This is a genomic window from Megasphaera sp. MJR8396C (assembly GCF_001546855.1).
In the GTDB taxonomy this organism is placed as follows: Bacteria; Bacillota; Negativicutes; order Veillonellales; family Megasphaeraceae; genus Megasphaera.
Window position 1 is genome coordinate 703 of record NZ_KQ958155.1, and the last position, 43,625, is coordinate 44,327.

Genomic DNA, 43,625 nt, shown 5'->3' on the forward strand with positions numbered 1-43,625 from the left:
TTCGATGTGGATTTCTGGAGACAATCACCCTCGTTACGAGAGAATTACAACTGCCTCGGAGTAAATCTCCCTGGCAAAACGGGCATAGTCAACTGCCCGATGATGTAGGCAGAATTAGGGAGGCAGCTTTAAGATGTCGCGATTACCTATGCATTTCTGACTTACAAGCTCCCGCTTCTATAAGAGGGAGTCGTTGACAGGTCCTATTTCCTTTCTTTTACCGAGAGTAAGTAGGTCTGGCCTCTTTCGCCGACGATTTCGATATCGGCCTGGATGGCTTCCAGTTTTTCTCGTAAATAGGAGACGTACATAAAGACGATATTGTCGTCGACGTCGCCCTCATCGCCCCAGACATTGTCGAAGATTTGCTCCGTCGACAAGGATTTTCCGACGTTAGCCATGAAGAATTTCATCAACTTCGTTTCCCGATTGGCCAGGCGTATGGAGCTGCAGCAGACCATTTCCTGTTCGTCGACGTCGAGCTTGACGGCTCCGACGTGAAGCTTCGCCGGCGTAAAAGACTGAGAGCGCCGGGTCAAGGAGCGCAGGCGGGCCAGGAGTTCGCCCATGGCAAAGGGCTTGGTCAGGTAATCGTCGGCGCCGGCGTCAAGACCGGTAATGCGGTCGTCGACTTCGGCCTTGGCCGTCAGCATCAGGACCGGCGTCATATCCCCTTTTTCCCGAATTTCCTGCAGAGCCTGGACGCCGTCTTTTTTCGGCATCATGATGTCCAGGATCATACAGTCGTACGACTGTACCAGGGCCTTATCGACGGCGGCCTGACCGTCATAAACGGCGTCGACTTCATAGCCCGAATGGGTCAAAATCGCGACCAGAGCCGCGGACATTTCTTTTTCATCTTCCGCTAAGAGAAGGCGCATCTTCATTCCCCCTTATTCTTGTGCATGGATCAAATTGCGGATGGTCTGCATGGATACGTCGCACGACGCCAGTTCGTCGGCACAGCGCTTCAATTCCCGGACGATGAGCTGGGGATTTTTAATATCCTGCTTATACTTCATCTGGTGTTCCAGGCTGGCCCAGGAATCCATGGCGATGGTCCGCAGCTGGACTTCCGCATAAAAGCGGCCCGGATTGGCACCGGTTACGTCTTCATAAGGCGCCTGCAGTTCTAAAATGATGTGGTAACTGCGATAACCGTTGGGCTTGACGTTACGGATATAATCTTTTTCTTCGACGATGCGGATGTCGGGCTGGCTCTTCAAAAAATCGATGGCCCGGTAAATATCGTCGAGGAAACAACAGACGATGCGGATGCCGATGGCATCGTATATATCATGGAGCGCCGACTGAGCCGTCTGGGGAAGGCCTTTGCGGTCGCACTTTTCCCGCATGCTGGCCTCGCCTTTCAAGCGGTAGATTAAATGCTCGTAAGCGGCTTCGCCGGTCTTCTTCTTGGTATCACTGCTATAGGCCCGGATACGGCCGATAAGGTCCTTCATCACGGCCTCGAGGGCCGGTTCATATGCACCATAAATGGATGTGCTGTCCATAAAATCACCTCATTCACTAACGGTAGTATGAGTATTATACCACAAAAAAGGATGGCGCCGTACACAGGCACCATCCTTTTTAGATACTGTTTAAATTCTTTTATGAATCTTTATACCATCGTTTGACGACGATCTTTATTCTGTCTTATTGGTCAGATAGTACGAAATACGACTCAGACCGATGGACAAGTCTTCCCGGAAGACGAAGATTCCGTCGGGAACGGTCAATCGCAAGGGTGCGAAAGACAGGATGCCGCGGATACCGGCATCGACCATTTGATCTGCCACCTGCTGTGCGACGGCTGCCGGCGTCGTAATGATGCCGATCTGGATGCCTTCGCGGCGGATGACGTCCCCCATTTCAGAAATCGGCGTGACTTCGACACCGCCGACGTTCTGGCCGATAATGCGATGGTCGACATCGAAGAGGCCCGTCGTCCGAAAGCCCAGACGACCGAAGGTCTTATAGTTCGCCAAAGCCCAGCCGAGATGGCCGATGCCGGCGATGCCGACTTTCCAATGCTGCTGCAGTCCGATGATTTCTACGATCTGTTGACACAATTCACCGACATAATAACCGACACCTTTTTTCCCAAAAGCACCGAAGCAGGTAAGGTCCTTTCGAATCTGTTCCGGTGTGATGCCTAAGCGTTCCCCTAATTTTTCGGATGAGATGATATCGATTCCCGCATCTTGCAGTAACAGCAAGTCCCTGTAGTACAGCGGCAATCGTTCGATGACAGCATCCGATATTGCCTTTTTCTGTCTCATGGATAGTAACCCTCCAACTATGTCCCCAGCTATTCCCTATAGCTATAAGCCACCTTGTCTAGTGATAATAGTCACATGCCTATTATATATCATTGTGAATTATTTCGCAAACTGTTTTTATTACTTTTTTCACATAGTTCAGCCAACATATTGGCGAAAAGGGCGCTCATCAGCCAAAAAGTGAGCGATATTTGCGTACTGAACAAGTCATAATCACTGATGCCGCTGATCGCCAGCGACAGGACTGATGCCGCCAAAGTCATGGACAGGGACCGGTCAAAAGTCCGAACGTGATGGTCTTTCACATAGCGGATGGCGTACCAGGCATTGCCAAAGAAAAACCACAGGCCGAAGAAGGTGCCAACCAGCCCCGTTTCTGCCAACATATTGAGGTACATATTGTGGGCGTGGAAGATGACGATGCCCGCTTCCTGGATCAGTTCGTTGTAAACGGGATAGACGTGTTTAAAAGCCCCCCAGCCGATGCCGAACAGCGGGTGATCGAGGAACATGGCAATGGCTGCCTCCCACATATCCATGCGCATGGCAACGGACGTATCGGCTTCACTGTGGCTGAAGATCGACAAGAGTCGATGAGCTACGCCGCCGTGATAAAAGGCGCCGATCAAAGGCGCTGCCAAAAAGAGGAGCCACACCCGTTTATCCCAAAAGAGGCCGAAGAAAAAGACCAGTGCCCCGACGCTGAGCCAGGCGCCGCGGGAATAGGTCAACACCAGGCAGAGGGTCAGGATGGAAAGGAGTACCAGATACAGGACCCGGTGCCAGTAATGGCGGGTGCAGATCATCATCGACGCCGAAGCGCTCATGACGATCAACAAGAAGGCCGACAGTAAGTTGGGGTTGTACAGCGTCGAATACATACGCCGCCGAAGGAGGGGAAAAGCCGCTTCATCGACCCAGTCGGCATTGTTCAGGACCAGCATGTGGGCATACTGGTAAAGGCCATATAAGGCGACGGCAAAGGCACTGAATAAGAGGGCCGAAAAGAGCATCCGCCGCTCCCACGATCGATGGACAAAGACTAAGATGCCGTAATAAAGCAGGATGTACTGCAAGACCGTAAAGACGTAGAAGGCCGTTCCCATGAAGAAGTGTGGCGAGCCGATGAGCGACAAAAAGGCCGCGACGGCAAAACCGACGGCCGGCAGCGAAAGGGGTGCCCGGCGAAGGGGCAACCGCGGATAGCGCATCATATAATACAGGCCGAGCAGCAAGGCCACGACGAAAAAGCCCTCCATCACAAAAAGATTTAAGGGCATAAAAAAAACAGTCCCGGCCAGGGCATAGACGACGCGCAGCCGTGCCCGCTCTGCAGGCGTACTGCCGGTCCGTATCATCCACTTCATATAGGTTCGCTCCTCCGTAAATATATGTTTTATTTTATCATAAGGTCCACTCCGGCGCAACGAAAAAGGAGTGCCTCCATGAGGAGACACTCCCTTTCGATAACGCATTGACAGGCCGGAAACACGATGGGCCAAAAGCCCGTTCCGAGCCGATTCAAAAGCTTAGAAAAGCTGGTATTTTTCCCGAAGATATGCCCGTACTTCGCCCTGGATGTAGAGCGATCCGACGATGCACAGGACCTGATCCGGCTGTACGGCTGCAAAGGCCTTATCGAGCCCTTCCGACAGACTCCCTGCCCAGTCGGCCTTACAAGGCACGAGGTTCGCCATCTCTTTCGGATCGGACGTACGCGGCGTCGGCGCCGGCGCACAGATGACATAGTCGTCTTCGTGAAAGAGTTCCCGCACCATCTGGCTGTAATCTTTATCGGCCAGGACGGAAAACAGGAAGACCCGCTTACGATCGCCAAAGACGTCTTCATAAGTCTTGCAGAAGGTCGTAATGCCGGCCGGATTATGGGCGCCGTCGAGGACGACGTCCGTATCTCCGGCCTTGAAGACTTGAAAGCGGCCGGGCCACTCGACGTGACGGATGCCGTTTTCAAGGGCCGTCCGGGTCAATTTTTTCTCATGGCGTGCCAAGAGGAGCAGCGCCATGACGGCAGCGGCGCAGTTGGTCCGCTGGTGTTTCCCTAATAAGGGCAGGACCGTCGTAATGGAAAAGCCGAACTTTTCCCGGACGGTCACCATCTGGCCCGTCGCCGAATCTTCAGGGCCGGCATTGCCGACGACGTCGAAGCTATGGTCGAGGGCGTACAGCCGGCTGTGCATGGCATAGGCCTTGCGGGCGATGACCGCCAGGGCCGATCCTTCGGCCGTCGTAACGACGGGCACGCCTTCTTTGATGATGCCCGCCTTCTGCTCGGCAATGGCTTCGATCGTATTGCCGCAGTACTTCATGTGATCCATGGCCACGTTAGTAATGACCGATACGGCCGGGACAATGACGTTGGTCGAATCGAGGAGTCCCCCCAAGCCGACTTCGATGACGGCATAGTCGACGCCGATACTGGCAAAATACCAGAAGGCGGCGGCCGTAATCAGTTCAAATTCCGTCGGCCCTTCTCCCCCTTCGGCCACCATGGCCGTCACGGCGTCTTTGACGACGGCGACGGCAGCGGCAAAATCATCGCGGGAGATGTCGTGATGATCGATGTGGATCCGTTCCGTATAGTCCTCTAAATGAGGCGACGTATAGCGGCCGGTCTTAAAGCCGGCTTCGGTAAGGGCCGAGGCGATCATAGCCGTCACCGAGCCCTTGCCGTTAGTGCCGGTGACGTGGATCGTCTGATACTTATTTTGGGGGTTTCCCAGGCGTTCCAAGAGATTTTGAATACGCCCGAGTCCCAACTGAATGCCAAAGACGTTGGCAGCTTCTAAATAGTTTATTGCTTCTTCGTATGTCATAACAGCCTCTTAGAGTTTTGCCAAATCTTCCATACGTTTCGTAAGGGCAGCCATTTTTTCCTGATAGTCAGCCAGTTTCCCCTTTTCCTTTTCGACGACAGCTGCCGGGGCCTTGGCCAGGAAGCCCTGGTTGGCCAGCTTTTTGTCGAGGCGGTCGATTTCCTTCTGGAGTTTTTCCTGTTCCTTCTGGACGCGGGCCGTTTCTTTTTCGACGTCGATCAGGTCTTTGAGCTGTAAATAGACTTCAATGCCCGGAACGACGGCGACGACGGCATTTTCCGGTTTGGCGTCACTGGCCGAGAGCAGGGTTACCTTATCGGCAAAGGCCAGGGTATGGAAGTAGTCTTCGTAATCCTTCAAGGTCTGGGCCAATTCTTCCGTTGCCGGCGCTAAGATGACCGGTGCCTTCTTGCCCATGGGGACGTTCGATTCGGCACGGAGGTTACGGATGCCCTTGATGGCTTCCATGAGGGTATTCATGGTAGCGGCGTCGTCAGTAAAGTTCCACTTATCCTGGGCTTTCGGCCAGGGAGCGACGATGATGCTTTCCCCTTCGTGAGGCAGGTGCTGCCAGAGGTGTTCCGTAACGAAGGGCATGAAGGGATGGAGCATTTCCAAGGTATGGGTCAGGACATAGACCAACACGTACTGGACGGTGTGCTTGTCGCGGTCGCTGTCGGCCTGGTAGAGGCGCTTCTTGGCCAGTTCGATGTACCAGTCGCAGTAGGAGCTCCAAATGAAGTTGTAGACGGCATCGGCAGCGTCGCCCAATTCAAATTTATCGAGGTCTTCCGTGACTCTGGCTGCCGTTTCATTAAAGGAGGTCAGGATCCAGCGGTCGGCCAGGGTCAAGTCTTTTTCTTCCGGTACGAAGGATTCGTCAAAATCGGTGAGGTTCATGATGACGAACTTCGACGCGTTCCAAATCTTGTTGGCAAAGTTGCGGTTAGCTTCGACGCGTTCCATGTAAAAACGCATGTCGTTGCCCGGCGTATTACCCGTAACCAAGGTGAAGCGCAGGGCGTCGGCGCCGTATTCTTCGCAGACGCCGAGGGGATCGATGCCGTTGCCCAGGGACTTGCTCATCTTGCGGCCCTGGCTGTCGCGGACCAAGCCGTGGATGAAGACGTTTTCAAAGGGGATGTCCTTCATGAATTCACAGGTCATGAACATCATGCGGGCAACCCAGAAGAAGATGATATCGTAGCCCGTAACCAAGACGCTGGTCGGGAAGAACTGGTCGAGATCCGGCGTCTTATCAGGCCAGCCCATGGTCGAAAAAGGCCAAAGAGCCGAGCTGAACCAGGTGTCGAGGACGTCGGGATCGCGATGGATATGCTGGCTGTGGCAGTGCGGGCATTCCGTAATGTCTTCGCGGCTGGCCGAGGCTTTGCCGCAGTCGTCGCAGTACCAGACGGGAATCTGATGGCCCCACCAGAGCTGACGGCTGATGCACCAGTCATGGACGTCTTCCAGCCAGTGATTGTAGGTCTTGACGAAGCGTTCGGGGATGAAGCGGGTCTTGCCGTCTTCTACGGCTTTGAGAGCAGCTTCGGTAAGGGGTTTCATTTTGACGAACCACTGCTTGGTGACGAAGGGTTCGACCGTCGTCTTGCAGCGCGAGCAGTGACCGACGGCATGGGTCAAATCTTCGATATGATCGAGGAGTCCTAAGTCTTCGAGGTCGGCGACGACGGCTTTGCGGCATTCTTCGCGGGTCATGCCGTCGTATTTGGCGCCGGCTTTTTCGTTCATCGTGCCGTCGAGGTTCATGATCATAATCGATTCCAGGTTGTGGCGCTGGCCCATTTCAAAGTCGTTCGGGTCGTGAGCCGGTGTGATCTTGACGGCGCCTGTACCAAAGCCGATATCGACGTAGTCGTCGGCAATGACTTCGACTTCGCGGTCGACGAGGGGTACGATGACTTTCTTGCCGATATACTTCTTCATGCGGTCGTCGTTGGGATTGACGGCAACGGCCGTATCACCCATGATCGTTTCCGGACGGGTCGTGGCGATCATGATGTAATCGTCTTCACCGACGACGGGGTATTTGACGAACCACAGATGGCCGGCGACGTCGGAGTGGTCGACTTCGATGTCCGACAAGGCCGTATGGCAGTGAGGGCACCAGTTGGTAATGCGCTGACCCTGATAGATGAGGCCTTTTTCATACAAGGAAATGAAGACTTCCCGAACGGCGCGGGCACAGGTATCGTCCATGGTAAAGCGCTTGCGGCTCCAGTCGCAGGACGAGCCGAGACGGCGAATCTGTTTTTCAATGCGGTTGCCGTACTGTTCTTTCCAGGCCCAGACACGTTTGAGGAATTCTTCGCGGCCGATTTCGTAGCGGGTCTTGCCTTCTTCGGCCAGCTGCTGTTCGACCTTTACCTGGGTAGCGATACCGGCATGGTCGGTGCCAGGAATCCAGGCGACGTTGTAGCCTTCCATGCGCTTGAAGCGGACCAGAATATCCTGCAGGGTGTTGTCCAGAGCATGGCCCATGTGGAGCTGACCCGTAACGTTCGGCGGCGGCATGACGATGCTGAAGGGTTTCTTGCTCTTATCCGGCTCTTGATGGAAGTAGCCGTTCTTTTCCCAAAAATCGTACCACGCCATTTCCATGTCATTCGGTGCATACGTGCCCAGTTGTTCTTTATTCCATTTCATGATGATTCCCTCCAAAACAAAAAAGAGCATTCCCTCGCCTAAGGGTTTATTCCTTAGGACGAAAGAATGCTGTATCTTCCGCGGTACCACCTAAATTGCCGCTTCCGCGACCGCTTCATGGCACAGGTAACGTCTGCTTGACGGACAGGCCTTTCCTCCTGTCAGCTCCCGGGTGACGCGCCCTACTCTCTTTGAATGCCCTCGCACCGAATCGGCATTTCGCTGACAAAAAGAAGTAAAGCTTCTTCCGCTCATCGCTTTTGTTGTGATAAATATTGTAGCAATTTTACCTAAGCCTGTCAAGGCGTCCGGCAAGTTACACCTGAAGGTCAGCGATGGAATAAAGGGCGGCATAGCCGGCCAGGGAAATTTTATCCCCGTCGAGGCGGCACTGGAGCTCCCCTCCCCGCTTCGAGGCCTGGTAGGCCAAGAGCTTCTCTTTGCCGAGCTTTTTGGCCATGATGGGAATGATGTGGCAGTGACCGGAGCCGCAGACGGGATCTTCGGGGACGGATAGTTTCGGTGCAAAGCTGCGGCTGACGCAGTCGTACGTCCGTCCCGGCGCCGTAATGTGGCAGAGCATTCCGTCAAGGCCTTTGATCTTTTCTAAGTCCGGCTGAAAGTTCCGTACGACGTCTTCGTCAGGCAGGACGCAGACCAAATCCCGTGCTATATAAGCTTCCAAAGGTCTGATGCCAAGGGCATCGGTCATGGCCTCGGTGACGGCCGTCGGCACCATGTCGTAAGCCGGAAAGACCATGGAAAACAAATCACCCTTCCGAGTAACCGTCAGTGTTCCGCCCAGAGTATGGAAGATGAAGCGTTCAGCCTCGGGTTCAACGAAATGAGCCAGGACGAAGCTCGTCCCCAGCGTCGCATGGCCGCAGAGGTCGATTTCACCGCCCGGCGTAAACCAGCGAAGCTTGTAAGCCTCCCCTTCCTTTACGGTAAAGGCCGTTTCCGACAAATTATTTTCAATGGCAATGGCCTGCATCAACGCATCGGGCAGCCAGGAGTCCAGAACGCAGACTGCAGCCGGATTTCCTTTAAAAACTTCTTTGGTAAAAGCATCGACGACATAGCATTTCATAAAAATCCCTCCTCGAAAGATAATCATTCTGTCTGCCTTCATCATAGCATAGGAAAAATAAGCACACAATATTATAATTGTGTGCCATACGATTATTCCCGATAAGGAACTAAGACCGCCTTTATAAGATGAAGGCCTCGTTCTAAGGAAGCCATGTCGTTCGGCGCCCCGATGGCCAGCCTGGCGCCATGGACGGAGACATCAGTACCGACGGCAAAATGTTCGGCCCCTAAGAGGCGGACACCGCCTTTTCGGCAAAGACTTTCAAACTGCTGCCCGGTCAGCTGCGTCGGAAGGGTCAGCCAACGACAAAGGGCATCGCGCCCGCCGGCTAAGGGCCAGCCTTGTAAGATGCGGTCCGTGAGCTCGTTTCGCTCCCTCAGGCTTTGGCGGCGAAGAGCCATAAGGGATTCACATTTTCCCGATACGATGAGCCGAGCCGCCAGTTCCATGAGCAGGGCCGACTGGGAGAGATTCAAGGTGTATAAGGCCGAGGACAGCGTCTCTTCCAACCGTTTGGGCGGCACGACATAGGCCAGTCGCAACGCCGGCAGAATGGTCTTTGACAGGCTGAAGAGATAGACCGTCTGGTCCGGTGCCAAGGTTTTGACCGGCGCCGCCGGATGATCTGTCAGCAAACTGGCAATGGCATCTTCAATGATGAGGAGGTCATGCTGTTTAGAAAAAGCGGCGAGTCTCTCCCGGCCGGCTGCCGACATAGTGTGGGTCGTCGGATTCTGAAAGTCCGGCGTCACATAGATTCCCTTAATGTGGTGATTCTTTAAGGCATAAGAAAGGCCATCTTCACTCATTTCCCCATCCTTCTGTCCGACGGGGACGAGGCGGATGCCGAAGAGTTTGGCCGCACTTTTAAAACCCGGATAGACCAGGGGATCGACGCCGATGCGGTCGCCGGGCCGAAAGAGAGCCGCCAAGATAGCTGTCAAGGCATTCTGGCCGCCATTAGAAAACAGAACCGGCCTTTCTACGGTGACGCCGGCCCAGCCTAATAGTGTCTGCGCCGCCTCCTGGTAAAAACGATCGTTCCCATAGGCATATTGAAAGAACCGTTCGCGACGGTTATCGCTCATCATTTCGGCCACCAAAGAGGCCACGGTATCGCCAGCCAATCGTTCGGGCATCATGGAACCCATCTCGATGATAGGCGTCCTGTTTGGAGCTGCCAGCAGGCTGGTACCGGCATCATAGGCGACGAAGGTTCCCCGACCGACGACGCTGGTAAGGAGGCCCCGGTTAGAGGCATAGCGAAAAGCCTTGGATACGGTGCTGACATTGACGTCGAGAAAATCGGCCAGTTCCCGCTGAGGCGGCAGTTTCGTTCCCGGCAGGATGCGGCCGCGTTCGATATCTTCTATGAGCTGCGCCGCCAAGGCCTTATAAAAAGGCTGGAGACGCCCTTCTATGTCACGACGGGACGGGCGCCACGACATGGGATAGGTTTCAAAAGAATTGACCGGCATAGAAAGGCCCCCTTTCTCCGATTTTGACAAAAAAATTATCCTTATGAAGGTCACCGATCTTCATAAGGATAATGATACACGACCGTATGATTTTTGAAAAGCCGCTTATAAGGTGCCGACCAAATCGATGCCCGGTTTCAAAGTCTTAGCACCCGGTGTCCAGCGAGCCGGGCACACTTCGTCGCCGTGTTCACGGACGAACTGGCAAGCCTGAACTTTTCGCAGCAGTTCTTCGGCATTGCGGCCTACGTTGCCGGCATTGACTTCATAGGAGACGATTTGGCCTTCGGGATTGATGATGAAGGTTCCTCGCTCAGCGACACCGGCATCTTCGATGAGGACTTCAAAATCACGAGCCAAAGCATGGGTCGGATCGGCCATCATCGGATAAGTGATGTCTTTGATGAGCGGCGAGTGATCGTGCCAAGCCTTGTGCACAAATTCCGTATCGCAGGAAACAGAATAGATTTCGCAGCCTATCTTTTTGAACTCTTCATAAAAGCTTTCGAGGTCGGCTAATTCCGTCGGGCACACAAAAGTAAAATCAGCAGGATAGAAAAAGAATACGCTCCATTTTCCCAAGAGATCTTCCTTGGTAACGGTAATGAATCCGTTATTATGGAAAGCTTTGGCCGTAAAATCACTGACTTCCTTGTTGATTAATGACATAAGATGAACCTCCTCTACCATGAAAACCATAAATTGAAAATCGCTATCATTATAACTAAAAGATATCATGAATTGCCTGAAAAATCAAGGCAAACATAATGACAATTTATCCAAGATGAGGTCATTCACATTACAAAAAAGGACGTGAGCAGCTGTACTCACGTCCATTCGAGGCAGCTGCTGTAAACATCGCCACTATACAAGGAACTTGCTATCGATATGTTACTGTCGTCCGTCCCGCTTCAGGAAAAAGGGCAGCGCCACTTCCGGGAACAGGGTATAGCTCAGGACGTCTTCCATGCTGGCATTGGGGAAGCCTTCGTTGGCCAAGGCCTTCTTGGCTTCTTCCAATTCCGGTGCCAAGTCATCGGCCGGACGATGAGTAATGACCGGTTCATCGCCGATGCACATCTTTCGGAATTCTTCGTCGATGGTACCGGGCACACGGCCATATTTGCCGCGAACGATGTCGCGCACTTCATTGGTCACGATCTTATAACGGCCATAGAGGACGTTTAGGGCGGCTGCCGAACCGGTAATCTGACTGGTCGGCGTAACCAGCGGCGGATAACCGAGGTCGCGGCGGACGTTGGGCATTTCGGCCAGGACTTCATCGAAGCGGTCTTCGGCGCCCTGGGCTTTAAGCTGATTATAAAGGTTGGTCAGCATGCCGCCGGGAATCTGATATTTGCGGACAGCCGGGTTAATCTGGCTGGGCATGGTCAGTTTAAATTCGTCGGCCAGTTCCTTGCGGACGTTTTTAAAATGGTCGACAATGGGCCACAGGCGGTCGACGTCGATGCCGGTATCGTAGATACTGCCGTTTAAGGCCATGACCATCGATTCCGTCGCCGGCTGGCTGGTGATTTCGCCAAAGGGCGACAAGGCCGTATCGATGATGTCGACGCCGGCTTCGATGGCTTTCATATAGGTCATTTCACCGAGGCCGCAGGTACAGTGCGTATGCAGTTCAATGGGCACGGTCAGGTGCTTCTTGAGCATGCGGATAAGGTTATAGGCATCATAAGGCGACAAGAGGCCCGACATGTCTTTGATACAGACCGAGTCGACGCCCATATCCTGTAATTCCTGACCGACCTTGGTAAAGGATTCCATGGTGTGAATGGGGCTGATAGTATAGACCAGGGCGCCCTGGACGTGGACCGATTTCGTGTCTTTTGCCGCTTTGATGGCCGCTTCCATGTTGCGCGGGTCGTTTAAGGCGTCAAAGACGCGGATGATGTCGATGCCGTTATCGACGGCGCGGTTGACAAATTCATAGACGACGTCATCGGCATAGTGACGATAACCTAATATATTTTGACCGCGAAGCAGCATCTGCAGCGGCGTCTTTTTCACATGCTTTTTAATCGTCCGCAGGCGTTCCCACGGGTCTTCATCGAGGAAGCGCATGCAGGTATCAAAGGTAGCGCCGCCCCAACATTCGAGGGCGTTGTAGCCTAATTCATCCATGGCTTCCAGGACAGGAAGCATCTGGCGAAGGCGCATGCGCGTCGCTGCAATGGATTGATGACCGTCGCGCAGAACCGTTTCCGTTATTTTTACTCTTGCCATTCTCTTTCCTCCATATTATATCTATTGCAATTTGTTTATTGTTAAAATCATACGTACTATTTTATTATATCATAGTAGGACTGGCCTGGCTATTCATATCTAAGTCATAGCTCGTCTGTCCTTGAAAGACGTAGACGTGACCCAGGGGTACGTCCCCTTCCCGCCACGACAAGGTCAAGGGAATACTCCAGCGCGCGGTCTTAACGGTAAGGCTGCGATAGCCCCGGACGCGCGACGTCTCGCGGCGATCATAGGAAATGGTAACGGCCTCGTCCCCTGGAAGGGTCCTTAAAAAGGACAGGAGCTGCCTTCGGTAGCGATAGGTGTCGACGAGTTCACCCATAGCCGGCGTATAGGCTCCGGCCAGGACCTGCGAAGAGTCGTCCAGGTCTTCCGTGGCCTGAAGCCCCGTTCGGATGCATCGTATGCCTCGTTCCAGGAAGTGCTGCTTCATATAAGCCGCCCGCCGCACCCCTTCAGCGATCGTAAGAGGCTTATAGCTCCCGTCCTCATACATGGCGGCCAGTTCCGTCCCCTGAAGGACGGCGACGGGATAGATGCGGGCCAGATCCGGCCGGAGATTGCCGATGGCCTTCGTCGTTCGGCAAAGGCTGTCCCAATCTTCCCCGGGAAGGCCCGGCATGAGCTGATGGCCGACGGTAAAGCCGTACTGTCGCAGCAAGGCCGTCGCCTTTATGACATCCCCTGCTGTATGGCCCCGCTGAGCTTGCTGCAGCACCCGGTCGTCCATGGACTGAACGCCGAGTTCTACACAGGTCAGGCCATAGGCCTTCAAATTCGTTACAATGGCTTCGGTGATGCAGTCCGGCCGCGTCGAACAGCGTATCCCTTGAATGACGCCGGCTTTCAGCGCTTCATAGGCCGGTTGGAGCAGCTCCTGCTGCAGCGGCATGGGAATGGCTGTAAAGCTGCCGCCGTAAAAGGCGACTTCCCAGTGCCGTCCTTCACCGGCCGATGCCGTATAGGAGCCAATGAGCTCGCGTATGGCATCTCTCGTAGGCAGGCCGTGGTGGCCTGTAATCTGCCACTGATTGCAGAAGACGCAGCGATGCGGACAGCCGATATGGGGGATAAAGATAGGAATGATAGAAGTTTTCATAGTCATAAATGGGTGTATAAACTGCGAAAGAGGAGCTGCTCAGGCAGCTCCCCGTCTACTTGCCTTTTAACCGCGTCAGCGCTTCATGCGCTGCGTGTTGTTCGGCATATTTTTTTGATTTTCCCGATCCTTCGCCGAGAACCTTGCCGTTGACCAGGATTTCCATGTAAAAAGTCTTGTCATGGTCCGGCCCTTCTGTCCGGCAGAGGCGATACTCGATATGCTGAGGACCGTCTTGCTGTACGTACTCTTGGAAAATCGTCTTGTAGTCTTTTTCGTAATGACCACTGTCGACGAGGTCCAAATAGTCCTTTAATTGGTGAAGGATGAATTTCCGCGCCTCTTCGTAAGAGCTGTCGATATAGATGGCACCGACAACGGCTTCAAAGGCATCGGCCAGCATGCTGGGACGCGTGCGGCCGCCGGTTGCGATTTCCCCCTTCCCCAGGAGGAGATAGTCGCCCATATGGAACTTCATGCACACCGAAGCCAGGGGGCTTTCGCTGACGACACTGGCTCTGGCCTTTGACAGCTGCCCTTCAGGCATATGCGGATAGTGGAGAAACAAGTATTCCCCTACGACCAAGTCTAAGATGGCGTCGCCTAAAAACTCCAGGCGTTCATTGTAGTAACCATGATTGGCCTTATTTTCATTGGCATAGGAAGAATGGGTCAGGGCCTGATCCAAAATAAGGAAATTATGGAATTCTCCAAGGCCCAAGACCTGTATGAACTGTTCTAACTGTTCTTTACGAGTCGTATCCATCAGGTCAGTCTTCTTCTTTATTCAGCATATTTTTTGAACAGCAGCGTCGCGTTGTGACCGCCAAAACCAAAGGAATTGGAAATGGCAACCTTGACGTTAGCATCGACGGCCTTGTTGGGAACGTAGTTGATGCCAAGGGCTTTCAGTTCTTCTTCCGGTTCCACGAGGTTGATCGTCGGATGGACCTTGCCGGTTTCGATCGTCATAGCGCAGGCAATGGCTTCGACAGCACCGGCTGCACCGAGGAGATGACCGGTCATTGACTTCGTCGAGCTCATGAGCATATCTTTGGTATGGTCGCCAAAGACGCGGGCAACGGCGACGGATTCATTAAAGTCATTGAGGTGAGTGGACGTGCCGTGGGCATTGACGTAGTCGACGTCTTCCGGTTTGAGGCCGGCGTCTTTTACAGCCAAGGCCATGCACTTGGACTGCTGGAGGCCTTCCGGTGCCGGCGCCGTGATGTGGTAAGCATCGGCATTGCTGCCGTAGCCGCCGATTTCACAGTAGATGTGAGCACCGCGCTTTTTAGCATGTTCCAGTTCTTCGAGGACGACGATGCCGGCGCCTTCGCCCATGACGAAACCGTCGCGGTCTTTATCGAAAGGACGCGAAGCGTGAGTCGGGTCATCGTTGCGCGTGCTGAGGGCTTTCATCGCCGCAAAGCCGGCAACTGCACCCGGAGAAACGGCAGCTTCCGTACCGCCAGCAAGGGCTGCATCGAGTTCGCCCCGCTGAATCATGCGGTAAGCGTCACCGATGGAGTTGGTACCCGTTGCGCAGGCCGTAACGACGCTGGCGCAGTGGCCCTGAAGGCCGAAGAAAATGGATACCTGGCCGGAGGCCATGTTGACAATCATCTTCGGTACGACAAAGGGATTGACGCGGGACGGTCCCTTCGAAAAGAGGCCTTTATATAAGTTATGCAGTGTTTCCATGCCGCCGATGCCGGTGCCGATAATGGTACCGATACGGTCGCGATCTTCTTCGTCTAAGTTGATTTTTGAATCATCTAAGGCTAATTTCGCAGCGGCTACTGAATACTGCGTGGACGGGTCCATGTGACGGGCTTCTTTACGGTCGATACCGAAATCGGCAGGGTCAAAATCCTTGACTTCGCCGGCAATGCGAGTCGTATATTCCGCTGCGTCAAAGTGGGTAATGGGGCCGATGCCGCTTTCGCCGTTGAGCAGGGCTTTCCAAAAAGCATCTTTGCCGATGCCGACAGGAGAAATGACCCCTAACCCTGTAATTACTACGCGTTTTTCCAAAGTTTTCACCTCATTATAAAATGTAACGCACGTATCAATCGGGAATCTCTTCCACTTCCCGTTTGATATTTGCAAATATATCCTTGACCGGCAGGATGTCATGAATTTCCATCATTCGTTTGCCGGAAAATACCAGGCCTGTTTCAACGTCCCCTTGCTGGGCCCGCGTCAATGCCCGGATAATGCAGTATTTATGGCTGCATTTTTTCAGACAGAAATCACACGTTTCCGGCTTCGGTGCCGTCCCCAAAAGAATCCGTTCGGAGAATGGCGTACGGATAGCTTGGCCAGGAAGGCCGACAGGGCTGTGTACGAGAATAAAATCTTCCGGTTTATTGGCCCGGAGATAGACTTCTTTTAAAGCGTCAGCGCCGTTCGATTCGACACTGGCTGCAAAACGGCTGCCCATCTGGACACCGTTGGCTCCGAGACGGAGCATTTCTACAACATCGCTTCCATGCAGGACGCCGCCGGCGCCGATGACGGGAATGTCAACAGCGGCCCGTACTTCCGGTACGATGACGCGGCTCGAGCGATTCGTTCCCAAATGCCCGCCTGCTTCTGCACCTTCGACAACGACGGCCGAAGCACCCAGGGATTGGGATATTTTAGCTAGTTTGGCAGAAGACACAATAGGGACAATAGGCGTGCCCGAATCCTTCCCCCAGGCAAACATATCCCGGGAAAAACCTGCGCCTGCCACAACCAGATCGATTCCTTCTTCAATTGCCGTAGTAACCAAACCCTTAAATTCGCGGGCTGCTACCATGACATTTATACCTATAATTCCACGAGGAGATAACTTTCTGGCTAACTTAATTTCATGTCGCAATTCGTCAAAAGGCATGCCAGATGCCGCAATAAGGCCGATACCGCCTTCATTGGCTACTGCTGCCGCCAAACGGGCTGTGGACAAACGGATTGCCATACCACCTTGAATAATTGGCACCTTTGCTACAAGCTTACCTATTCTTAATTCTGGCAGCTTCACTCTGTTTTCCTCCATTCAAGATACCAGGAGGGGAAGACACACAGGCCTTCCCCTTCAGGCTCTTATTGCAAACTTATGCTTTCTTTTCCTTTTCAATGTAATCAACTGTATCTTTGACAGTTTTGATTTTTTCAGCAACATCGTCAGGGATTTCGATATTGAATTCTTCTTCGAAAGCCATGATCAGTTCTACGATGTCCAAGGAATCAGCGCCTAAATCATCGATGTAAGCAGCGTCCATTTTGACTTCTTTTTCGTCAACGCCTAACTGTTCAACAACAATGCTCTTTACTTTTTCAAAAGTATTTTCTTCGCTCATGTCCATTCACCCCCTTTCAGTGGAGTATGATTTTTTACATTACCATGCCGCCGTCGACATTCAAGGTCTGGCCGGTAATATAGCTGGCATCATCCGATGCAAGGAATAACACGGCTTTTGCCACTTCTTCCGGCTGAGCCACGCGGCCCATGGGAATCGTTTTAATCATGGCATCGACAGTGTCCTCGCCGAGGACCGCCGTCATGTCCGTTTCGATGCATCCCGGAGCAATGGCATTGCAGCGGATGTTTCGCGAAGCCAGTTCTTTGGCAACCGATTTGGTGAAACCGATGAGGCCTGCTTTGGCCGCAGCATAGTTGGCCTGGCCGGCATTGCCTGTTTCACCGACGACAGACGTAATGTTGATAATCGAACCGCTGCGCTGCTTCATCATCAGCCGGGTAACGGCCTTGGTGCAGTGGAAAGCGCCGGTAAGATTGGTGTCAAGCACGGCCTGCCAGTCGTCTTCTTTCATGATCATGAGCAGGCCGTCACGGGTGATGCCTGCGTTATTGACTAAAATGTCGATACGTCCCAATTCTTTCTTGACGTCTTTGACCATAGCAGTGACGGCAGCTTCATCAGCCACATCACACTGGATGGCAAGGCCTTTGCGCCCTTTTTCTTCGATAAGGCGGACCGTTTCTTCAGCAGCGGCGGTATTGCCGGCATAGATGACAGCGACGTCGGCACCGGCTTCAGCAAGGGTCAGCGCTGCCGCACGGCCGATGCCGCGGGAGCCGCCGGTAACGATGGCTGTTTTTCCTGTTAACTGCATTTTATCGAACCTCCTGGAAAAATTCAAGCGTTTTCTTTAAGGAAGGAATATCTTCTACATTTTCACTGTGGATTTTGCGGTCAATTTTCCGATTAAAACCACAAAGGGTTTTACCCGGACCGACTTCTACGAAGTTTTCCGCGCCAAAGTCGAGCATGGTCTTGGTGCAGTCGATCCAGAGGACGGGGCTGGCCGCCTGTTTGATAAGGGATGCCTTGATATCGGCTGCAGCCGTTTCAATCTGGCCGTTGACATTGGCAACGACGGGAATCTTGGCATCGGAAATGGTAATATCGTCGAGGACTTCGGCCAGGCGTTTTGCCGCCGGTTCCATGAGCGTGCTGTGGAAGGGAGCGCTGACGTGAAGGAGAACGGCGCGTTTCGCACCAGCAGCCTTCATGCGGTCTGCCGCTTCTTCAACGGCTTTAGTGCTGCCGGCAATGACGATCTGGCCGGGGCAGTTGAAGTTGACGGCCTGAACGACGCCGCCTGCCTTAGAAATGTCGGCGCAGATTTCTTTGATCTTATCTTCGTCTAAGCCGAGGATAGCCGCCATGCCGCCTTCTCCGAGGGGAACGGCTTCCTGCATGAACTGGCCGCGGAGGCGGACGGTCCGCACAGCGTCGGCAAAGGTCAAGGAACCGGCTGCGACGAGAGCTGAATATTCACCGAGGCTGTGACCGGCTGCGATGTCCGGGGTCAGGCCTTCCTGAGCCAGGACGCGGCAGCATGCCGTGCTGGCCGTAAGGATGGCCGGCTGTGTATTATAGGTCTTCATCAGTTCTTCGTCAGGACCTTCAAAGCAAAGTTTCGTCAGCGAGAAACCCAAGGCATCGTCAGCTTCTTCAAAGAGCTGTTTTACGACCGGGTAGGCATCGTATAAATCTTTGACCATACCCACTTTTTGGGCACCCTGTCCGGGAAAAACAAAGGCTTTCTTCATCATCAGTCACACCTCTCACAAAAAATTAATACCATTTCATAACTAAGCCGGCCCACGTCAGTCCGGCGCCAAATCCAGCCAAAACGACGATGTCGTCGCGCTTCATGCGGCCTTGACGCAAGGCTTCATCGAGGGCAATGGGAATGGATGCCCCGGACGTGTTGGCGTATTTATCGATATTGACAAAGACTTTTTCCATGGGAAGGTGGAGCCGTTTGGCTGCCGATTGAATGATGCGGGTATTGGCCTGATGAGGAACCATGAGGTCGATGTCTTCGTAACTGAGACCGGCCCGTTCCAAGGCTTTTTCCGCCGTCCGTCCCATGACTTTGACAGCAAATTTATACACTTCCTTGCCGTCCATCTTGATGTACGTTTCATGTTTCGCCCGAGCTTCATCGGTCGGCAAAATAGCGACCCCGCTGGACGGGATGTTCAGGTATTTGCCGCCGCTTCCGTCGGCGCCCATGTCAGCACCGAGGATGCCGTAGCCCTGCGGTACGGGACCGAATACAGCGGCTCCGGCGCCGTCGCCGAAGAGGACGCACGTATTGCGGTCGGTCATGTCGAGGAAACGGCTGAGGATTTCAGCCCCGATGACCAAAACGTGGCGGTACATGCCCGTTTCGATGTACTGTGCCGCCGTAATGGCGCCATAGGCAAAGCCCGAGCAGGCTGCATACAAATCGAAGACAGCGGCGTTCTTGGCACCGATATTATCCTGGACGATGCAGGCCGTTGACGGGATGGTCATGTCCGGCGTCAAGGTGCAGACGATAATCATATCCAGGTCTTCAGCTGACAGATTGGCCATTTCCAAAGCCTGTTTCGCCGCGATGGTGCACATATCCGACGTATTCATTCCGTCTTCGGCAAAGTGACGCGTTTTGATGCCGGTACGGCTCTGAATCCATTCATCCGATGTATCGACATACTTTTCCAATTCTTTATTGGTAACGACTCTATCGGGTACATAATGGCCCGTACCCAGCACACCGGCTGCGTTAGCTTTCACTATCATACTGTTCTACCTCTTCTTCCTCTATACTTTTTCGAATATGGCCGATGACGTCTTGCTCTGCAATTTCGCCGGCCACGCGGACAGCGTTTTTAATGGCCTTGGCCTTAGAGCTGCCGTGGCAGATGATAAAGCTGCCGTTGACGCCAAGTAGTGGCGCTCCGCCGTATTCGGTAAAGTCTAGTCGCTTCTTGAGCGATTTCAAAGCCGGATAGATGGCAAGCGCCCCTAATTTAGCGATGAAGCCGCTCTGCTTGATCGTGTCGCGGACGAGACGGATGATGAACATGGCCATGCCTTCTCCAAATTTCAAGATGACATTGCCGATGAATCCGTCACAGACGACGACGTCGACCGTTCCTTTCGGTATATCTCGGCCTTCTACGTTGCCGTAGAAAGTAATGGTTTTCAAATTTTCCAACATGGGATAGGTTTTTTGACACAATTCATTGCCCTTCGACGCTTCTTCCCCGATATTCAGGAGACCGACAGCCGGCTTTTCAATGCCGAGGATGTATTTGGCGTAATGGCAGCCCATGATGGCGCCTTCAACCAAGTGTTTCGGCTTGCTGCTGGAGTTAGCCCCGGAATCGAGGAGGACGGTAATCCCCTTTTTAGAAGGGATCGGCGTCGCAATGCAAGGGCGTTCAATCCCCTTGATGCGGCCCAGTTCGAAAAGGGCAGCTGTGACAGCGGCCCCGGTGCTGCCGGCGGCAACGACAGCATCACATGCGCCGTTTTTTACCAAGCGTGCAGCAACGACGATGGATGCGTCTTTCTTGCGGCGAATGGCCTGAGCTGGATGCTCGCCCATTTCGATGACTTCACTGGCATGGACGATCGACAGGCGTTCATTTTCTTTCGCCCCATACGTCGTCAATACCTGGCGTATCTTCGTTTCGTCACCGACCAGGACGACATCGTAATCATATGCTTTGACGGCTTCGATGGCACCGAGGACAATTTCTTCCGGTGCGTAATCGCCGCCCATCGCATCTACTGCTATTTTCATGATACTACCGCTCCATTATTCCAAAGATTCTATAATAAATTTCGCCCGGAACACTTCTTTTCTCATCTTCCGAATCGTAACCCATACGTAGTATTTCTGGTCGCGCTGGCGGATGACGTCAGCTTTGGCAATCAGTTTATCGCCTACGGTGACGGGCTGTTTATATTTTACATTGGCCACTGCCGTGATACAGACAGGAAGGTTTAACACTGTCCGTGCCAAGGAGCTGGCCTGGGCATACAGGCATTGGGAGCGCACGATATGGGCTTCGTCGACCATATCATCCGTAGCCGTCATAATCGAAATGGCATTCTTTCCGATGATGCAGTCTACGAGTTCGCCGACGACGGTCGCATTTCGCAGTTTGGGCTGCGCCTCCTCCGCCTTTTGGCGGATGCGGATGCGCATTTCAGGGATCCCCAAGGCCATTCGGTCCAAGCGGATTGTAGCTACACTGACGGAAAGTTCTTCAGCTAATTCTTCGTCATTTATAAAAGGATTATCTTCAATTCGCTTCTGTAACAAAGCATGTCGCTTATCTCTTGCTATACGGACCATGTCATTCACCCTTGAAATTATTACCAAGTATTATTAGCACATACAACTAGAGATTATATAATGTTTTGACGATTTTGGCAAGGAAAATAAAAAAAGTATGCTTTCATCCCATTCATTCTCGTTGAATTGCCGAAAGCATACTCCTCACTCCTTAGTATTTATCGAAATCCATTTCGTTCAATACGTCACGCAGTTTTTCCAACTCTTCCTTGGTCATGGTAATTCCCTTGGTCATCGCCTGGTAATCCGGATCCCACGAGCGCAGATCGAACTTAGGAGCCCGATTATTCCAGCTGATATAAGTCAATTCTTTGCGCCAGCCGTCTTTATTTTCAGACAAGGTGCCGCAAATATCTTCGATGTTAAAATTTAACTGTGCCATTGTATACCTCCCGATAGCGTTCATTGTTTGCATCATGTCAGGTTACGTCCATAACCCAATTATTTTATATAATAGCAAATATGCAAATTATGTCAATACAGCAGATTCGCCAATAATGTCAAGCTTTTTTTCCCTTATCCGTGGCTCTTTCTCCGCTTGAAAAGCCCTCCGTGGGCCTCGCTGATATCGAAGACGGAGACGAAAGCGGCCGGGTCGATGGTCGTAATGGCGTCGCGGATCTTGGTAATTTCAAGACGCGATACGACGCAGTACAGGATCATCGTCTTTTCCCGACGATAGGCGCCTTCGCCGTTGATGAGGGTCACGGCACGGCCCATATCCTGAGTGAGGCACTGGGCAACGGCGTCGTGTTTTCCCGTTACGATGAGCATACCCTTCATTTCATCGAGACCGGTCGTAACGACGTCGATCATCTTATAGGCAATGAAGTAGGCGACCAGGGAATACATGGCACTGTCCCAGGAAAAGACGAAGCCCGAACTGCCTAAAATGAAGAGGTTAAAGAACATAATGATTTCGCCGACGGAAAAAGGCATCTGCCGATCGGCGATGATGGCCAACACTTCCGTACCGTCAAGGGATCCGCCCCAGCGAATGATGAGGCCGACGCCGAGACCGATGATGATGCCGCCGTAAATGGTCGACAGAAAAGGATCTGACGTGACCGGCGGATAGTGAAGGAAATCACTCCATACGGACAGACAGAGAATAGAAAATAAGGATGACACGGTGAAAAAAGCACCGATCTTTTTATACCCGAATATAAAAAAGGGAATGTTCAATACGATGATGAAAATACTGAAGCTGATTCCCGTGATTTCAGCAGCCATGAGGGCAATACCGACGACACCGCCGTCAATGACGTGGTTCGGAACGAGGAATACGTCGAGCCCGATGGTATAGATAAAGGCACCGAAGGCAAGCCCTAAGGCGCGTAAGAAATATTTCATAGATTACCTCCCTGTTTTTTCGTAATATAGCGGCGGCCGATAATCCAGGCGACAAAATCGTCGACCGGTTCCGGCGGATATTGAAGTGACAAGGGGATGAAGCGCCGCCACCCCTTGCGCGGTGTGCACTGAAAATAGAGATTACGGCCTTCAACGGTCGTAAATTTTTCATCGATGAGTGAAAAAGTGACGGCACGGCGGCCATCGGCAATCCACTGCTCGACTAAAGGCTGCAGATGCTTATGGTTCGTCCCGTCACCCATGACGATATGAGAAAAAGGGTACTTCCCATAGATCTCCTCTACGTAAGAAAGGAGGTCCGGCGTCGGCACGATGGCTTTCGTGACCAGGCTGCCGTCGTCATTTACAACGGCGGTCCCAGTCTTTTCTGAGCCCGGGTCAATGGCAAAAATCATGGTCTTCCTCCCCTACTTACCGGCTTCGACGCGGATGTCAATCTGCAGCGGACCAGCCGTATAAGTATCGGTTTCGGCGACGGCTTTAAGGACAACGCTGGTCCCGGTATGACTCTTGATGCGATTGATGGTATCGAACATTTCCGAGGCCGTCAAGGCGCCGACGTTACCCGTCAGGGGATCTGGCAACAGGCCCTTAGCCTGAGCCTGCTGGTTGACATTATGCAGGAAACGCATGACCTGAAGTTCCGTGTTGCCCGACAGTTCCTCGCCGGTTAGCTCTTCTTCAAAGACGACGTCGCCGCGATGATAAATCAATTGGTTATCATACATTTCAACATGGACCAGGGCCGGTTCGCCGAGGATGATGTTCCCGGCAGCAATGATGCGCAATAATTTTTGCGACTTGCCGGCTTTTTGTAGGGCATCGACGGTGGCATTGAATTCTTCCGGTGAAATATACAGCAAAATCGTATTTTCATCGGTAACGCCGAGATGACGGCCAATCATAGTATTGGTCTGACTCATGGCCCGGCTCAATTCTTCCCGCGTCTGTTCAATGGACAGACCGCCGCGAAGGACGTTGCTCGAGAGGACTTCGCCGACGCGGAAGACGACCGTACCTTCACGGATATTGGTCATCGTCGCGTTGAGCAGCTTAATGCGCTGGTCGAGGCCATCGATGGTTTCCATCATTTTATTCTTCGTTTCTTCCAGCATAGCTACGTCCTGACGGGCCTTTTCACTGTCGGCCAGGGCCGAGTCACGCTGCTTTTTCGCTTCGTCCATGGCGACTTGAATGACCGTCAGCTGACGAGCTTTATCGTCGCGAGCCAGTTGGGCCTGCTGGAGGTCCATCTGGGTAGCGCGGATTTCTTCATTTTTCCCGTCGAGCTGTTCCTGCTGCTGTTTAAGCAGTTCTTCATTGGACGCAATCAGTTCATTCTTATCATCGAGCTCCTTGCCGAGTTCAACGGCCTGCTGCATGAGCTGGCTGCGCTGGGCTTCAAGCTGGGCTTTCTGCATCTGAAGCTGATGCATGCCAAATAAAGCGATGCGGACGTTTTCGGAAAGGATGGACATGACGCCTAAGGTAATGGCGGCGATACTGATGCCGGTCAGGATGGTGACTAAGATCGACGTGTACTTCGGCCGAAGTCCGAATAATTTAATTTTCTGTTTGCCAACCCGAGAGCCGATTTTATCGCCAAGATAGGCAATGATGCCGCCCATGACGGCTAAAACGACCAGCATAATCCATCCGTATTCCATAAGCCACCACCTTTTCTTATCATTTAAGTTCATTATATTATAGACTATAAAGGAGCCTTCCTGCAAGCGTGAAGGGTCAGAAAGGCTCCAATTATCCCAAAACCGATGAGGTCCTATCTTTCTTCGGTCACAATCGACACCCTGATTTTAGAATGCTATTTTATATTGAATCTCAAAAAAAAGGAACTGCCGGTTAGACAGTTCCTTTGCTTATTTCGATTTTTTATAGACTAAGATGACGCCGGCGATGCCACAGATGATGTCGGGCAAAAAGGCGGCGATATAAGCCGGTATCTTACCGCCATTCCCCAAGGCATTGCCAAGAGTCATGATCGAGTAATAGATAAAGATGACGACGACACTGATGCCGAACCCAATGGAAGAGCTTCCACGCTGCTTCTGCATGCCTAGGGGCGCGCCGACGACAGCACAGACGAGGCTGGCCAGGGGCAGGGCGAAGCGATTGTACATTTCGACTTTCATCTTATTGGTATCGACGGAATTTTGGTCGAGGAGTTTGATTTGCTCGCGCAGTTCACGAATGGTCAATTCTTCCGGTTTTTTCTGAGAAGACGCGATTTTATCGGGCTTCTGCGTCACCGGCAGTGCCTGGTTCTGGAACTTCATAGACCGCGTCGTCCGTTCATCCGTCGATACGTCAAAGATCGTGCCTTCATGCATGATCCATTTCTGGCCGTTCCAATCGGCGCGGTCGGCCTGTTCGACGCGCATAAGCTGGTCGTTTTCAAATTCCTGGACGGTAATATCCTTCAATTCCCGCGAGGTAGCGTCGTACTGACGGGCATACATCAGGCTGGAAATATCGGAGCCATCCGTATTTTTGATGATGATATGGTCCTGGGTCGTCGGCGCGACGTTGTGCTTTATTTCTTCATTGATGATCCGGTTATAGGCATTATTGGCCCGCGGTACGACGTATTCATTGAAGGCCGTCGCTCCGAGAGAAATAAATAAGGCCGCGACGAAGACTGGCATGGCCAGACGGATAAAATTTTGACCGCCGGCCCGCATGACGATCAGTTCACTGGAGCTTGACAGGCGGCCAAAGGCCATGAGCGATCCCAGAAGGACCGACATGGGAAAGGTAATGACGACGATAGAGGGTATGGCTAAGACAAAGACGCGAAAAGCCGCCCAAGGAGAGGCCCCGTACTGATTGATGAGGTTGGCGATACGGTACAGCGTTCCCGTGCCGATGAAAACGGCCGTAAAGGCGCAGACGCCAAACAGAAAGGGGCCGATAAATTCTTTTAAGATATACTTGTCTAATATTCGCATTCCATACTCCCTGTTACATCCTGAATTCTTCGCCTAAGTAGAATTTCTTGGCGACCGGGTCATTGGCGATGAAGTCCGGACTGCCTTCGAGGAGGATTTTCCCATCACTCAAAATGTAGGCTTTATCGACGATGCTGAGCGTTTCCCGGACATTGTGGTCGGTAATGAGGACGCCCATGCCGCGCCGTTTTAAATGGCTGATAATGCCTTGGATGTCGTTGACAGCCAAGGGGTCGATGCCGGCAAAGGGTTCATCGAGGAGAATGAAAGCCGGGTCGGTCACCAGACAGCGGGCAATTTCGACGCGGCGCCGTTCCCCGCCGGACAACTGGATGCCCAATCGGTCCCGCAGCTGGGTGATGGAAAACTCTTCCATCAAGGCTTCGGCCTTCTCGTGCTGCTGCTTTTTGCTGAGCTTCGTCGTTTCCAGCAGGGCCAAGAGATTGTCCTCTACGGTCAGCTTGCGGAAGATAGACGCTTCCTGAGGCAGATAGCCGATGCCGTGGGCCGCCCGCTGGTGAATGGGAAGCTTGGTAATATCATTGCCATCGATGGTGATTTCACCGGCCGACGGCCGTTCAATGCCGACGATCATGTAGAAGGTCGTCGTCTTCCCCGCCCCATTGGGGCCGAGGAGGCCGACGATTTCACCCTGGTCGACGCGGATACTGACGCCGTCAACGGCATTTCTTTCTTTATACGATTTTACGAGATCTTTAGTCTGAATGAACATGGATACCCCTTACTCGTTGCCCGGCACGATGACGATGGTTGAGCGGCTGCGAGTCTGAACAGAATTATCGGCAAGCTGAATATCGACACTATCCCCGTTTAAGGAATTGCCGTTCTGTGTCGCATTGACGTTCCCACGGAGGTGGACGACGCCGTCATTTTGTCCCGGCGTCTGGGTGTAGACAGCCTGGTTGGCATAGGCGACGAGATTGTCTGACGGCGATTCGACGTGGACGTTGCCCGTACCGACGGCCTTGATCTGCTTAAACCAGGCATCGATATGGTCGGCCCACATCTGCGAGCCCTGGGCTTCAAGATAGCCGTTGCCGGTGACGATGCTGTAATCTTTATCGAGGTAGTATTCTACCTTATCGCCGCGAACTTTTTTATCTTCATAGACACCGTGGACGTTGCCCGTGGCTACGATATAATTGCGGTTCGTCGAATGCATTTTATCCGAATTGAGCTGCATATTCGGCTGCTGGACGGCAACGTTGCCTTCCATGTCAGCTTCAGACGTCTTTAAGTTGTAAACGCCTTTATTCCCGGTCATCGTCGCCTGATCGCGGACGATGACGACGTTGCCCGTAGCCGTGGCGACCTGGGTTTTACCGTTGTATTCGAGTTTGTCGGCCGTGACCGATACGGCAGAATTGCCGTTGTTATCGGCGGCGATGACCCCGGCAGACGGAAGGATCAGGGACCCGATGAGGGCAGCAACTGCCAATTTTCTTGCCAATAATTCCATCATAATTATTCTCCCCTTGTCACTTGCGCATGGCCGGTCAGCAAGACCTTGGTCAGGCTGCTGTCGGTTTCAAAAGCATCGGCTTTCAGCGTCGTATTGTCATGGCGTTCCATGACAACCTTGCCGCCCTTAATCATACGCGTATCCATATTATAATACACACTGCCGTCAGTCTGCAACGTATCGCCCTTATCGGTCTCAGCCTTAACCGGCTGCTTGATTTCGATGGTCCGCTTTTCACGGTCGACGATGCCCTTATCGGAGGTAATGGTCATCTGCGTCCCGTCTTCAGCGACGACCAGGGCTTTGGGATTGGTGAAGTACATGATCTGTGTATCCGGATCGATTTGAATCTTATCGGCCGTCAGTCTCCAAACGAGTTTGCCTTCCTGTTTTTCTTCGAGTTCCGAACCTTCGAATTCGACCAGCTTATCCGGACTTACCATCGTGTCTTCCGACGTATTGGGATTCATGAAGACGTAAAGCATGACAGCAAAGCCGACGACGGCGATGACGGCAATCAAGGAAAGTTTATTCTTTTTCAGCTTCTCGACGATCATCGATATGCGCCTCCGGTTTCTGTTGTAATGCAATGATTTCTTCCGGTTCTGTACTCCAGCGGTGCTGGAACCACAACCATTCGGTCGGATGTTCTTTGATGAAATTTTCCGTAATGACCGCCATCTTCCGGGTCATGCGGGCAATATCGGCTTCTTTATCGCCCGTGTCTTCATAATGCATGATTTCCCCGATCGCCAGATGGGTGCGGTGGTTTTCATCATGGATGGTAAAGACCGGAATGATGGGTGAATGAAATTTTTGAGCGAACATGGCCGGTCCCTTCGGCGTCGAGCTCATCTTGCCCAAAAAGGGCTGGGGCACACCGTAAAAGCCGCCGTCCTGGTCGGCCAAAAAGCCGAGGAGCTTCTTGCGCTTCAAGGCACGGGCTGCGATGATCATTTCATTGCCGCCGCGGGCAAAGACTTCAAGGCCCATGCCTTCCCGATTTTCATTGAGCAGTCGGGTAACGGCACTATTGGCCTGGTTTTTGACAATCGTCGACGCCGGATAGCCATACATGGCCAGGGCACCGAGCCATTCCCAGTTACCCATATGCGCCGTAAGGACGATGACCCCTTTGTCCTCTTTCATCGCTTCATCGAGTCGTTCCGGGTGGTCGAGCGTAACGTATTGGCGAATATTGTCAGGATTCAGCCGCGGTGTATAAAGAATTTCCATCAGCGATTGACCCAGATTGCGAAAGACTTCGGTCATGATGGCTTCCGCTTCCGGCCGGCTGCATTCCAGTCCGCGCTGAATTTGGAAAATACCGCGTTCGCGCTGCTTTTTCATAAGTTTCCCTACGAAAGGACCGAGTGTACGGCCCAAAGAAATGATGAGCGGATACGGAAGACAACAGAGAAATTTCCCAAATCCGCGAGCAACGTGGTACTGCCATTCCTTCCCCACAGTACAGACTCTCCTTTCTTATTGGCGCAACGTAAATGCCGAATCCCCCAGATATTGGCGCAGGACGTCATCCCAAACGTGTTGACTTTTTAAAATATATTCGGCAAACTCCCGAAGGGCTCCATGGCCGCCGGGATAGGCAGAAACAAAAGCGGCCGAGTTTCGTGCTTCTTCACAGGCATCGAGGGGGGCGGCACCAAAACCGGCATTGGCAATGAGTTCAACGTCATTCAGGTCATCTCCCATGTAAGCCACTTCATCGAGGGAAAGACCGATTTCACTGCATAATTGCTGCATCGAACGAAGTTTATGTGAGCAATCCTGCAGGACGTAATCGATATGCAAATCTTTGGCCCGCTGTTCGACCATCGGCGAGCGGCGGCCCGTAACCAGGGCTGTCTTGAGGCCCGCTGCCCGGACCAGGGAAATCCCCATGCCGTCACGGGCTGAAAAGCCTTTCATGGCGTCGCCCGACGGGCTGTAGTAGATAATCCCGTCGGTTAAGACGCCGTCGACATCGAGGGCCAGCATTTTAACGTGTGTCAAAAAGCCCATCAGACCACTCCCTGCCGCAGTAAATCCGTAATGTGGACCATGCCGACGACCTTCTGTGCTTCATCGACGACGGGCAGGACCGTAATCGGCCGCGGCTGATTCTTTTCCATGATGTGCAAGGCTTCTGTCGCCAGTTTATGGTTGACGATGACCCGCGGGTTTTTGGTCATCATGGCATCTACCGGCCACTGCAGGAAATTAGAGCCCGTTTCAAGACCGCGGCGGACGTCGCCGTCGGTAACGAGGCCGATCAGTTTTCCGCCTTCATCGATGACGGAAACGGCACCGAGACCTTTTTCGGTCATGAGGAACAAGGCGTCCTGAACGCTGCTGTCTTCGGTGACGACCGGATTATCCTCGCCTTTATGCATGACATCGTCGACGGTGAGCAGCAGTTTTTTGCCAAGGGCACCGCCGGGATGGAAGATACCGAATTGTTCTTTCGTAAAGTGGTGTTGCGTAAGGAGAACGACAGCCAAAGCATCGCCGAGGGCCAGTGAAACGGTCGTACTCGTCGTCGGAGCGAGCCCTAAGGGGCAGGCTTCTTTTTCGACGGAGGCATCGAGGATGATGTCGGCGTGTTTGGCCAGTGTCGAATTGTGGTTGCCGACGACGGCGATGAGTTTAGCCCCAATGCGCTTGAGCGACGGCAGGGTATTGAGGATTTCAACGGTTTCACCGCTGTTTGAAAAAGCCAGGACGATATCGTCGGCCGTGACCATGCCCAAATCGCCGTGAATCCCTTCGGCAGGATGGAGGAAAATCGACGGCGTCCCCGTACTCGACAAGGTAGCCGCTACTTTGCGGGCAATGTGACCGGATTTCCCCATGCCGGTCACGATGACCCGACCGCCGGACTGAAGGATGAGGTTTACGGCATTGACAAAGTTCTGATCCAACGTCGGAATTAATTTTTCAATCCCCTGTGCTTCCTGATGGAGCACGTCTCTTGCTTCTTCTAAAATATCCATCATATCGACTCCCCTCACATTTCCGTGCTTACGCTGTTTTTGGCAATGTCCCGAATGGCGACCATATCGCGAAGGACGCCTTCGACCTGCGATAAATACAGCATATTCGGTCCGTCGCTGAGCGCTTCGGCCGGGTTGTCATGGACTTCCATGAAAACGCCGTCAATACCGGAACCGGCAGCGGCGCGGGCAAGGTTTCCGATGAACTGGCGCTGGCCCGACGATTTGGTGCCGGCACCACCCGGCAGCTGGACGCTGTGAGTCGCATCAAAGACGACGGGATAACCGAGGCTGCGCATAATCGGGAAGGAGCGCATGTCGACGACCAGGTTATGATAGCCCAGGCTGACGCCTCGTTCGGTGAGCATGATGTTTTCATTGCCCGTATGGACAATTTTATCGACGACATTCTTCATATCGTCCGGGGCCATGAACTGGCCTTTTTTCACGTTGACGCATTTTCCCGTCGCAGCAGCCGCTTCGACGAGATCGGTCTGCCGGCACAAGAAAGCCGGAATCTGCATGACATCGAGGACTTCTGCAGCCGCTTCCACCTGGCTGACTTCATGAATGTCACTGATGACCGGCACTTGGAGTTCCTTTTTGATGTCGCTTAAAATACGCAGGCCTTCTTTGAGGCCCGGGCCGCGGTACGACGTGTACGACGAGCGGTTCGCTTTATCAAAAGAGGCTTTAAAGATATAGGGCAGCCCCAAGCGTTCACAAATCTCTTTCATTTTCCGGCCGATATTAAGCGTCCGTTCCGGATCTTCGATAACACACGGACCGGCCATGACAAACAGATTGCCATTGCCGCCGACGAGCATATTGCCAACATGAATTTGTTTCACTGTTTCCATAGTCTATTCCCCTTTATGAGCAGATTCAGCAAAATAACGGCGGATGCGTGCGAGGTCATCCGGAGTATCGATGCCGATGAATTGATGATGCGTTTTTATCACTTTTATCTTATAACCATTTTCAAGAACTCGCAACTGTTCGAGGGACTCAACTTTTTCTGCCGGCGTCGGTTCCATGGCAGCATAGGCCAGAAGAAAGTCCCGCCGGTAGGCGTAAATGCCGATGTGTTTATACGGCACGATACCGCCCTCTTCAAAGGTATGACGAGGATACGGAATGAGGGACCGTGAAAAATACATGGCTTCATCGCGCTGATTGAGGACGACCTTTACGGCACTCGGTTCCTGATATTCTTCTTCGGCCAGCGGTGCTGCAACGGTAGCCATGGAGAGGCTGGGATCGTCTTCAAAAGCATGGCACAAGTCGTCGATGACATCCGGCGCAATGAGCGGTTCATCGCCCTGGACGTTGATGATGACATCGGCATCGGGAAAATGAGCCACAGCCTCGGCTAAACGGTCGGTCCCATTGGTATGGTCTTCCCGGGTCATGACAGCCCGGCCGCCAAAAGAAACGACCGTATCATAGACCTTGGGATTGTCGACGGCGACGACGACAGCCGTCAGTTTCGAGGCCTTGGACGCCTGTTCATACACGCGTTGTACCATCGGTTTGCCGGCAATATCACATAAGGGCTTCCCGGGCAGGCGCGTCGACGCGTAGCGCGAGGGAATGATGCATACAAAATTCATAGTTTATCCTCCAATACAGATTGCAAGACGGCATCTATTTGTTCTTGCCCTTCTACGATTTCAAGGGTAATGGCCAAGACGTACAAGGGAAGGTTGTATTCTTTTACAAGGTCGGCCGGCAGTTTTACGGCGTCTTTTTCCGTCGTCACCAGGATGCACTGCTTTTCGGCAGCCAGGTCGGCCATGCGCCGGATATCCGAAGGCCCGTAATGGTGATGGTCTTCATAGCGAAGGACACCGGCTACGGTAAACCCGGCCCCCCGCAGGGTTTCTTCAAAAGAAGCCGGATTGCCAAGCGCCGATACGGCCAGCACGGGGCGCTCCATAAGGCCCGCTGGTATGGCATCTTCCGGATGAAGGCCTTGGTCCCAGTTCAAAAAGGGAAGGACCGCCGAGGGTTTATGGACCGATAAGGCGACCGGCGCCGATGCATTGTATCGACGAAGATCCTCCCGAATCTGGGAAACAGCTTCCTGGGTTATTTGGTCCACCTTGGTAATGATGAAGATATCGGCCCGGGAAAGATGTTCCAATGGCTCACGCAGGATGCCTCGCGGCAGGACGTGACCATTTCCGAAGGGATTGGTGCCATCGACGAGGACGACGTCGACATCGCGATAAAGCTGCCAGTGCTGGAAGCCGTCATCGAGGATGAGAACTTGGGCGTCGAATTTTTCGACGGCCATGCGGCCGCTGACGGCCCGGTCTCGACCGACGAGGACGGGAATGCCCATGAGGCTTCTGGCCATGAGGCTCGCTTCGTCGCCCCCTTCTTCAGCCGTAAGGAGTACCATGCGGCCGTCGGACATGACCGAAGCGCCGCTCTTTTCCCGTTTCGAGTGATAGCCTCGATTGAGGAGTGCCACGCGCCAGCCTCTGGCGGAAAGTTCTTTGGCCAGCATACAGGCCATGGGCGTCTTCCCCGTCCCGCCGACGGTAATATTGCCTAAACTGATGACGACGGCCGGGAGCCGTTCCTGCCGCTCTTGGTGATCGGCAAAGGAACGGTACTTCATGATGACGGCCTTTCGATAAATCCAAGAGGCACCGCTCAACAGGAGCAGGGCCGGCCAGTCCCACCAGTGATGTTCTTTATTTCCTGTCAAATAGTGAAAGTAAGCGGTTCCTGCCGTTCTCAAGGACATAGGCTCACCTCCCGGCCTGAATCGATTCCAACATTTCCTGCAGTTTATCTAAATTCTTGCGCGTCGCCCCCTGGTTTTCCTGGACGACGGCAATACAATTTCGCTTCATCGCTTCAGCCCGATCGGGGTTGACCAGGATATCGAGGCAGGTTTCGATGAATTCGTCTTCGTTATTCACCATAACGCAGGCGCCGTGGCGACTGAGGAGTTCGAAAATTTCGACAAAGTTAAACATATTCGGGCCGACGACGATCGGTTTCCCGTGAGCTGCCGGTTCGAGGATGTTATGGCCGCCGATATGAGCCAGGCTGCCGCCGACGAAAATCAAGTCACCGAGGCTGTAGACCCGTCCCAATTCACCGATGGTATCGAGGATGACGCCATCATAGGCGGAACGAATAGCCTTCCCTGCCATCATGTCACTGCGCTTGACCATGGTCACGCCATGCTTGATGCCTTCATCGACGATGAGGTCGGCCTGGTAAATATAGCGCGGCGCAATAATCAACTTGGCCTCGGGAAAATGGTCGCGAATCTTGACGAAGGCCTTGTATACCGGACTGTTCTCGCCCCGATGGGTACTGCCGGCAATCATGATGGGACTGCCTTCATCAAAGCCCAGTTCATGAAGAAAACGCTTCTTTTCTTCTTCCGTTACGATGCCGTAGGTCTGATCGTACTTGGTGTTGCCCGTGACGATGACCTTATTGGGATCGGCGCCGATATCGATGATGTACTGGGCATCGATATAGCTCTGCATGCAGAACATGCGAATCGTCGACAAGACGCGGCGCGTAAAGAAGGTAATCAGGCGGTAGCGAACGGCACTGCGCTGACTGATGCGGCCGTTCATCATCATGACCGGAATGTGTTTATCAGCGGCAATGCGCAAAAAGTTCGGCCAGATTTCCGTTTCGACCAAGACGATAGCCTGGGGATTGACGATGGTCAGGATGCGGTTGGTAAAATACGGCAGATCCAAAGGAAAGTAGAGGATACCGTCGGCCCCTTTAATGATCTGATGGGCCATGCGGAATCCCGTCGCCGTAACGACCGACACGATGATGACTTCATCGGGGTGATTTTTTCGCATTTCACGCACAATGGGGCTGGCCGCGACGATTTCACCGACCGAGGCGGCGTGGACCCAAATAGCATGACGGTTCGATATTTTTTCTTTTAGTTCTTCCGGCAAAAAACCGATGCTCTGTTTGATGCGCTGATAGAACCCTTCTTCATGGATCAAGCGGTAGATCAACATGGGAATGAGGGTCGCCCAATAGATGAGAAGGAGGATGTTATACAGCCAGTACATCGGATGCGATTTTAGATTTTTCATCACGCTCAACCTTCTGAAGCTTCTTTCTTATCGTTAAATTGAACAGCATAGAGGTGTGCATAGAGGCCTTCTTTGGCCAATAATTCGGCATGGGTCCCCGTTTCGACAATATGACCGTGATCGATGACGACGATGTTGTCGGCGTTGCGGACGGTGCTCAGGCGATGGGCGATGACGACGGCCGTCCGGCCTTCCATGAGTCGGTCCAGGGCAGCCTGAACGATCTTTTCACTTTCCGTATCGAGGGCCGACGTCGCTTCATCGAGGATGAGGATGCGGGGATTTTTAAGAATAGCTCTGGCGATGGCAATGCGCTGCCGCTGACCGCCGGACAAGGAGTTGCCCCGGTCGCCGACGAGGGCCTCGTAACCGCCGGGCAGTCTCATGATAAATTCATGGGCATTGGCAGCCTTAGCCGCAGCGACGACTTCATCATCCGTCGCGTCGAGGCGGCCGTAGAGGATGTTTTCGCGAACGCTGGCGTTAAAGAGCATCGTTTCCTGGGGCACGAGGCCGATCTGCTGACGAAGGGAGGAAAAGGTGACATCCCGTACGTCGATGCCGTCAATCAAGAGCCGCCCTGCCGTAACGTCATAAAAGCGAGGCATCAGGTTGGCCACCGTCGACTTGCCGGCACCACTGGGGCCGACGAGGGCGACGACTTCCCCGGGACGGACTTCGAGGTTGAAATCGGTCAAAGCCGGGTGTTCTTTATCGTAGGCAAAGGAAACGTTATCGAAGGTCACTTCCCCTTTTACCTGGGGCAGGACCATGGCACCTTCTTTTTCCTTGACATCGGGAACGGTATCGATCGTTTCAAAGACGCGATCGGCAGCGGCCAGGGATTTTTGGATATCGCCGTAAATTTCACTGATGCGGCGAACGGGGTTGGCCAGGTTAATGGCGTAGATCAGGAAGGCGATCAAGGCGCCGGCCGTCATTTCCCCATTGATGACGCTCATGCCGCCGTACCAGATGATGCCGGTAACGGCGATGGCCGCAAAGAACTGAATGAACGGCGTCAATAAAGACGTCAGCCGCGTCGTATTCATCAGGGCCCAGAAATTGCGGTCATTCTGAAGGATGAAGCGACGGATTTCAAAATCTTCGCGGTTAAAGGAGCGAATGATGCGGATACCGGAAATGGCTTCTTCAAGAAGGGACGTGATATCGGCCATCTTGCCCTGGACGTCGTGACCGGCCCGGCGCAGGCGGGAGCCGAAGAAATTAATCGTAAAGACGACTAAAGGCACGATGACCAGGGTCAGAAGGGTCAGTTTCCAGTAAAGGAAAATCATCGATACCAGGGAGCCGACGAGGATGACCGCTTCCTGGACGAAAGAAATGAGGTTGCCGGCAATGGCCGTCTGGAGCGCCGTGACGTCATTGGTCAGGTTACTCATGATGTTGCCCGTCTTGTGCTTATCGTAATAAGACAAGGACAGGGTCTGTAAATGGCGATACAGTTTTTCGCGGATATCGTTGACAATTTTCTGACCGACGAAACTCATGAGATAGCGTTCGCCAAAGTAGAAGAACCCGCGCAGCAAAAACAGGATCAGGATGCCGACGACGATGAGGTTCAGGGTATAAATATCTTTATTGGCCAATACCTTATCGATGACGTCCTTGATCAGCCAGGGGACGACGACGTTGCTCGCCCCGGACAGGGCCATACAGATGACGGCGAAAACGAGCCGTGTCTTATAGGGTTTTATGAAAGTTAATAATCGTTTATAACCTTGCCAACTATTGTACTGCTTCATGAATACCTCTTTCTCTTGCAAAAGTTAAGACAGCTTTGGCTGTACGCATGACAGCCCCCGATTCTCCCATCGTACGGCGCACGGCGGAAAGGCCCTCACAGAGCTCCGTGCGGCGCGGCCCGTCGTCCAGCATGGGAAGGACGGCATCGGTGATATTATCGGGCGTCACGTCATCCTGCCACAATTCGGGAATAACCCTGCGTCCCATGATGATGTTGGGCAGGCCGATACTTTCAATATGTACTAAAACTTTGGAAAGCCAATAGGTCAGGCGATTGACGCGGTAGACGAGGAGCGTCGGAAGGCCCATGAGGGTCGTTTCAAGGGTCGCCGTCCCCGAGGCGGCAATGGCTGCTGTACTGATGTTCATCATGTCGTAGACATTGCCTTCCCCGACGGTAACCGGGACGCCGGAAGCTTCGATGATATCATCGAGCATCGCTCTATCGATCGTCGTCGCTCGCGGGACGAGAAACTGCATATCTCCGTGGTCGCGGCTGAGTTTTTCTGCCGCTTCCAGCATGCACGGCAACAGGCTCTTTACTTCCTGGACACGGCTCCCGGGCATGAGCAGGACCGTCTTTTTTTCTTCATCCAGGCCAAACTTTTGAAAAGCGTCATGACGGCTCAGGCTCGGATGGACGCTGTCCAAGAGCGGGTGCCCTGTATAGAGGACATTCGTACCGAGGTCTTCATAGAGCTTGGCTTCAAAGGGAAAGAGGGAGATGGCCAAATCGGTATATTTTGCAATCGTCTTTCCGCGGCTCTTATGCCAGGCCCAAATGGTCGGCAGGATGTAATAGATGACAGGAATGCCGGCGGCTTTCGCAGCCTTAATGAGGCGCATATTAAAGCCCGGATAGTCGATGCAAAGGAGGACGTCGGGCTGTTCTTTTTTCATCGTATCGACCAGAAAATCGCGAAGGCGAAAGAAAAAAGGAATCTTGCGGATAATCTCGCCGATGCCGATGACCCCCAGATTGGCGATATCATAGACGATATCGACGCCGGCGTCTTTCATCCGTTCACCGCCCATGCCGAGCAGTTCGATATCCGGCGCAAGTTGTTTCAAAGCTCGTGCCAAATTGGCGCCGTGGAGGTCGCCTGACGCTTCACCGGCAGAAAACATAATCTTCATAGGATCTCCCGTCAAAAGTTTTTATCAACAGCACAGATAACGATGCCGTGGCTGTCAGCCAGGCGCAGGACTTCGTCTTGTTCGACAAAGAGGGTCCGTCCGGCTTCCATGGCAAGGACGTTGCAGTTACTTTCAATCATGGACATAATCGTCTGCCTGCCGACGGCCGGCACATCAAAACGCGGGTCTTGATTGGGTTTGGCCACTTTGACGACGACCGATTTTTCACGGCCGAGAGCTCCGCCGCGGCGAATGCAGGCGTCGGTGCCTTCGATGGCTTCGACAGCCATGACGGCTTTATGCTTGACGACGACGGTCTGTCCGATGTCCATGCCGCCCATGGCCTTAGCCGTGACGAAGCCGAAGCGGATATCGTCTTCTTCCCCTTCCGTCGGCTTGCGGCGCGACAAGACGCCGATTTCCGGCATGAGGTCTTTCAGGTATAAGGTCTGGTCGACGACTTCAAGGCCGTCTTTGGCGAGTTCATCGACGATGGCCAGCATGATCGTATCGTCCTTGCGGTTATGCAGTTTTGCCAGCAGTTTAATGGCCCGCCAATCGGGGAATTTCAGTCCCTTAAAGAGAATTTCCTTGGTGACTTTCCCGATCATGGTAACTTTCGAGACGTCATTCTTTTTGAGGGTCTTAATGACTTTATCCAGTTTTGCGACGTTGATATCGTAGTATACATCGGCTTCTGCTGCCAGTTCCGGTTCGACATCCCCGACGACGGCGATGACGACGACTTCGTATCCCAGGTGCTTTGCAGCCCGCATAAACTCGACAGGAAGTTTACCGATACCGGCCAAGAGTCCAACTTTTTCCATAGCAATCATCCTTATTCATAAAGAGAAATATTTATCTCTATATTATACAAAAAAACAGGTCCCTTGTCAGTAAAAAAAGGGCTATCGCAGGTGCGACACCCCTTTTACTCACTGGCTGCTGCCTAATCCTTTGTTCCTCGGCAAATACCGCGATCGGCATTGCGAAGGAAGCGGAGAAAATGTTCTACTTCTTCAGAACTATCCAGTTCCTGTTCCATTTCAAAAATAGCCTGGCGCAAATTGAGTCCCGAACGGTACAAGATGCGGAATGCTTTTTTCAATTCCCGACGGACATCTTCCGGTACACCGGCCCGCGAAAGGCCGACGCTGTTCAGGCCGATGCAGCGTGCAGGCTGACCATCGGCGATGACAAAGGGAGGAATATCCTGTACGACCTTGGCCAGGCCGCCGATCATGCTGTTGCGGCCAATCTTGACAAACTGATGGACGCCGGCAATGCCGCCGATGACGACCCGGTCTTCGACGGTAACGTGACCGGCAAGACCGGCACAGTTACTCATGATGACATGGTTGCCGACGACACAGTTATGGGCTACATGGGTACAGGCCTGGAATAGGCAATCATTGCCGATTCGCGTTTCTTCCCCTTCACCCGTTGCCGTACTGACCGTGACGAATTCCCGGAAAACCGAGCGGTCGCCGATGATAAGAAAGCTCTTTTCACCGTGATATTTTAAATCCTGCGGCTCCGAGCCGATGGAACAGCTCGGGAAAAACCGGCAGTCCTTACCAATCGTCGTCCAGCCGTCAATCGTAACGTGGGCCATGATTTCTGTTCCGTCACCAATGGTGACGTGAGGCCCGATAACGGCGTACGGTCCGATTTTAACACCGGCCCCGATTTTAGCCTGCGGGTCTATAACAGCCGTCGGATGTATCATGCTCTGGCGCATGTTATTCGTTTCCTCGGTCATTAAAGTCACTCCTCGCTTCCCTGCCCCAAGGGGACAGTCGCTTAATTTCATAAATATCTACGTATACAGTCGCAGGAGAGACGATTTCTTTCGCCCGGCAAAATCAAGCCATTTCCTGCAATATTCCCCTTTATGCTAATAAATGCGCCCATTTAGCTCACTATTCAACATAAAGTCAATTTTATCGATTACTTTTTCGGGTTCTGTCCCGGCATGAGGGCAAAGAGGTATTCGCCTTCAGCACAGAGGGTATCACCGACGTGGCACTGGGCTTTGACCTTACCCATGCGGCCCTTTACCTTTTCGATGTCAGCCCGCATGACCAATTGATCACCGGGGATGACGGGATGGCGGAAGCGGATCTTATCGATGCCCGTAAAGAAGGGGATGAGACCGCGGTTTTCTTCAGGGTACAAGAGGGCGATGCCGCCAACCTGGGCCATGGCTTCGGCAATGAGGACGCCCGGCATAACCGGTTTGCCCGGAAAGTGGCCTTGAAAAAATTGCTCATTAAAGGTCGCATTCTTGATGCCGATGGCATATTTCATCGGTTCCAATTCAATGATCCGGTCAATAAGCAGCATGGGATAGCGATGCGGCAAAATTTCCATAATATCAGTTACTTCCAAAGTCATGAGAATTCCTCCTTAGCTCACTGTAGTTCTTCAAAAATCTGGTGGGTCAGCTGGTTATTCAAGGTGTGGCTCGATTTAACGGCAATGACATGCCCTTGTATCGGTCGGTTCAAGAGGGACAAGTCACCGATGATGTCGAGGACCTTATGGCGGACCAATTCATCATCCGAACGCGGCACGGACAAGCACGACGTCTTATCATAAACGACGACGTTTTCAATCGTACCGCCCTTACCAAGGCCCAGTTTCTTCAGCATTTCCAATTCTTCCGTAAAGGCGATGGTCCTGGCAAAAGAAACCTCATTGATGTACGAGGACTTGGTGATCATCGAGTCAAAAAACTGCACGCCCAGCATGGGGTGTGGATTGATCGAGGTAAAGGTGATGCGGAAGCCGTCATGCGGTACGAGGGCGATGAACTTATCTCCGTCCTGGATGAGATGCTGTTTTTGTATGACCAGCGGCCGGCGCGGCACATCGAGTTCATGGACGCCCGCTTCTTCAATGAGCTTGACAAAAGTCAGACTGCTGCCGTCGGCAACGGGCGGTTCGACGGAATCCATTTCGACAAAGCAGTTGTCGATTTCCATTCCATAAAGGGCTGACAGCAGGTGTTCTACGGTAAAGACCTTGGCGCTCCCCTTTTCAAGGGTTGTCGCCCGCATCGTATTGGTTACATTCGTCAGATGGGCTTGTACAGACGGTTTTTCCGGCAAATCGGTCCGAATAAAAACAATACCTGTATCAGCCGGAGCCGGGCGCAGTACCATATGAACTTCATTGGCAGCGTGCAGGCCGATCCCGTTGAATGAAACGTCATGAGCCAGTGTCGTTTGTGCTGTCGGTGACATAGGCAGGCCCCTCCTTTCTGGTTACGAATAAGATAAATAAATTTTTCGTAATTTTTTTTATAATTTTTTTCATGCTTTTTTATTATACCTTATCAAGCGGCCCTATGACAAGTAATTGTTCACCTAGCGGCCTTATCCAAACAAAAAGGAGCTGCCTTTAAAGACAACTCCTTTTTGCTTCAATCGCGTTACTTCAGTAGTTCATAGACAGAGGAGACGACATCGTCCCAGGTTCCGATTTGGGTCTGTTCGCCGGCAATCGTATCGCGGCCGGCTTTGCATTGACGCGCAACGGACGTTGGCGACGTGCCGTTATATGTGTTACGCTGTTTGACGCACGTTTCGATATCCAAGTAATGATGGATATCTTCGGCGAAGAGCGGGCTCATGGCCTGGAGCTCTGACAGCGATAACTGCTGTAATACCTTTCCCTGTTCGATGCAGTAATGGACGGCTTTTCCGACGACGGCATGGGCTTCGCGGAAAGGAAGTCCCTTTTTGGCCAAGTAGTCGGCCATGTCAGTGGCGTTGGAGAAGTCGCTTTCCAGCACTTCCCGCATGTGATCGCCGTTGACGGTCATTTTATCGATCATGGCGGCGTAGATGGTCAGAGCAAACTTCAAATTGTCGATGGCATCGAAGACGCCTTCCTTATCTTCCTGCATGTCCTTGTCATAGGCCATGGGAATGCCCTTCATCATCGTCAAAACGCCCATGAGGTGGCCGTAAAAACGGCCCGTCTTGCCGCGGACGAGTTCGCAGATATCAGGATTCTTCTTCTGCGGCATGATGGACGAACCCGTGCAGTGGGAATCGTCGAGTTCGATGAACTTAAATTCCGAGCTCGACCAGAGGATGAATTCTTCCGACAGGCGGCTGAGGTGCATCATCAGGACCGCTGCAAATTCCAGGAAGGCAATGATATAGTCCCGGTCGCTGACGGCATCGAGGCTGTTGTCATAGAGTTCCCCAAACTGGAGCGTTTCGGCGACAAAAGGCTGGTCGAGAGGATAGGTCGTACCGGCCAGAGCGCCGGCGCCAAGGGGCATCATATCGGCCATCTCCCAGGCATATTTCAAGTGAATGAAGTCGCGGGACAGCATGGAGAAATAGGCCATGAGATGGTGGCTGAAGAGAATCGGCTGCGCCCGCTGCAGATGGGTATAGCCGGGCATGATGACGTCGCTGTACTTTTCAGCAGCCTTGACCAGCGACTCTTGGAGTTTGACCAAGAGGTCGGCAATGGCGGCGATTTCCCGACGAATATAGAGGTGCGTATCGAGGGCCACCTGGTCGTTGCGGCTCCGGCCCGTATGAAGGCGTTTCCCCGCTTCGCCAATGGCATCGGTAAGCCGCTTTTCAATATTCATGTGGATATCTTCGAGCTCGACGGAAAAGTCAAACTTCCCGTCTTCAATCTGCTGGAAAATAGCCTTCAAGCCTTTTACGATAGCGTCCTTGTCTTCTTCCGAAATGATGCCTTCTTTGGCCAGCATCGTCGCGTGGGCAATGCTGCCGCAAATATCTTCGGCGTACATCCGGCAGTCAAACTGGATGGATGCATTGAAGGCTTCTACACTTTTATCTGTGGCCTTAGTGAACCGGCCGCCCCATAACTTCATATCCTTCGCTCCTTATTATTTACCCTGTTTTTCAGCGTGCTGCTTCATCAGGGCCCGCATCTTGAGGGGCAATCCAAAGAGGTTGATGAACCCTTCCGCATCGGTCTGGTCATAGACATCGTCTTCGCCAAAGGTGACGAATTCTTCATTGTATAAGGAATAAGGCGACGTCGAACCGGCACTGATGATATTGCCCTTGTAGAGTTTTAAAATAACCTGACCGGTAACGGTCTGCTGCGTTTCATCGACGAAAGCCGAAAGGGCTTCGCGAAGCGGCGAGAACCATTTGCCGTCATAGACGAGTTCGGCAAACTTGTTGGCTGCCGTTTCTTTATAATGGAAGGTATCGCGGTCGAGGGTGAGGTATTCCAATTCCCGATGAGCATACATCAGGATGGCACCGCCCGGGTTTTCATAAATACCGCGGCTCTTCATGCCGACCAAACGATTTTCAACGATGTCGACGATGCCGACGCCGTTGCGGGCACCGATTTCATTGAGGACCGTAATCAAGGTAACGGCGTCATATTTGGAACCATTGACGGCGACGGGAATCCCTTTTTCAAAGTCGATGGTGACGTATTCCGGAGCGTCCGGAGCCTGTTCCGGCGTCTTGGTGACCATGTAGACCATGTCTTTCGGAGCATTGGCCGGATCTTCGAGGTCATCGCCTTCATGGCTCAAATGCCAGATATTCCAGTCCATGCTGTAGGGATAGGGATTTTCTTCCGATTTATAGTCGATGGGGACGTTGTGTGCTTCAGCATAAGCCAGTTCATCTTCACGAGATTTGAGGTCCCACATCCGCCACGGAGCGATCAGCGTCATTTCCGGAGCCAAGGCTTTAACCGTCAATTCAAAACGGACCTGGTCATTGCCCTTGCCGGTAGCGCCGTGAGCAATGGCTTCAGCCCCTTCTTTTTTAGCGACTTCTACGAGTTTTTTAGAAATGAGGGGACGGGCAAAGGACGTGCCGAGGAGGTATTTCCCTTCATAAACGGCACCGGCTTTTACCGTCGGCCAAACGTATTCTTCCATAAATTCCTTCTTGATATCCATGACGTACACTTTAGAAGCACCGGAAGCATAGGCTTTCTTTTCAATGGCTTCAAAGTCGTCAGGCTGGCCAACATCGGCACAGGCTGCAATGACTTCGGCACCGGGGTAGTTTTCCTTTAACCAGGGAATAATGACCGATGTATCGAGTCCGCCGGAATAAGCAAGGACAATTTTTTTAATCTCTTTTTTCGTATTGCTCATGATAATTTCCTCCTCTATCGAATGAACGATTGCGATGGATGATAAGTTTTATTCTGTCTACGCTTGATAGTATACATCAGGCAGAAAAATTATGCAAGTATTTTGCATAAAAATTTCACATGTTTTTTTGACACCTTCTCAAAGTTCCATCGGCCCCTAAAGTATAGTATAATAGGGATGTTTAATAGGAGGAATCTGGTCAACGACTCCCTCTTATAGAATCGGGAGCTTGTAAGTCAGAAAAAACATAGGTGCAGCGATGTTGAGGACAACATCTCCCTAATTCTGCCTACATCAT

At 52.6% G+C, this 43,625-nt stretch carries 43 protein-coding genes; all 43 read right to left on the reverse strand.

The features are described 5' to 3' along the window. Window positions 1–203 precede the first annotated feature (203 nt). Window positions 204–881 (reverse strand): response regulator transcription factor, encoded by a 678-nt coding sequence (locus HMPREF3201_RS02670; RefSeq protein WP_062411612.1) that lies wholly within the window; start codon window positions 879–881, stop codon window positions 204–206. A gap of 12 nt (window positions 882–893) precedes the next feature. After that, window positions 894–1,514, reverse strand: coding sequence for a GTP pyrophosphokinase (locus HMPREF3201_RS02675; protein WP_062411613.1), 621 nt, complete (start codon window positions 1,512–1,514; stop codon window positions 894–896). Between the two features lie 135 nt (window positions 1,515–1,649). Further along, window positions 1,650–2,285, reverse strand: coding sequence for a redox-sensing transcriptional repressor Rex (locus HMPREF3201_RS02680; RefSeq protein WP_062411614.1), 636 nt, complete (start codon window positions 2,283–2,285; stop codon window positions 1,650–1,652). Between the two features lie 89 nt (window positions 2,286–2,374). Continuing rightward, on the reverse strand, window positions 2,375–3,652 hold the full coding sequence (locus HMPREF3201_RS02685) for an O-antigen ligase family protein (protein WP_062411615.1): 1,278 nt from the start codon (window positions 3,650–3,652) through the stop codon (window positions 2,375–2,377). 162 nt (window positions 3,653–3,814) lie between these two features. Then, on the reverse strand, window positions 3,815–5,119 hold the full coding sequence (locus tag HMPREF3201_RS02690) for a bifunctional folylpolyglutamate synthase/dihydrofolate synthase (RefSeq protein ID WP_062411616.1): 1,305 nt from the start codon (window positions 5,117–5,119) through the stop codon (window positions 3,815–3,817). A gap of 9 nt (window positions 5,120–5,128) precedes the next feature. Further along, complete coding sequence (locus HMPREF3201_RS02695; RefSeq protein WP_062411617.1) at window positions 5,129–7,789, reverse strand: valine--tRNA ligase; 2,661 nt, start codon at window positions 7,787–7,789, stop codon at window positions 5,129–5,131. Window positions 7,790–8,105: 316 nt separating this feature from the next. Next, a complete protein-coding gene (locus HMPREF3201_RS02700; protein WP_062411618.1) occupies window positions 8,106–8,879 on the reverse strand; it encodes a PhzF family phenazine biosynthesis protein in 774 nt (257 codons plus the stop codon). Window positions 8,880–8,971: 92 nt separating this feature from the next. Then, the gene (locus HMPREF3201_RS02705) at window positions 8,972–10,360 is read right to left on the reverse strand and encodes an aminotransferase-like domain-containing protein (RefSeq protein ID WP_062411619.1); all 1,389 of its coding nucleotides are present in this window, start codon (window positions 10,358–10,360) and stop codon (window positions 8,972–8,974) included. 105 nt (window positions 10,361–10,465) lie between these two features. Then, complete coding sequence (ahpC, locus tag HMPREF3201_RS02710) at window positions 10,466–11,029, reverse strand: alkyl hydroperoxide reductase subunit C (protein ID WP_062411620.1); 564 nt, start codon at window positions 11,027–11,029, stop codon at window positions 10,466–10,468. Between the two features lie 222 nt (window positions 11,030–11,251). Further along, window positions 11,252–12,604, reverse strand: coding sequence for a pyruvate carboxylase subunit B (locus HMPREF3201_RS02715; protein ID WP_062411621.1), 1,353 nt, complete (start codon window positions 12,602–12,604; stop codon window positions 11,252–11,254). Window positions 12,605–12,668: 64 nt separating this feature from the next. Beyond that, a complete protein-coding gene (locus HMPREF3201_RS02720) occupies window positions 12,669–13,724 on the reverse strand; it encodes an elongator complex protein 3 (RefSeq protein WP_062411622.1) in 1,056 nt (351 codons plus the stop codon). Between the two features lie 55 nt (window positions 13,725–13,779). Then, window positions 13,780–14,490, reverse strand: a complete 711-nt coding sequence (rnc, locus tag HMPREF3201_RS02725) for a ribonuclease III (RefSeq protein WP_062411623.1) — start codon at window positions 14,488–14,490, stop codon at window positions 13,780–13,782. Between the two features lie 17 nt (window positions 14,491–14,507). Next, window positions 14,508–15,761 carry a beta-ketoacyl-ACP synthase II gene (fabF, locus tag HMPREF3201_RS02730; protein ID WP_062411624.1) on the reverse strand — a complete coding sequence of 418 codons (1,254 nt, stop codon included), beginning with the start codon at window positions 15,759–15,761 and terminating at the stop codon, window positions 14,508–14,510. A gap of 34 nt (window positions 15,762–15,795) precedes the next feature. Then, a complete protein-coding gene (locus tag HMPREF3201_RS02735) occupies window positions 15,796–16,752 on the reverse strand; it encodes an NAD(P)H-dependent flavin oxidoreductase (RefSeq protein ID WP_195190529.1) in 957 nt (318 codons plus the stop codon). A 73-nt stretch (window positions 16,753–16,825) separates the two neighbouring features. Further along, a complete protein-coding gene (locus HMPREF3201_RS02740) occupies window positions 16,826–17,071 on the reverse strand; it encodes an acyl carrier protein (RefSeq protein ID WP_044504498.1) in 246 nt (81 codons plus the stop codon). 34 nt (window positions 17,072–17,105) lie between these two features. Then, window positions 17,106–17,849 carry a 3-oxoacyl-[acyl-carrier-protein] reductase gene (fabG, locus tag HMPREF3201_RS02745; RefSeq protein WP_062411626.1) on the reverse strand — a complete coding sequence of 248 codons (744 nt, stop codon included), beginning with the start codon at window positions 17,847–17,849 and terminating at the stop codon, window positions 17,106–17,108. Between the two features lies 1 nt (window position 17,850). Beyond that, window positions 17,851–18,792: an ACP S-malonyltransferase gene (gene fabD, locus HMPREF3201_RS02750; protein ID WP_172980536.1), complete on the reverse strand. Its 942-nt coding sequence runs from the start codon at window positions 18,790–18,792 to the stop codon at window positions 17,851–17,853. 25 nt (window positions 18,793–18,817) lie between these two features. Next, window positions 18,818–19,813, reverse strand: coding sequence for a beta-ketoacyl-ACP synthase III (locus tag HMPREF3201_RS02755; RefSeq protein ID WP_062411628.1), 996 nt, complete (start codon window positions 19,811–19,813; stop codon window positions 18,818–18,820). Continuing rightward, on the reverse strand, window positions 19,797–20,822 hold the full coding sequence (gene plsX / locus HMPREF3201_RS02760; RefSeq protein WP_062411629.1) for a phosphate acyltransferase PlsX: 1,026 nt from the start codon (window positions 20,820–20,822) through the stop codon (window positions 19,797–19,799). Before plsX ends, HMPREF3201_RS02755 begins: the two co-directional genes overlap by 17 nt. Before the next feature lie 15 nt (window positions 20,823–20,837). Further along, the gene (gene fapR / locus HMPREF3201_RS02765; protein ID WP_062411630.1) at window positions 20,838–21,380 is read right to left on the reverse strand and encodes a transcription factor FapR; all 543 of its coding nucleotides are present in this window, start codon (window positions 21,378–21,380) and stop codon (window positions 20,838–20,840) included. A gap of 151 nt (window positions 21,381–21,531) precedes the next feature. Next, a complete protein-coding gene (locus HMPREF3201_RS02770) occupies window positions 21,532–21,762 on the reverse strand; it encodes a YdbC family protein (protein WP_014015045.1) in 231 nt (76 codons plus the stop codon). A gap of 134 nt (window positions 21,763–21,896) precedes the next feature. Next, window positions 21,897–22,733, reverse strand: coding sequence for a YitT family protein (locus tag HMPREF3201_RS02775; RefSeq protein WP_062411631.1), 837 nt, complete (start codon window positions 22,731–22,733; stop codon window positions 21,897–21,899). Next, window positions 22,730–23,149 (reverse strand): RuvC family protein, encoded by a 420-nt coding sequence (locus HMPREF3201_RS02780; RefSeq protein WP_062411632.1) that lies wholly within the window; start codon window positions 23,147–23,149, stop codon window positions 22,730–22,732. The genes HMPREF3201_RS02775 and HMPREF3201_RS02780 overlap by 4 nt, the downstream gene beginning before the upstream one ends. 12 nt (window positions 23,150–23,161) lie before the next feature. Then, window positions 23,162–24,421 carry a DUF3084 domain-containing protein gene (locus HMPREF3201_RS02785; protein WP_062411633.1) on the reverse strand — a complete coding sequence of 420 codons (1,260 nt, stop codon included), beginning with the start codon at window positions 24,419–24,421 and terminating at the stop codon, window positions 23,162–23,164. Window positions 24,422–24,631: 210 nt separating this feature from the next. After that, the gene (lptG, locus tag HMPREF3201_RS02790) at window positions 24,632–25,720 is read right to left on the reverse strand and encodes an LPS export ABC transporter permease LptG (RefSeq protein WP_062411634.1); all 1,089 of its coding nucleotides are present in this window, start codon (window positions 25,718–25,720) and stop codon (window positions 24,632–24,634) included. A gap of 13 nt (window positions 25,721–25,733) precedes the next feature. Then, window positions 25,734–26,453: an LPS export ABC transporter ATP-binding protein gene (gene lptB / locus HMPREF3201_RS02795; protein ID WP_062411635.1), complete on the reverse strand. Its 720-nt coding sequence runs from the start codon at window positions 26,451–26,453 to the stop codon at window positions 25,734–25,736. Between the two features lie 9 nt (window positions 26,454–26,462). Further along, on the reverse strand, window positions 26,463–27,203 hold the full coding sequence (locus tag HMPREF3201_RS02800; RefSeq protein ID WP_062411636.1) for an LptA/OstA family protein: 741 nt from the start codon (window positions 27,201–27,203) through the stop codon (window positions 26,463–26,465). A 2-nt stretch (window positions 27,204–27,205) separates the two neighbouring features. Beyond that, window positions 27,206–27,760 (reverse strand): LPS export ABC transporter periplasmic protein LptC, encoded by a 555-nt coding sequence (gene lptC, locus HMPREF3201_RS02805; RefSeq protein ID WP_062411637.1) that lies wholly within the window; start codon window positions 27,758–27,760, stop codon window positions 27,206–27,208. Further along, complete coding sequence (locus tag HMPREF3201_RS02810) at window positions 27,732–28,670, reverse strand: lysophospholipid acyltransferase family protein (protein ID WP_062411638.1); 939 nt, start codon at window positions 28,668–28,670, stop codon at window positions 27,732–27,734. Before HMPREF3201_RS02810 ends, lptC begins: the two co-directional genes overlap by 29 nt. An 18-nt stretch (window positions 28,671–28,688) precedes the next feature. After that, window positions 28,689–29,225, reverse strand: a complete 537-nt coding sequence (locus HMPREF3201_RS02815) for a KdsC family phosphatase (protein ID WP_062411639.1) — start codon at window positions 29,223–29,225, stop codon at window positions 28,689–28,691. After that, window positions 29,225–30,196, reverse strand: a complete 972-nt coding sequence (locus HMPREF3201_RS02820) for a KpsF/GutQ family sugar-phosphate isomerase (protein WP_062411651.1) — start codon at window positions 30,194–30,196, stop codon at window positions 29,225–29,227. The genes HMPREF3201_RS02815 and HMPREF3201_RS02820 overlap by 1 nt, the downstream gene beginning before the upstream one ends. Before the next feature lie 14 nt (window positions 30,197–30,210). Then, entirely contained in the window at window positions 30,211–31,056 is an 846-nt protein-coding gene (gene kdsA / locus HMPREF3201_RS02825; RefSeq protein WP_062411640.1) for a 3-deoxy-8-phosphooctulonate synthase, read from the reverse strand. Window positions 31,057–31,059: 3 nt separating this feature from the next. After that, the gene (kdsB, locus tag HMPREF3201_RS02830; protein WP_062411641.1) at window positions 31,060–31,809 is read right to left on the reverse strand and encodes a 3-deoxy-manno-octulosonate cytidylyltransferase; all 750 of its coding nucleotides are present in this window, start codon (window positions 31,807–31,809) and stop codon (window positions 31,060–31,062) included. Continuing rightward, entirely contained in the window at window positions 31,806–32,954 is a 1,149-nt protein-coding gene (gene lpxK / locus HMPREF3201_RS02835) for a tetraacyldisaccharide 4'-kinase (protein WP_062411642.1), read from the reverse strand. The genes kdsB and lpxK overlap by 4 nt, the downstream gene beginning before the upstream one ends. A 4-nt stretch (window positions 32,955–32,958) precedes the next feature. Then, window positions 32,959–34,293: a 3-deoxy-D-manno-octulosonic acid transferase gene (locus tag HMPREF3201_RS02840; protein WP_062411643.1), complete on the reverse strand. Its 1,335-nt coding sequence runs from the start codon at window positions 34,291–34,293 to the stop codon at window positions 32,959–32,961. Between the two features lie 5 nt (window positions 34,294–34,298). After that, window positions 34,299–36,059, reverse strand: a complete 1,761-nt coding sequence (gene msbA, locus HMPREF3201_RS02845; protein ID WP_062411644.1) for a lipid A export permease/ATP-binding protein MsbA — start codon at window positions 36,057–36,059, stop codon at window positions 34,299–34,301. After that, complete coding sequence (lpxB, locus tag HMPREF3201_RS02850) at window positions 36,043–37,197, reverse strand: lipid-A-disaccharide synthase (protein ID WP_062411645.1); 1,155 nt, start codon at window positions 37,195–37,197, stop codon at window positions 36,043–36,045. Before lpxB ends, msbA begins: the two co-directional genes overlap by 17 nt. Window positions 37,198–37,208: 11 nt before the next feature. Further along, window positions 37,209–38,024 carry an LpxI family protein gene (locus HMPREF3201_RS02855; protein ID WP_062411646.1) on the reverse strand — a complete coding sequence of 272 codons (816 nt, stop codon included), beginning with the start codon at window positions 38,022–38,024 and terminating at the stop codon, window positions 37,209–37,211. 122 nt (window positions 38,025–38,146) lie between these two features. Beyond that, entirely contained in the window at window positions 38,147–38,959 is an 813-nt protein-coding gene (gene lpxA, locus HMPREF3201_RS02860) for an acyl-ACP--UDP-N-acetylglucosamine O-acyltransferase (RefSeq protein ID WP_044504525.1), read from the reverse strand. A gap of 188 nt (window positions 38,960–39,147) precedes the next feature. After that, the gene (gene fabZ, locus HMPREF3201_RS02865; RefSeq protein ID WP_062411647.1) at window positions 39,148–39,594 is read right to left on the reverse strand and encodes a 3-hydroxyacyl-ACP dehydratase FabZ; all 447 of its coding nucleotides are present in this window, start codon (window positions 39,592–39,594) and stop codon (window positions 39,148–39,150) included. 17 nt (window positions 39,595–39,611) lie between these two features. Continuing rightward, window positions 39,612–40,445 (reverse strand): UDP-3-O-acyl-N-acetylglucosamine deacetylase, encoded by an 834-nt coding sequence (gene lpxC, locus HMPREF3201_RS02870; protein ID WP_062411648.1) that lies wholly within the window; start codon window positions 40,443–40,445, stop codon window positions 39,612–39,614. A gap of 188 nt (window positions 40,446–40,633) precedes the next feature. Then, the gene (argH, locus tag HMPREF3201_RS02875) at window positions 40,634–42,067 is read right to left on the reverse strand and encodes an argininosuccinate lyase (RefSeq protein WP_062411649.1); all 1,434 of its coding nucleotides are present in this window, start codon (window positions 42,065–42,067) and stop codon (window positions 40,634–40,636) included. Between the two features lie 15 nt (window positions 42,068–42,082). After that, window positions 42,083–43,327, reverse strand: a complete 1,245-nt coding sequence (locus HMPREF3201_RS02880; protein ID WP_062411650.1) for an argininosuccinate synthase — start codon at window positions 43,325–43,327, stop codon at window positions 42,083–42,085. Window positions 43,328–43,625 lie beyond the last annotated feature (298 nt).

Bases quoted from the DNA above. Each gene is read 5' to 3' on its own strand.
- HMPREF3201_RS02695 (WP_062411617.1), bottom strand. From the start codon at position 7,789: ATGAAATGGAATAAAGAACAACTGGGCACGTATGCACCGAATGACATG.
- HMPREF3201_RS02670 (WP_062411612.1), bottom strand. From the start codon at position 881: ATGCGCCTTCTCTTAGCGGAAGATGAAAAAGAAATGTCCGCGGCTCTG.
- fabZ (WP_062411647.1), bottom strand. From the start codon at position 39,594: ATGACTTTGGAAGTAACTGATATTATGGAAATTTTGCCGCATCGCTAT.
- msbA (WP_062411644.1), bottom strand. From the start codon at position 36,059: ATGAAGCAGTACAATAGTTGGCAAGGTTATAAACGATTATTAACTTTC.
- HMPREF3201_RS02720 (WP_062411622.1), bottom strand. From the start codon at position 13,724: ATGAAAACTTCTATCATTCCTATCTTTATCCCCCATATCGGCTGTCCG.
- lptB (WP_062411635.1), bottom strand. From the start codon at position 26,453: ATGTTCATTCAGACTAAAGATCTCGTAAAATCGTATAAAGAAAGAAAT.
- lpxB (WP_062411645.1), bottom strand. From the start codon at position 37,197: ATGAAGATTATGTTTTCTGCCGGTGAAGCGTCAGGCGACCTCCACGGC.
- HMPREF3201_RS02815 (WP_062411639.1), bottom strand. From the start codon at position 29,225: ATGGGCTTTTTGACACACGTTAAAATGCTGGCCCTCGATGTCGACGGC.
- lptC (WP_062411637.1), bottom strand. From the start codon at position 27,760: ATGATCGTCGAGAAGCTGAAAAAGAATAAACTTTCCTTGATTGCCGTC.
- HMPREF3201_RS02780 (WP_062411632.1), bottom strand. From the start codon at position 23,149: ATGATTTTTGCCATTGACCCGGGCTCAGAAAAGACTGGGACCGCCGTT.
- HMPREF3201_RS02855 (WP_062411646.1), bottom strand. From the start codon at position 38,024: ATGGAAAAAGTTGGACTCTTGGCCGGTATCGGTAAACTTCCTGTCGAG.
- fabD (WP_172980536.1), bottom strand. From the start codon at position 18,792: ATGAAGAAAGCCTTTGTTTTTCCCGGACAGGGTGCCCAAAAAGTGGGT.
- lptG (WP_062411634.1), bottom strand. From the start codon at position 25,720: ATGCGAATATTAGACAAGTATATCTTAAAAGAATTTATCGGCCCCTTT.
- HMPREF3201_RS02700 (WP_062411618.1), bottom strand. From the start codon at position 8,879: ATGAAATGCTATGTCGTCGATGCTTTTACCAAAGAAGTTTTTAAAGGA.
- lpxC (WP_062411648.1), bottom strand. From the start codon at position 40,445: ATGTCACCGACAGCACAAACGACACTGGCTCATGACGTTTCATTCAAC.
- HMPREF3201_RS02755 (WP_062411628.1), bottom strand. From the start codon at position 19,813: ATGATAGTGAAAGCTAACGCAGCCGGTGTGCTGGGTACGGGCCATTAT.
- HMPREF3201_RS02840 (WP_062411643.1), bottom strand. From the start codon at position 34,293: ATGAAAAATCTAAAATCGCATCCGATGTACTGGCTGTATAACATCCTC.
- kdsB (WP_062411641.1), bottom strand. From the start codon at position 31,809: ATGAATTTTGTATGCATCATTCCCTCGCGCTACGCGTCGACGCGCCTG.
- HMPREF3201_RS02680 (WP_062411614.1), bottom strand. From the start codon at position 2,285: ATGAGACAGAAAAAGGCAATATCGGATGCTGTCATCGAACGATTGCCG.
- HMPREF3201_RS02880 (WP_062411650.1), bottom strand. From the start codon at position 43,327: ATGAGCAATACGAAAAAAGAGATTAAAAAAATTGTCCTTGCTTATTCC.
- HMPREF3201_RS02685 (WP_062411615.1), bottom strand. From the start codon at position 3,652: ATGAAGTGGATGATACGGACCGGCAGTACGCCTGCAGAGCGGGCACGG.
- HMPREF3201_RS02785 (WP_062411633.1), bottom strand. From the start codon at position 24,421: ATGGAATACGGATGGATTATGCTGGTCGTTTTAGCCGTCATGGGCGGC.
- fabG (WP_062411626.1), bottom strand. From the start codon at position 17,849: ATGCAGTTAACAGGAAAAACAGCCATCGTTACCGGCGGCTCCCGCGGC.
- kdsA (WP_062411640.1), bottom strand. From the start codon at position 31,056: ATGGAAACAGTGAAACAAATTCATGTTGGCAATATGCTCGTCGGCGGC.
- lpxA (WP_044504525.1), bottom strand. From the start codon at position 38,959: ATGACCGAGGAAACGAATAACATGCGCCAGAGCATGATACATCCGACG.
- HMPREF3201_RS02770 (WP_014015045.1), bottom strand. From the start codon at position 21,762: ATGGCACAGTTAAATTTTAACATCGAAGATATTTGCGGCACCTTGTCT.
- HMPREF3201_RS02675 (WP_062411613.1), bottom strand. From the start codon at position 1,514: ATGGACAGCACATCCATTTATGGTGCATATGAACCGGCCCTCGAGGCC.
- plsX (WP_062411629.1), bottom strand. From the start codon at position 20,822: ATGAAAATAGCAGTAGATGCGATGGGCGGCGATTACGCACCGGAAGAA.
- HMPREF3201_RS02820 (WP_062411651.1), bottom strand. From the start codon at position 30,196: ATGGATATTTTAGAAGAAGCAAGAGACGTGCTCCATCAGGAAGCACAG.
- rnc (WP_062411623.1), bottom strand. From the start codon at position 14,490: ATGGATACGACTCGTAAAGAACAGTTAGAACAGTTCATACAGGTCTTG.
- argH (WP_062411649.1), bottom strand. From the start codon at position 42,067: ATGAAGTTATGGGGCGGCCGGTTCACTAAGGCCACAGATAAAAGTGTA.
- fapR (WP_062411630.1), bottom strand. From the start codon at position 21,380: ATGGTCCGTATAGCAAGAGATAAGCGACATGCTTTGTTACAGAAGCGA.
- HMPREF3201_RS02740 (WP_044504498.1), bottom strand. From the start codon at position 17,071: ATGAGCGAAGAAAATACTTTTGAAAAAGTAAAGAGCATTGTTGTTGAA.
- ahpC (WP_062411620.1), bottom strand. From the start codon at position 11,029: ATGTCATTAATCAACAAGGAAGTCAGTGATTTTACGGCCAAAGCTTTC.
- HMPREF3201_RS02800 (WP_062411636.1), bottom strand. From the start codon at position 27,203: ATGATGGAATTATTGGCAAGAAAATTGGCAGTTGCTGCCCTCATCGGG.
- HMPREF3201_RS02775 (WP_062411631.1), bottom strand. From the start codon at position 22,733: ATGAAATATTTCTTACGCGCCTTAGGGCTTGCCTTCGGTGCCTTTATC.
- lpxK (WP_062411642.1), bottom strand. From the start codon at position 32,954: ATGTCCTTGAGAACGGCAGGAACCGCTTACTTTCACTATTTGACAGGA.
- HMPREF3201_RS02715 (WP_062411621.1), bottom strand. From the start codon at position 12,604: ATGGCAAGAGTAAAAATAACGGAAACGGTTCTGCGCGACGGTCATCAA.
- HMPREF3201_RS02690 (WP_062411616.1), bottom strand. From the start codon at position 5,119: ATGACATACGAAGAAGCAATAAACTATTTAGAAGCTGCCAACGTCTTT.
- HMPREF3201_RS02705 (WP_062411619.1), bottom strand. From the start codon at position 10,360: ATGCCGGTCAATTCTTTTGAAACCTATCCCATGTCGTGGCGCCCGTCC.